58 protein-coding genes and 7 pseudogenes (1 of these 65 running past the window's edge) are annotated in these 54,563 nt (G+C 69.0%); 22 read left to right on the top strand and 43 right to left on the bottom strand.

What is annotated here, in order from left to right; all coding sequences use genetic code 11:
• Nucleotides 1-283: the 3' end of an APC family permease gene (locus tag ABT057_RS44520; protein ID WP_352350237.1), read on the top strand. 1,172 nt of this gene lie to the left of the window's left edge; only the last 283 of its 1,455 coding nucleotides appear in the window; its start codon lies off the left edge, out of view; its stop codon occupies nt 281-283.
• Here ABT057_RS44520 and ABT057_RS44515 read toward each other — a convergent pair.
• The 4 genes from ABT057_RS44515 to ABT057_RS44500 all read right to left on the bottom strand — a co-directional run bounded on the left by ABT057_RS44515 (nt 228) and on the right by ABT057_RS44500 (nt 2,803).
• Entirely contained in the window at nt 228-671 is a 444-nt protein-coding gene (locus ABT057_RS44515) for a hypothetical protein (protein WP_352350249.1), read from the bottom strand. The two genes, ABT057_RS44520 and ABT057_RS44515, sit on opposite strands and share 56 nt — an antisense overlap.
• 110 nt (nt 672-781) lie before the next feature.
• Nucleotides 782-1,657, bottom strand: a complete 876-nt coding sequence (locus ABT057_RS44510) for an alpha/beta fold hydrolase (RefSeq protein WP_352350235.1) — start codon at nt 1,655-1,657, stop codon at nt 782-784.
• Nucleotides 1,658-1,683: 26 nt separating this feature from the next.
• Complete coding sequence (locus ABT057_RS44505) at nt 1,684-2,385, bottom strand: SDR family oxidoreductase (protein ID WP_352350233.1); 702 nt, start codon at nt 2,383-2,385, stop codon at nt 1,684-1,686.
• An 88-nt stretch (nt 2,386-2,473) separates the two neighbouring features.
• On the bottom strand, nt 2,474-2,803 hold the full coding sequence (locus ABT057_RS44500) for a hypothetical protein (RefSeq protein ID WP_352350231.1): 330 nt from the start codon (nt 2,801-2,803) through the stop codon (nt 2,474-2,476).
• A 284-nt stretch (nt 2,804-3,087) separates the two neighbouring features.
• Here ABT057_RS44500 and ABT057_RS44495 point away from each other — a divergent pair, with 284 nt between their 5' ends.
• The 3 genes from ABT057_RS44495 to ABT057_RS44485 all read left to right on the top strand — a co-directional run bounded on the left by ABT057_RS44495 (nt 3,088) and on the right by ABT057_RS44485 (nt 5,457).
• Nucleotides 3,088-4,074 (top strand): DUF3533 domain-containing protein, encoded by a 987-nt coding sequence (locus tag ABT057_RS44495; protein WP_502974070.1) that lies wholly within the window; start codon nt 3,088-3,090, stop codon nt 4,072-4,074.
• A 192-nt stretch (nt 4,075-4,266) separates the two neighbouring features.
• Nucleotides 4,267-4,836, top strand: a complete 570-nt coding sequence (locus ABT057_RS44490; protein WP_352350230.1) for a TetR/AcrR family transcriptional regulator — start codon at nt 4,267-4,269, stop codon at nt 4,834-4,836.
• Between the two features lie 273 nt (nt 4,837-5,109).
• Nucleotides 5,110-5,457, top strand: a complete 348-nt coding sequence (locus ABT057_RS44485) for a site-specific integrase (RefSeq protein ID WP_352350228.1) — start codon at nt 5,110-5,112, stop codon at nt 5,455-5,457.
• Nucleotides 5,458-5,585: 128 nt separating this feature from the next.
• Here the strand turns inward: ABT057_RS44485 and ABT057_RS44480 are convergent, their stop codons facing one another.
• The gene (locus tag ABT057_RS44480; protein ID WP_352350226.1) at nt 5,586-6,566 is read right to left on the bottom strand and encodes a GlxA family transcriptional regulator; all 981 of its coding nucleotides are present in this window, start codon (nt 6,564-6,566) and stop codon (nt 5,586-5,588) included.
• Nucleotides 6,567-6,678: 112 nt separating this feature from the next.
• On the opposite strand from ABT057_RS44480, the gene ABT057_RS44475 reads away from it, so the two are divergent.
• The 3 genes from ABT057_RS44475 (at nt 6,679) to ABT057_RS44465 (ending at nt 8,523) form a co-directional block, all read left to right on the top strand.
• Entirely contained in the window at nt 6,679-7,659 is a 981-nt protein-coding gene (locus ABT057_RS44475) for an NADP-dependent oxidoreductase (protein ID WP_352350224.1), read from the top strand.
• A 30-nt stretch (nt 7,660-7,689) separates the two neighbouring features.
• Complete coding sequence (locus ABT057_RS44470; protein ID WP_352350222.1) at nt 7,690-8,010, top strand: NIPSNAP family protein; 321 nt, start codon at nt 7,690-7,692, stop codon at nt 8,008-8,010.
• A 66-nt stretch (nt 8,011-8,076) separates the two neighbouring features.
• Nucleotides 8,077-8,523 carry a GlcG/HbpS family heme-binding protein gene (locus ABT057_RS44465; RefSeq protein WP_352350220.1) on the top strand — a complete coding sequence of 149 codons (447 nt, stop codon included), beginning with the start codon at nt 8,077-8,079 and terminating at the stop codon, nt 8,521-8,523.
• Between the two features lie 430 nt (nt 8,524-8,953).
• Here the strand turns inward: ABT057_RS44465 and ABT057_RS44460 are convergent, their stop codons facing one another.
• The 8 genes and pseudogenes from ABT057_RS44460 to ABT057_RS44430 form a co-directional block, all read right to left on the bottom strand.
• Nucleotides 8,954-9,751 (bottom strand): recombinase family protein, encoded by a 798-nt coding sequence (locus ABT057_RS44460; protein ID WP_502974069.1) that lies wholly within the window; start codon nt 9,749-9,751, stop codon nt 8,954-8,956.
• A 3-nt stretch (nt 9,752-9,754) separates the two neighbouring features.
• Nucleotides 9,755-9,880 (bottom strand): annotated as a pseudogene (locus ABT057_RS49330) (zinc finger domain-containing protein); the annotation flags it as partial.
• A gap of 319 nt (nt 9,881-10,199) precedes the next feature.
• Nucleotides 10,200-10,604, bottom strand: a complete 405-nt coding sequence (locus ABT057_RS44455; protein ID WP_352350216.1) for a hypothetical protein — start codon at nt 10,602-10,604, stop codon at nt 10,200-10,202.
• 30 nt (nt 10,605-10,634) lie between these two features.
• Nucleotides 10,635-10,982, bottom strand: coding sequence for a hypothetical protein (locus ABT057_RS44450; RefSeq protein WP_352350214.1), 348 nt, complete (start codon nt 10,980-10,982; stop codon nt 10,635-10,637).
• A gap of 17 nt (nt 10,983-10,999) precedes the next feature.
• Nucleotides 11,000-11,137, bottom strand: a complete 138-nt coding sequence (locus tag ABT057_RS44445) for a hypothetical protein (protein ID WP_352350212.1) — start codon at nt 11,135-11,137, stop codon at nt 11,000-11,002.
• Nucleotides 11,137-11,553 (bottom strand): MFS transporter, encoded by a 417-nt coding sequence (locus tag ABT057_RS44440; protein ID WP_352350211.1) that lies wholly within the window; start codon nt 11,551-11,553, stop codon nt 11,137-11,139. The genes ABT057_RS44445 and ABT057_RS44440 overlap by 1 nt, the downstream gene beginning before the upstream one ends.
• A 367-nt stretch (nt 11,554-11,920) precedes the next feature.
• Nucleotides 11,921-12,943, bottom strand: a complete 1,023-nt coding sequence (locus tag ABT057_RS44435) for an alpha/beta hydrolase (RefSeq protein ID WP_352350209.1) — start codon at nt 12,941-12,943, stop codon at nt 11,921-11,923.
• Between the two features lie 84 nt (nt 12,944-13,027).
• Nucleotides 13,028-13,951 (bottom strand): SDR family oxidoreductase, encoded by a 924-nt coding sequence (locus tag ABT057_RS44430; protein WP_352350207.1) that lies wholly within the window; start codon nt 13,949-13,951, stop codon nt 13,028-13,030.
• 139 nt (nt 13,952-14,090) lie between these two features.
• Between ABT057_RS44430 and ABT057_RS44425 the strand changes: the two genes are divergently transcribed.
• Nucleotides 14,091-14,705 carry a TetR/AcrR family transcriptional regulator gene (locus ABT057_RS44425; protein ID WP_352350205.1) on the top strand — a complete coding sequence of 205 codons (615 nt, stop codon included), beginning with the start codon at nt 14,091-14,093 and terminating at the stop codon, nt 14,703-14,705.
• A gap of 179 nt (nt 14,706-14,884) precedes the next feature.
• Here ABT057_RS44425 and ABT057_RS44420 read toward each other — a convergent pair.
• From ABT057_RS44420 to ABT057_RS44390, 7 genes and pseudogenes are all read right to left on the bottom strand, one after another.
• A pseudogene (locus ABT057_RS44420) lies at nt 14,885-14,956 on the bottom strand (hypothetical protein); the annotation flags it as partial.
• Nucleotides 14,957-15,197: 241 nt separating this feature from the next.
• Nucleotides 15,198-16,433: a glycosyltransferase gene (locus ABT057_RS44415; protein WP_352350203.1), complete on the bottom strand. Its 1,236-nt coding sequence runs from the start codon at nt 16,431-16,433 to the stop codon at nt 15,198-15,200.
• 282 nt (nt 16,434-16,715) lie between these two features.
• Complete coding sequence (locus ABT057_RS44410) at nt 16,716-19,199, bottom strand: tyrosine-type recombinase/integrase (protein WP_352350201.1); 2,484 nt, start codon at nt 19,197-19,199, stop codon at nt 16,716-16,718.
• Nucleotides 19,196-19,855, bottom strand: a complete 660-nt coding sequence (locus ABT057_RS44405; RefSeq protein ID WP_352350199.1) for a tyrosine-type recombinase/integrase — start codon at nt 19,853-19,855, stop codon at nt 19,196-19,198. Before ABT057_RS44405 ends, ABT057_RS44410 begins: the two co-directional genes overlap by 4 nt.
• 296 nt (nt 19,856-20,151) lie before the next feature.
• Nucleotides 20,152-20,238 (bottom strand): annotated as a pseudogene (locus tag ABT057_RS44400) (site-specific integrase); the annotation flags it as partial.
• 91 nt (nt 20,239-20,329) lie between these two features.
• Complete coding sequence (locus ABT057_RS44395) at nt 20,330-20,836, bottom strand: Tn3 family transposase (RefSeq protein WP_352350197.1); 507 nt, start codon at nt 20,834-20,836, stop codon at nt 20,330-20,332.
• The gene (locus ABT057_RS44390; protein ID WP_352350195.1) at nt 20,833-20,994 is read right to left on the bottom strand and encodes a hypothetical protein; all 162 of its coding nucleotides are present in this window, start codon (nt 20,992-20,994) and stop codon (nt 20,833-20,835) included. The genes ABT057_RS44395 and ABT057_RS44390 overlap by 4 nt, the downstream gene beginning before the upstream one ends.
• A gap of 108 nt (nt 20,995-21,102) precedes the next feature.
• Between ABT057_RS44390 and ABT057_RS44385 the strand changes: the two genes are divergently transcribed.
• Together ABT057_RS44385 and ABT057_RS44380 are read left to right on the top strand one after the other, a co-directional pair.
• The gene (locus tag ABT057_RS44385; protein WP_352350193.1) at nt 21,103-22,260 is read left to right on the top strand and encodes a tyrosine-type recombinase/integrase; all 1,158 of its coding nucleotides are present in this window, start codon (nt 21,103-21,105) and stop codon (nt 22,258-22,260) included.
• Nucleotides 22,257-24,362 carry a site-specific integrase gene (locus ABT057_RS44380; RefSeq protein WP_352350191.1) on the top strand — a complete coding sequence of 702 codons (2,106 nt, stop codon included), beginning with the start codon at nt 22,257-22,259 and terminating at the stop codon, nt 24,360-24,362. The genes ABT057_RS44385 and ABT057_RS44380 overlap by 4 nt, the downstream gene beginning before the upstream one ends.
• Here the strand turns inward: ABT057_RS44380 and ABT057_RS44375 are convergent, their stop codons facing one another.
• The 3 genes from ABT057_RS44375 to ABT057_RS44365 all read right to left on the bottom strand — a co-directional run bounded on the left by ABT057_RS44375 (nt 24,363) and on the right by ABT057_RS44365 (nt 26,377).
• The gene (locus ABT057_RS44375) at nt 24,363-24,845 is read right to left on the bottom strand and encodes a WapI family immunity protein (protein ID WP_502974068.1); all 483 of its coding nucleotides are present in this window, start codon (nt 24,843-24,845) and stop codon (nt 24,363-24,365) included.
• A gap of 143 nt (nt 24,846-24,988) precedes the next feature.
• Entirely contained in the window at nt 24,989-25,705 is a 717-nt protein-coding gene (locus ABT057_RS44370; RefSeq protein WP_352350187.1) for a Tn3 family transposase, read from the bottom strand.
• Nucleotides 25,706-25,825: 120 nt separating this feature from the next.
• Nucleotides 25,826-26,377, bottom strand: a complete 552-nt coding sequence (locus tag ABT057_RS44365; RefSeq protein ID WP_352350185.1) for a TetR/AcrR family transcriptional regulator — start codon at nt 26,375-26,377, stop codon at nt 25,826-25,828.
• Between the two features lie 55 nt (nt 26,378-26,432).
• Between ABT057_RS44365 and ABT057_RS44360 the strand changes: the two genes are divergently transcribed.
• Nucleotides 26,433-27,281 (top strand): patatin-like phospholipase family protein, encoded by an 849-nt coding sequence (locus ABT057_RS44360; RefSeq protein ID WP_352350183.1) that lies wholly within the window; start codon nt 26,433-26,435, stop codon nt 27,279-27,281.
• A 317-nt stretch (nt 27,282-27,598) separates the two neighbouring features.
• Here ABT057_RS44360 and ABT057_RS44355 read toward each other — a convergent pair whose 3' ends face one another.
• Entirely contained in the window at nt 27,599-28,297 is a 699-nt protein-coding gene (locus ABT057_RS44355) for a TetR/AcrR family transcriptional regulator (protein ID WP_352350181.1), read from the bottom strand.
• A 114-nt stretch (nt 28,298-28,411) separates the two neighbouring features.
• Between ABT057_RS44355 and ABT057_RS44350 the strand changes: the two genes are divergently transcribed.
• Nucleotides 28,412-29,371 (top strand): NAD(P)-dependent alcohol dehydrogenase, encoded by a 960-nt coding sequence (locus ABT057_RS44350; RefSeq protein ID WP_352350179.1) that lies wholly within the window; start codon nt 28,412-28,414, stop codon nt 29,369-29,371.
• Nucleotides 29,372-29,576: 205 nt separating this feature from the next.
• On the opposite strand, the pseudogene ABT057_RS44345 reads toward ABT057_RS44350, so the two are convergent.
• Nucleotides 29,577-29,997: pseudogene (locus ABT057_RS44345) on the bottom strand (SARP family transcriptional regulator); the annotation flags it as partial.
• Between the two features lie 209 nt (nt 29,998-30,206).
• Here ABT057_RS44345 and ABT057_RS44340 point away from each other — a divergent pair.
• Complete coding sequence (locus ABT057_RS44340) at nt 30,207-30,749, top strand: hypothetical protein (RefSeq protein ID WP_352350177.1); 543 nt, start codon at nt 30,207-30,209, stop codon at nt 30,747-30,749.
• A gap of 143 nt (nt 30,750-30,892) precedes the next feature.
• Here ABT057_RS44340 and ABT057_RS44335 read toward each other — a convergent pair whose 3' ends face one another.
• The 4 genes from ABT057_RS44335 to ABT057_RS44315 all read right to left on the bottom strand — a co-directional run bounded on the left by ABT057_RS44335 (nt 30,893) and on the right by ABT057_RS44315 (nt 34,704).
• Complete coding sequence (locus ABT057_RS44335) at nt 30,893-32,851, bottom strand: Ig-like domain repeat protein (RefSeq protein ID WP_352350175.1); 1,959 nt, start codon at nt 32,849-32,851, stop codon at nt 30,893-30,895.
• Nucleotides 32,852-33,321: 470 nt separating this feature from the next.
• The gene (locus ABT057_RS44325) at nt 33,322-33,471 is read right to left on the bottom strand and encodes a DUF5959 family protein (protein ID WP_352350247.1); all 150 of its coding nucleotides are present in this window, start codon (nt 33,469-33,471) and stop codon (nt 33,322-33,324) included.
• A gap of 25 nt (nt 33,472-33,496) precedes the next feature.
• Complete coding sequence (locus ABT057_RS44320; RefSeq protein ID WP_352350173.1) at nt 33,497-33,775, bottom strand: DUF5959 family protein; 279 nt, start codon at nt 33,773-33,775, stop codon at nt 33,497-33,499.
• 101 nt (nt 33,776-33,876) lie between these two features.
• A complete protein-coding gene (locus tag ABT057_RS44315; protein ID WP_352350171.1) occupies nt 33,877-34,704 on the bottom strand; it encodes a M55 family metallopeptidase in 828 nt (275 codons plus the stop codon).
• Between the two features lie 163 nt (nt 34,705-34,867).
• Here ABT057_RS44315 and ABT057_RS44310 point away from each other — a divergent pair, with 163 nt between their 5' ends.
• On the top strand, nt 34,868-35,455 hold the full coding sequence (locus ABT057_RS44310; RefSeq protein ID WP_352350169.1) for a hypothetical protein: 588 nt from the start codon (nt 34,868-34,870) through the stop codon (nt 35,453-35,455).
• A 13-nt stretch (nt 35,456-35,468) separates the two neighbouring features.
• On the opposite strand, the gene ABT057_RS44305 is transcribed toward ABT057_RS44310, so the two are convergent.
• From ABT057_RS44305 to ABT057_RS44295, 3 genes are all read right to left on the bottom strand, one after another.
• Entirely contained in the window at nt 35,469-36,881 is a 1,413-nt protein-coding gene (locus tag ABT057_RS44305) for a M1 family metallopeptidase (protein ID WP_352350167.1), read from the bottom strand.
• 36 nt (nt 36,882-36,917) lie between these two features.
• On the bottom strand, nt 36,918-37,820 hold the full coding sequence (locus ABT057_RS44300; RefSeq protein ID WP_352350165.1) for a M20/M25/M40 family metallo-hydrolase: 903 nt from the start codon (nt 37,818-37,820) through the stop codon (nt 36,918-36,920).
• 468 nt (nt 37,821-38,288) lie between these two features.
• The gene (locus ABT057_RS44295; RefSeq protein WP_352350163.1) at nt 38,289-38,942 is read right to left on the bottom strand and encodes a tetratricopeptide repeat protein; all 654 of its coding nucleotides are present in this window, start codon (nt 38,940-38,942) and stop codon (nt 38,289-38,291) included.
• 20 nt (nt 38,943-38,962) lie between these two features.
• Here ABT057_RS44295 and ABT057_RS44290 point away from each other — a divergent pair, with 20 nt between their 5' ends.
• Nucleotides 38,963-39,787 carry a hypothetical protein gene (locus ABT057_RS44290; RefSeq protein ID WP_352350161.1) on the top strand — a complete coding sequence of 275 codons (825 nt, stop codon included), beginning with the start codon at nt 38,963-38,965 and terminating at the stop codon, nt 39,785-39,787.
• A gap of 56 nt (nt 39,788-39,843) precedes the next feature.
• Nucleotides 39,844-40,314 carry an HIT family protein gene (locus tag ABT057_RS44285; RefSeq protein WP_352350159.1) on the top strand — a complete coding sequence of 157 codons (471 nt, stop codon included), beginning with the start codon at nt 39,844-39,846 and terminating at the stop codon, nt 40,312-40,314.
• A gap of 75 nt (nt 40,315-40,389) precedes the next feature.
• Here ABT057_RS44285 and ABT057_RS44280 read toward each other — a convergent pair whose 3' ends face one another.
• Both ABT057_RS44280 and ABT057_RS44275 read right to left on the bottom strand, forming a co-directional pair.
• Complete coding sequence (locus tag ABT057_RS44280) at nt 40,390-40,809, bottom strand: GNAT family N-acetyltransferase (RefSeq protein WP_352350157.1); 420 nt, start codon at nt 40,807-40,809, stop codon at nt 40,390-40,392.
• Nucleotides 40,810-40,969: 160 nt separating this feature from the next.
• A pseudogene (locus ABT057_RS44275) lies at nt 40,970-41,119 on the bottom strand (ATP-binding protein); the annotation flags it as partial.
• A 145-nt stretch (nt 41,120-41,264) separates the two neighbouring features.
• Between ABT057_RS44275 and ABT057_RS44270 the strand changes: the two are divergent.
• From ABT057_RS44270 to ABT057_RS44260, 3 genes are all read left to right on the top strand, one after another.
• A complete protein-coding gene (locus ABT057_RS44270) occupies nt 41,265-42,308 on the top strand; it encodes a tyrosine-type recombinase/integrase (RefSeq protein ID WP_352350155.1) in 1,044 nt (347 codons plus the stop codon).
• Nucleotides 42,309-42,327: 19 nt separating this feature from the next.
• Entirely contained in the window at nt 42,328-42,645 is a 318-nt protein-coding gene (locus tag ABT057_RS44265; RefSeq protein ID WP_352350153.1) for a helix-turn-helix domain-containing protein, read from the top strand.
• Nucleotides 42,646-43,303: 658 nt separating this feature from the next.
• A complete protein-coding gene (locus ABT057_RS44260; RefSeq protein ID WP_352350151.1) occupies nt 43,304-44,275 on the top strand; it encodes a tyrosine-type recombinase/integrase in 972 nt (323 codons plus the stop codon).
• A 24-nt stretch (nt 44,276-44,299) separates the two neighbouring features.
• Here ABT057_RS44260 and ABT057_RS44255 read toward each other — a convergent pair.
• The 9 genes and pseudogenes from ABT057_RS44255 to ABT057_RS44210 all read right to left on the bottom strand — a co-directional run bounded on the left by ABT057_RS44255 (nt 44,300) and on the right by ABT057_RS44210 (nt 52,124).
• Nucleotides 44,300-45,538, bottom strand: a pseudogene (locus ABT057_RS44255) (IS701 family transposase).
• Nucleotides 45,539-45,660: 122 nt separating this feature from the next.
• A complete protein-coding gene (locus ABT057_RS44250; RefSeq protein WP_352350149.1) occupies nt 45,661-46,038 on the bottom strand; it encodes a VOC family protein in 378 nt (125 codons plus the stop codon).
• Nucleotides 46,039-46,634: 596 nt separating this feature from the next.
• A pseudogene (locus ABT057_RS49325) lies at nt 46,635-46,775 on the bottom strand (IS21-like element helper ATPase IstB); the annotation flags it as partial.
• Between the two features lie 258 nt (nt 46,776-47,033).
• Nucleotides 47,034-47,435: a GlcG/HbpS family heme-binding protein gene (locus tag ABT057_RS44235; RefSeq protein WP_352350147.1), complete on the bottom strand. Its 402-nt coding sequence runs from the start codon at nt 47,433-47,435 to the stop codon at nt 47,034-47,036.
• 104 nt (nt 47,436-47,539) lie between these two features.
• Nucleotides 47,540-48,826 carry a YbfB/YjiJ family MFS transporter gene (locus tag ABT057_RS44230; RefSeq protein ID WP_352350145.1) on the bottom strand — a complete coding sequence of 429 codons (1,287 nt, stop codon included), beginning with the start codon at nt 48,824-48,826 and terminating at the stop codon, nt 47,540-47,542.
• 441 nt (nt 48,827-49,267) lie between these two features.
• A complete protein-coding gene (locus ABT057_RS44225; protein ID WP_352350143.1) occupies nt 49,268-49,573 on the bottom strand; it encodes a DUF1330 domain-containing protein in 306 nt (101 codons plus the stop codon).
• Nucleotides 49,570-50,259 (bottom strand): type 1 glutamine amidotransferase domain-containing protein, encoded by a 690-nt coding sequence (locus tag ABT057_RS44220; protein WP_352350141.1) that lies wholly within the window; start codon nt 50,257-50,259, stop codon nt 49,570-49,572. The genes ABT057_RS44225 and ABT057_RS44220 overlap by 4 nt, the downstream gene beginning before the upstream one ends.
• 88 nt (nt 50,260-50,347) lie before the next feature.
• Nucleotides 50,348-50,941 carry a TetR/AcrR family transcriptional regulator gene (locus ABT057_RS44215; RefSeq protein ID WP_352350139.1) on the bottom strand — a complete coding sequence of 198 codons (594 nt, stop codon included), beginning with the start codon at nt 50,939-50,941 and terminating at the stop codon, nt 50,348-50,350.
• A 307-nt stretch (nt 50,942-51,248) separates the two neighbouring features.
• Complete coding sequence (locus ABT057_RS44210) at nt 51,249-52,124, bottom strand: LysR family transcriptional regulator (RefSeq protein WP_352350137.1); 876 nt, start codon at nt 52,122-52,124, stop codon at nt 51,249-51,251.
• A gap of 122 nt (nt 52,125-52,246) precedes the next feature.
• On the opposite strand from ABT057_RS44210, the gene ABT057_RS44205 reads away from it, so the two are divergent.
• The 3 genes from ABT057_RS44205 to ABT057_RS44190 all read left to right on the top strand — a co-directional run bounded on the left by ABT057_RS44205 (nt 52,247) and on the right by ABT057_RS44190 (nt 54,456).
• A complete protein-coding gene (locus tag ABT057_RS44205; protein WP_352350135.1) occupies nt 52,247-53,245 on the top strand; it encodes an NADP-dependent oxidoreductase in 999 nt (332 codons plus the stop codon).
• On the top strand, nt 53,242-53,643 hold the full coding sequence (locus tag ABT057_RS44200; protein ID WP_352350133.1) for a nuclear transport factor 2 family protein: 402 nt from the start codon (nt 53,242-53,244) through the stop codon (nt 53,641-53,643). Before ABT057_RS44205 ends, ABT057_RS44200 begins: the two co-directional genes overlap by 4 nt.
• A gap of 651 nt (nt 53,644-54,294) precedes the next feature.
• Nucleotides 54,295-54,456, top strand: coding sequence for a MarR family transcriptional regulator (locus tag ABT057_RS44190; RefSeq protein ID WP_352350245.1), 162 nt, complete (start codon nt 54,295-54,297; stop codon nt 54,454-54,456).
• Nucleotides 54,457-54,563 lie beyond the last annotated feature (107 nt).

The following is a 54,563-nucleotide window of genomic DNA, read 5'->3' as shown; positions in this document are numbered from 1 at the left end:
CCTGCGCAAGCGCCAGGCCGGACTGCGCCGCCCGTACAGGATGTGGCTCTACCCCGTCCCGAGCATCGTCGCCCTGGTGGGCTGGCTGGTCATCTACGGCTACGCCGACAAGAACTCCCCGGGTCGCCACCCCATCGAGTGGTCGCTGACGTGGCTTGGGCTGGGCATCGTGGCGTTCGTGGTGTGGGCCCGGCTGGAGAAGGTGTGGCCGTTCGGGCCGAAGGAGATCAGCGAGGAGTACCTCGCGGGGGCGTCGGCGGACGGGGAGCCGGTGGCCATTTAGGGCGGTCGGCCGCCCAGCGGGCCGCCCGCCTCCCCGGCGGGTCCGTTCGGCCGACCACGGTCCGGGCCACCACAGTCCGGGCCGCGCAGCGCAGCAGCACGTCACGACGGCGCGGCTGCTGGCGCCGCTGCACCAGGCAGTGCCGGCACAGCCAGCCCATCGGGATGTAGGGGAGTTCCTCCGGCGACGGCGTCCGGCCGATCAGATCGCCGACGTTGTATCCGTCGCCGCACAGTCCGCAGGCACCCGCAGCGCTGGCCGGCTTGACCGACCGGGGCCGGGGAAGGCGGGCAGCGAGACCCGCCGCGAGGAGCGCCTGGTGATCGCCGCCGACCTGCACGACTTCGTCGCCCGCCACGTCACCGGCATCTTGGTCCCGCCAGGTCATGATCGGAGAAGGAACAGGCGTGCGATGACACTGTCACGCGACATGGTCGAACCCGGTCCCCGTGAGGCACTTACACCCGAACGGGGGTGGCCATGGCCCTCTCGGGGCGCTCACGCCAGGGCGGCCAGCAGGCCGGCCAGGACGTCGGGCCGTTCCAGGGCGATGAAGTGGCCCGCCTTCGGGACCTGCGTGAAGTCGGCGGCGGGCAGCAGCTTCTTGTTGGCTTCCCGGTCGGAGGGCCGGGACCAGTCCTTCTCGCCGTAGACGAGATGGATGGGGGCCGTGACCTCGGGGTAGCGGGAGCGGGCCGCGATGAGGCTGGGCAGGGCCTGGTACACGGCTCGGGCCACGGTCGGGTAGCCGGGGCGGCCGCCCACCTGGAGGAGCTCGTCGATGTAGTCCTCCCGCAGCGCGGTCCTGTCGCCGAGGCCGCCCTGCAGGATCTTGCTGAAGGCAGGCTTGGGCTCCACCCCGGCGATCACCGGGCCCACACCGGGCGTGAGGACGCCGCTGACCACCACGCGGGCGAGGAGCGAGGACCGGGCGATCCCGCCGCGGAAGTCGTACGCGTTCACCGCGACGACGCGCCGGACCCGCTCCGGCAGATCGGCCGCGGTGGTCAGGGCGAGCACCGCCCCCATGGACTCCCCGACCAGCGTCACGTCGTGGAGGTCGAGTTCGGTGAGGAGCCTCTCGACGCCCGTGCGCATGCCCGGCTCGTCGTACGACGCGCCGGGCACGATCTCGGAGTAGCCCATCCCCGGCAGATCCAGGGCGTAGACGGTGTAATGGTCCGCGATCAGCGGGATGAGGTGGCGGAAGTGCTCGGCCTGGGTGCGCACGGTGTGCAGCAGGACCAGGGGGGCGCCGGTGCCCGCTTTGAGGTAGCGGAGGGTGCCCTCGCGGCTGCGGCCTGCACGGGGAGCGATGGTGTGGCTGGTGGTCCCCGGAATGTGAATCGTGGGACGTGAGTCTTGGGTGGACATATCGCCGTCTTCCGGTGTGTGGGGGCTTACTCGGCCAGTTGGGGATACAGCGTCGTGAGGTCGCCGGCGAGGCCCGTTTTGACCTGGCGTGAGATGGCGTCGGCGAGGATTTCGTGGGCGCCGGCCTCGATGCCGTCGAGAGCGAGTGCGGCGACGTCTCGGGGGTTGGACTTGGGTGCGTCGACGCCGGCCGCGAGGTCCGTGTCGACGTAGCCGACGTGCAGTCCGGTGACCGTGATGCCGCGCGGCTGCAGTTCCAGGCGCAGGGAGTTGGTCTGTGACCACAGGGCGGCCTTGGAGGCGCTGTAGGAGCCGCCGAGCGCGATCCAGGAGAGCACGGAGTGCACGTTGAGGAGGTGGCCGCCGCCGTTGCGCTCGATGACCGGCACGAAGGCGCGGGTGAGGAGCAGCGGGCCGTAGAAGTTGGTCTCGAACTCCTGGCGTACGTCGTCGACCGGGGAGTCGAGGAAGGACGCGCCGACCGAGGCACCGGCGTTGTTGATCAGCACGGTGACGTCTTGCGCCTGGGCGGCGGCCGCGGCCACGGAGGCCGGGTCGGTGACCTCCAGCGCCACCGGGACGGCGTCGGGGTGCGTCACGGTGCGCGGGTCGCGGGCCGTGGCGTAGACCTTGCCGGCGCCGCGCGTGTACAGCTCCTCCACCAGCGCCTTGCCTATGCCGCGGCTGCCGCCGGTGACGAACACGTTGGCGCCCTTCAAAGCGGTCATGACTCTCTCCACAGAATGAGAAACCGATCGGTTTCCCCAAAGAGTAAACCGATCGGTTTTCAGGCGCAAGCCCGGCGGGACCCCGGCTTCACCGGGGCGTTCCGTACCCGTGGACCCCTGGGGTGACGAGCTCTCCATCTGTCTGTCCGGCCTGGTCGATGTCGGCGTCGTCCAAGCCGGGTTGGGGCTTGAGGCCGAGTTTCCCGACCATGCCGTAGAGCCACTCCGGGGCGATGTCGGGCGTGAGGTGGAGGCGGAGGGCTGGGGGTGGTGGGATGCCTTCGACGCCGGAGAGGGGGTCCGTAAGGCTCTCGACGTACATGGTGATGCGGTCGCCTCGCAGTGTGGACGTCGAGCCGGGCGCTCCGTCGATGTGCTGGATCTGCGGGCCGACATCGGCCCTTGGTGGCAGGTGCACGGCCTGACGGGCATTCAGCCGGTCCGGACGGACTCGCGGGGCGGGGCTCTGATCGCCTGGCGAACGACGCCCACATCCGCGAGGAGCTTGATCGGCAGGTCGAAGGGGGGCTTCGCCGCCCGGGCTTGCGTCCGGAAACCGATCAGTTTACGGTGATGAAACTGTTCGGTTTCTCGCTGTGAAGGCGACTCTCGAGCCCGAATCCCCAGGAGTACGGATGACTTCCGCGCGCGACACCGAGGGGCAACCGACGACCCCGGCCCCCAGGCTTCCGGCGAAGCAAGCTGTTCGGCGCGCTCCTCGTGCCCGCCGACTTCACCTCCTCCGCCACCGCACTGACCGCCACCGCGCCCACCAGGAACCCGGCCCGCCCGACACTGACGGTGCTGACCAACCAGTCCGCCGGCGGCATCGGCTCCGGCCTGGCCCGGACGGCGACGACCCGGGCGGCCGGGAATGCCTCGCTCCAGATGGGCAAGGAGCTGGCAGCCGAGATCGGGACCGCACAGGCGAAGCTGCCCACCGCGGCACGCGTCCTGCTCGCCGACCCGGCCGCCGTCACAGTCGAGGACGGCCATCCGCTCGACTCGCACAGCGGCCTGGGCCTGACGGCGTTCTACTACGCGCTCACCCTGGTGGTCGTCGGCATGCTCTCCGCCAACGTCATCAGCGGCCAGGTCGACCACGCCCTCGGCTACACCCACAACGACATGGGCCCACTGCGCCTGCACCGCCCGCTGATCCGGGCGGCCCGGGTCCAGACCCTCGCCATCAGCGGCACCCTCATGACCGGCCTGTCCCTGCTGATGGGCACCGTGGTCATGGCCGGCGCGGTCGGCATCATGGGCATGGACGCCGCCCACCTGTCCCTCCTCTGGCCGTACTCGGTGTGCGCCATCGCCGTCACCGGGATCGGCGCGCTCACGCTCCTCGCCGTCTTCGGCACGCCGGGCATGCTGGTGGTCACGCTGGTGTTCATCGGGATGGCGGTGCCGACGGCCGGGGCCACCACCCCCATCGAGGCACTGCCCGGCTTCTACCGGTTCCTTGCGGAGTTCGAGCCGCTGCGGCAGATCACCGGCGGGATCCGCTCGATCCTCTACTGCGACGCCCAGGGCGACGCGGGTCTGACGCGGGGCTGGGTGATGATGGGGGCCGGACTCGTGGCGGCCGCGCTGTTCGGCTTCGGCGTACTGGGGTGGTACGACCGCAAGGGACTGCACCGCATCCCAGCGGAGACGACGCCCGGCAAGACCGCCGCCCCGGCATAGCGGCAGGTCACCCAGGACGGGGTCATTGCTCGGAGTGGCCCCGGTGTGTGTGTCGCCCTGCCGGGGACGACAGGCGCGCACACCATCATGGCTCGGCGACGGTCTTCCCCCAGGCCGTCGCCGAGCCTCTGCCCGAAGCCTCCTGGAAACCGATCGGTTTTCTTTTTCTCTGTTTCGGGTTAACCTCGCGGTATGACCACCGAAGTGAAACTGAGCTCCAGGGAGCGGCTGCTGGAGGCGGCGGCCACGCTCACTTACCGAGACGGCGTCAGCATCGGCGTCGAGGCGCTGTGCAAGGCGGCGGGGGTGTCGAAGCGCTCCATGTACCAGTTGTTCGAGAGCAAGGACGAACTGCTGGCAGTGAGCCTGAAGGAGCGTGCCTCCGCCTACGCGGCGACTCTCCTGCCTGCGGCGGACGACGGCCGCTCCCCCCGCGAGCGGATCCAGCACGTCTTCGAGCAGGTGGAATCACAGGCCGGCGCCCCCGAGTTCCGCGGCTGCCGGTACCTGGCCGTGCAGATCGAACTCAAGGACCAGAGTCACCCCGCGAGCCGGGTCGCCCATCAGGTCAAGGCGAACCTGACCGCCTTCTTCCGCGCCGAGGCCGAACAGGGCGGGGCGGGCGATCCCGATCTTCTGGCCCGGCAGCTCAGCCTGGTCTTCGACGGCGCCAGCGCCCGCGCGGGAATCCAGGCCGACAACCTGACCGGGCTCATCGCACCCACGGTGACCACCCTGCTCGACACGGCAGGCGTGCGCTGACGCATCGCCCGTACAGAACACTCCCTCACCGCCCGGCGCTCGCGGGAAGCCCGATGGCCGTGAGCGTGTTGCCGAGCATGTCGCACGCGAAGAAGCCCGCAGTCTTGTCGGTGTCGGCGCCCAGCGACACGCGGGTTAGAGTCTGCCGTCATGACCGCAGTCCCGTTCCCTTTTGCTGCCGCCCCGGAGGGGTGGCGAGTGGCGATCAAATGCCCCGACGACGGACTGATTCCGGTGATGCCAATCGTCGGCTGGGCCACCCCGGTTGACGGCATGCGGCGAACCGATCACCAACTGGCCGCACTCGACGTGTGCCCGGAGACCGGCCGGTCCCGGCTCTCCTACCGCCGGGCCGAGGAGATCTTCGAGGAGAACACTCGGCTGCTGGCCAACCCCCTCGCCTCACCCGAGGACATCGAGGACCTGGACGGCTGGACCCTGCACCGGCTGCTGCACTCCGCGCCTACGCACGACGCGGAGGGTGGCACCTCCACCCCGATGCTGCTGGCCCGGTCCCGCCATGCCTCCGTCCGCTCCCTGGAGCGGTACGCCCGCCCCGGCGTCGACGCCGTCGCCCGACACGTCGCCGTACGCGACCCAGCCGCCCGCCGGAAGCGCTGACCCTTCCAAGATCAACTATTGGCGTCTTCTGGGCTCACGTCGGCGATACCCCGTAGAGGGCGGCAGGAGCCACTCGACGCGCCGGGTGATGGGTGGGGCGTTGTCGCAGCCCTGACCCGGCTGGGTGGTCACCGTGCCGTCATCGGTTCCGGTGCGTTGTGGGCGCGACGGTAGGCCAGTGGTGACAGGCCCAGGTACGTGTGGAACTGCTTGCGCAGGGCGACGGGGTCGCCGAAGCCGCAGACGGTGGCGATCAGTGCGACGGTCAGGTCGGTGGACTCCAGCAGCAGGCGCGCGTGCGCCAGCCGCCGCTGCGCCAGCCACTTCAGCGGGCTGCTGCCCACCTCACTGCGGAACCGCCGGGTGAAGGTGCGCACGCTCATGTGCGCGTGCCGGGCCATGTCCTCCAGTGTGACCGGCTCGGCCAGCCGGTCCAGCGCCCACTGCCGGGTCGCCGAAGTGGAACGGTCGGTGTCCTGCGGAACCGGGTGCTCGATGAACTGCGCCTGCCCGCCCTCGCGCCACGGCGCCACGACGCAGCGCCGCGCGGCGGCCGAGGCCACCGCCGCCCCGTGGTCCAGACGGACCAGGTGCAGGCACAGGTCGATGCCGGCCGCTCCGCCGGCGGACGTCAGGATGCGTCCGTTGTCGACGAACAATACGTCCGGATCGACCTCGACGTCGGGGAACAGCCGTGCCAGCGCGTCACACAGCCCCCAGTGCGTGGTGGCCCGCTGACCGTCCAGCAGACCGGCCGCCGCGAGCAGGAAGGCCGAGGTGCACAGGCTGACGATGCGGGTTTGCGGCCCTATCCGGTCCAGCGCCGCGGCGAGTTCCTCGGGGAGCGCGCCGGTCGCGAGCAGCTGCTCGCTGGGCTCCTGCGTGGCGAGAACGACGGTGTCCGCGGTCTCCAGCACCGACTCGTCGTGGTCGACGACGATCCGGTAGTCCTCGTGCGTGCGCACCGGCCGGCCGCCGAGGGAACAGGTGCTGACGGAGTACAGACGGGTCCCATCCGGTTCGCAGGCCTCGTTGAACACCCGGGCCGGGATGCCCAGGTCCAGCGGCAGGACTCCGTCGAGGGCGAGAACGACAACCCGATGCGTCATGGCCGGAATGGTACGACAGATGTCCCCCCGGCCACTCACCCGCCTCCGCGAGCACACGCCACTCTTCCTTCAGCGGGGACGCGGTCCCCGCTGAAGGAAGAGCAAGACAGACATGAGCGAGGACATCGTGAGCGAGAACACCATGCGGGCAGTCACCATCAGCGAGTTCGGCGGAGCGGAGGTGCTGACCGTCGAGGAGGTCGCGCGCCCGGTGCCGCTGCCGACCGAGGTGCTGGTGCGTGTGCACGCCGCCGGGGTCAACCCGGTGGACTGGAAGACCCGCGAAGGTCAGGGCATGGCGGGGCTGCAGACGTTCCCGCTGATCCTGGGCTGGGACGTGTCCGGTGTCGTCGAGGAGGTCGGCTTCGGCGTCACCACCCTGAGGGTCGGCGACGAGGTGCACGGCATGCCGTGGTTCCCGCGCGCCGCCGGCGGCTACGCCGAGTACGTGACCGCGCCGGCCCGCCAGTGGGCCCGCAAGCCGGCCACCCTGGACCACGTGCACGCGGCCGCCGTGCCGCTGGCGGCGCTGACCGCCTGGCAGACCGTGGTCGACACCGCCCACGTGCAGGCCGGCCAGCGCGTCCTGATCACGGCCGCCGCCGGCGGGGTGGGCCACTTCGCGGTGCAGTTCGCCCGGCACCTGGGCGCCCACGTGATCGCCACCGCCGGCGCCGCACGCCACCCCTGGCTCAAGGAACTCGGCGCCGACGAGACGATCGACTACACCACCACCCGCTTCGAGGACGTCACCAAGGACATCGACGTCGTCATCGACCTGGTGGGCGACGCCCACGACAACACCAGCACCCGCTCGCTGAAGGTCCTGCGCCCGGGTGGCCTGCTGGTCGCCGTCCCGGCCGGGGTCTCCCCGGAACTGGCCACGGCCGCCGAGGCGGCCGGGGTGCGGGTCACCCCGTACCTGGTCGAGCCGGACGGCGCGGCGCTGACCACGATCGCAGACCTGATCGACGAGGGCGAAGTCGCCGTCGAGGTGGAGGAGACCCTCCCGCTGGAGCAGGCCGGCGCGGCCCACGCCCGCGTCGAGGCCGGCCGCACCCGCGGCAAGGTCGTCCTCACCGTGACCGACTGACCATCCCTGCAAGCAGTCAGGAGCAGCACCGTGTACTACGAGATCCGCCGCTACCAGGCGCAGCCCGGACGCCGTGAGGAGTGGGTGCGCTACATGGAGGACGTGGTCATCCCGTTCCAGGCCTCGCTGGGCATGGACGTGACCGCCTCCTTCGTCGACGCCCAGGACGAGGACGGCTACGTGTGGATCCGCCGGTTCGAGGACGAGGCCCAGAGCGAGGCCCTCTACGCGGCCGTCTACCAGCACGACCGCTGGAAGAACGAGATCGGGCCGGTCGTCTACGGTCTGCTGATCCCCGAGGAGACCGCCGTCACCCGCGTGGTCCCCACCCCCGCCTCACCACTGCGGTGACCCGGCCCCACCACTTGCGCCCTTAAACGGCGCCACCCGCACAGCACAGCCACAAAGGGACCACTCATGAACACTGACACACTCGCAATGTCCTCCCCCGCCTACTCGATCACCCAGGCCGCAGCAGCCGCACTGATCGCAGCGGTGCACACGGCCGCCGCCCGGATCGGCTTCGCGGCGGCTGTCGCCGTCACCGACCCGGGCGGGCACCTCAAGGCGTTCGACCGCGCCGATGACGCGCCCTTCCTCACCACCGAGGTCGCCGTCGACAAAGCCTGGACCGCAGCCTCTTTCCACACCCCCACCCACGCATGGAACGACTACCTCGCAGATCCGAGCATCGCGCCGCTGGGCGGCCACCCGCGTCTGATGGCGGTCGGCGGCGGCTACCCGATCATCGACAACGGCCAGTGCGTCGGAGGTCTCGGAATCTCTGGCGGCAGCTACGAGCAGGACCAGCAGGCAGCCGAAGAAGCCCTGGCCACCCTCGGGTTCGAGGTGCGCGCCCGCTGACCGCCCGGCCCGTACAGCCCGCCATCGCAGCCATCGAAGGCGGACCGCACGGCTTCAGCACTCTGAGATCATCCCACTGCCCCCTTGCTTACCTTGGCCGAATCTCTTGTGGCCCCGTCCGCAGATCAGCGTGGTCTACCTGGAGAATCAAGCCGAGCAGCTCTGAGGTCGCCTCGAGCGCCTGGTGGGGAGATTCACTCACATATCGCCATCAGCGGCCGGGCACATCACCGAACGCACGGTGCAGGGCATCGTCACCGACCTTCGTCGCCGGCGCGGACAGCGGCGACGATGTCGCTGATGACCTCGCGCGTTGCCGCCGGAACCGGATGGCTGTCCATGAGCGGGCCGATGTCCATGCCCCTTCCCCTCCCCGGCCCCGCACCAGTGGGCCCTGTCCTCCCCAAGCTCCGGCGAAGTGACAAGTAGCTCAGAGTGACCGGTCGGAGCCTTCGGCCTGGAGGGCGGCGAAGTCGGCGCAGGCCACTTCGACGGCTTCGGGGTACGCCTGGGCCTTCTCGTGTTCGGCGAGCGCGCGGTAGATGCTGGCCAGGCCCGGGTTCCGCCCCTTGCGCTTGCCGGTGGGGATGATCAGGTCGGGCCGGATCTTCTCGACGGACTCGCCTGCCGCCCGGCGGCGGAGCACGGTGTGGAGCATGTCGTCGGTGATGACCGGTGGGCGGCCTCCGTGCTTGCCCTTGCGGGCTGCGGCATCGAGCCCTTCGAGGGTGGCCTCGCGGATGCTTTCGCGCTCGGTCTCCGCCATCGCGACGAAGAACCCGAACAGCATCCGGCCGGGGCCGGACGGGTCGTAGATGCCGGGCAGCGGGCCGGCCAGCATCTCCAGGACCAGGCCGTGGGCGGTCAGGTGGTCGGCCAGCGCGGTGAGATCGGCGGCGTCCCGGCCGAGCCGCTTCATCTCGTACACGGTGAACAGCACCCGGCAGTGCGGGGCGTGCGCCTTGATCTCGCGGGCGAGGGCGAGCGCGGCCTCGAACTGGGGGCGGACCCGGACCCGGCTGCTGATCTTCTCGGAGAAGACCTTGCCCCGGGGGATGCCGTGCGCGGCCAGGGCGTCCAGCTGCGACTGCAGCTCCTGGGTGAGGTGGCTGCAGCGGGCGTACCCGATGCGGATGTCCGCCCCGGGGGTACCGGTCTCGGGCGCGGCCGGCGGCGGGGTGCCGGCCCGCCAGGGCTGGCCGGGGCCGCGGTCGGCCGGGGTCGGCACTCGCAGCAGCTTGGCGAGCCGGGCCACCTTCTTGAAGCGGCCGGTGTGGTAGATGCCGGCGACGGCGCCCGAGCGGGATCGGCAGGGCGAGCCGGGCTGGACGCCGCAGCGCGGGCAGTCGTGGCGCTCGCGGTGGTGTGCTGAGGGTCCGTCACGCCCGGAAACCTCTCACAAACCACTCCCAGAACAGGGGTCCGACGCCATTTGAGTGAGAACGAGTTCTGAGAACCGATCGGGCGCCCGGGCCGCCCCCGGCGACCCTTTCCGATCTTGCTCCCGTAATGGGTCGTTTGCGAGAGGCCCCGCCCAGGGCGGGGCCTCTCGTCGGAAAGAAGTGCGGATGCGGGTTGTTCGGCGGGTGTGGTGTTCAGCCGGTCTCCTGCAGGTCTGGCGTAACGCCCTGGGCCGAACTTTCCAGGCGCTGCAGGGGCCGGACGCTGCACCGCCGTCAGGCGTCCATCGTCTCGGACGCCGGGGACGCCTGGTCCGGAGCGGCCGCGGCGGTGCCTCGGCGCAGCCCGGTCAGGCAGGCCGCAGTGGCCAGCACGGCGGCGGCGAGGGCGACGGCAAGCCCGGCGCGGTAGTCCGCCACGTCGGCATGGACAGCGTGGCCGAAGACGGTGGCCACGACGCCGAGGACGACTCCGCTGCCGACCTGCGCGGAGGCGATGAACAGGCCGGAGGCGAGGCCGTGTTCCTGGGGGCGGGCTCCGGCGATCGCGCTGATGGTCGCGCCGACGTAGCTCATGGGGCAGCCCAGCCCCATGACGACGGTGGCGATGCCGAAGACCAGGATGCTGTCGAGCGATCCGAGCGTCTCGGTCCACAGGATGCCGAAGAGCATGAGGGCCATGCCCGCGGTCGCGATCGGCCAGGCGCCGCGTCACATGACCTGCCCGGCCCAGCGCTGCGCGGTCAGCAGGGTGAGGAATCCGCCGGGGGCGAAGATGAGCCCGACTTCGAGGGGGGACCAGCCGTGGGCGTTCTGGAGGCAGAGCGTGGCGACGAACTGCCAGGCGATGTAACTGCCCTGGAGCAGGAGGATGGTGATGTTGCCGCGGGCGAGACCAGGCCTGCGGAGGATCGCCAGCAGGACGAGCGGAGAGCGACACACCCGCTGCATCTGGACGAAGGCGGCACCGAGAACGGCGGCCGTCGCGAGGGAGCCGATCGTGAGGCCGCTGCCCCAGCCGTGGCTGGAGCTCAGCGAGACGCCGTAGACGAGGGCCATCAGGGCCGTGGTGACTGTCAGCGCCCCGAGTACGTCGACGCGCTGGCGCTCGGCATGCGCCTCGGGGCGGGGATGACCATGGGGGCCAAGATCAGCAGGACCAGCGCGAGAACGGCGGGCACGAGCAGGACCAGCCGCCAGGTGCCGGCCGCCATCAGACCGCCGAGAACCAGGCCGCCGGTGAAACCGATCGCCGAGATCGACACGAAATCCCGAGGGCCTTGTGCCGCTTGGCTTCGTCGTCGTAGGTGTGCAGCAGGATCGACAGGGCCGCGGGTTCGGTGAAGGCAGCGGTGACGCCCTTGACGAGGCGGGCCGCGATCAGCACCGCGGCGCTGGTGGCGAAGCCGCCCACGAGGCTGGCAGGACGAACACGGCCAGCGCGACCAGCAGCAGCTTTGCGGTCGAACAGGTCGGCCAGTCGGCCGCCCAGGAGCAGGAACCCGCCGTACCCCAGGACGTAGGCGGTCACCACCCACTGGAGCGTCTGTGGTGTCATGCCGAGCGCCTGCTGGATCTTGGGCAGTGCGGGGCCCATTGCCGCCACGTCGAAGGCGTCGATGAACTGCACGCCGCAGAGCACAGGGAGCAGCAGGGCGGTCTGCCAGGCCTTTCTTGTGGCTGGGGGGTGTGGCCGTGTGGCCGTTGGCGTTGGCATGGGGGTTTTCCTCAGGGGGATTCGCAGTAGCGGAAGCAGAGTTGGGGCGCGGGCGCGGTTCGCATGTGGGCGAGAGCGGGCGAGGGCATTGGTGCTGCCAGTGCCGGGCCGCGCGAGGCCGGGTTGAGGAGGTGGGGCGGTCCCGAACTGGCCCTCGGGTTACGGAGCCAGAGCGTGGGGCCGAGGAAGCCGAAGTGGTTGCCGGCTTCCTCGGCGGGTTATCGGCTGTCAGCAGGTCCGTGTGGGGGGCCTGGCGGTCAATCACCGCGCGGACGGACGCTCAGGACTGACGGGCAGTGAACTGGCGGCGCAGGTATCCGTGCCAGGCGTGGACGTACTCGACGCTGACCGTGGCTTCGGGGGCGAAGAGCTCCCAGGCGTGGTAGGCGCCGGGGTACAGATGCAGTTCGACAGGCACACCGCCGGCCTGGAGCCGCGTCGCGTAGTTCAGGTCCTCGTCGCGGAAGACGTCGAGTTCGGCGGCCGCGATGAAGGTGGGCGGCAGGCCGGTGAGGTCCCTCGCGCGCGCGGGTGCGCTGTACGGGTGCACCTCGTCGGCGCCGGCGCGGTCCCCGAGGATCAGGTTCCAGGCCAGGATGTTGGTCGCGCGGTCCCAGATGCCGATGTCGGTGACCTCGTGACTGGACGCGGTGGTGTTGCGGTCGTCGAGCATCGGGTAGCTCAGCGCCTGGAACAGCGGCGCCGGTTCGCCCTGGTCGCGGATCATGAGCGCGGTGGCTGCGGCTATACCGCCGCCGCCGCTCTGCCCGGCCAGGGCGACGCGGTTCTCGTCGATGCCGAGCGCGGCCGCCTCGCGGCGAAGCCAGCGGTAGGCGAGCAGTCCGTCCTCCGCGGCGGCCGGGGCGGGAGCCTCCGGCGCGAGCCGGTAGTCGACGGAGGCGACGGCGCAGCCGACCGCCAGGACCAGGTGCTTGAGGGTGGGATCGTCCTGGGCCGCGTACCCGAGGACCTGCCCGCCGCCGTGGAACCAGAGCAGCACCGGAAGCGGCCCGGCTGCCTCGGTGGGCCGCAGCAGCCGGATGGGGAGGGCGGATCCGTCCGGGCGGACCACGGCGACCTCTTCGACCGACACGGACGGCTCATCCGGGATCTGGGCCGCGATCGCCTCGGCGAAGGCGCGGACGCCGGCTCGCGTGCCCTCCAGGTCGGTGAGGTCGAACACCCCCGCCTCGGTCATCGGCACCGCCTTGAGGGCCTCGGCGAGTTCGGGGTCGATCCGCTCGTGTGCGTTCTTGGTGTTCATGTCGTTCGTTTCCTCTCGGCTGCGCGGCAGCTGGGTCATGCAGGGGATGGTGGGTCGTTCGGGCCGGGTCCGCCGGGCCGTCTGGATGGGCGCGGCGGCCGGACCGGGATGGATAAGGGGGGCTCAGCGCGGGGTGGTTGCGGGGGCGTCGAAGTAGTGGCCCTGGCCGAGGTCGTCGATGAGGCCGGGCCGGACGGGCTTCCAGCCCAGGAGGTCGCGGGTCAGCGTGCTCGAGGACGGGTTGTCGGCCTGGGCGTGGGCGCTCAGGAAGCCGAAGTGCGCCTCGGCCTCGGTCGGCGCGATGCTGACGACGGGCAGGTTCAGCCCGCGGCCGATGCCCTCGGCGATCTGACGGAAGGTGATCCCCTCGTCGTCGACGGCGTGCAGCCGTGACCCCGCCGGTGCGGATTCCAGCGCCAGCCGGTACAGGCGCGCCGCGTCGAGCGTGTGCACGGCGGGCCAGCGGTTGGCCCCGTCGCCGACGTAGGCGGCGACGCCCTTGGACCGGGCGATGGAGATCAGGGTCGGGATGAAGCCGTTGTGGTCGAGCGTGCTGTGCACGGTCGGAGCAAGCCGGACGACGGACGAGCGGATGCCGCGTTGCGCGAGTGCGACCACCGCGTTCTCGGCGTCGATCCGCGGCCCCGCGTCGATCACGTCGGCTTCGGTGGCGGCGTCTTCCAGCCCCGAGAAGGCGAGCAGCATCGTTCCCGACGCGGTCACCAGAGGCTTGCCGGTGCCGGCGAGCGCGTCCCCGAGCGTGTCGATGGCGCGCAGATCCGCTGTGACCGCGCTGTCGAAGTCGCCGGCGAACATGGCGTCGTGTTTGAAGGCCAGGTGGATGACGCCGTCGGCTGCGGCGGCGGCCGCGGCGAGGCCGTCGGGATCGTCGAGGTCGCCTCGGTGCACCTGGGCACCGGCGGCCGTCAACGCGGCGGCGGACCTGTCCGAGCGGGCCAGGCCGACGACCCGGTGTCCCGCTTCGAGGAGTTCGGGGATGACGGCGGAGCCGACGTGTCCGGAGGCTCCGGTGACGAATACGCGCATGGCGTGCGCCTTCCTGCTGCGGGCTCCCCATCGGGGGCGGAGAGCCGTGATGTCAGTTCGTGACATCACCGTAGTACCCATGTCAGATCCTGTCATCACTCCGATGTCAGATTCTGTCATCGGTGTGTAGGATCGGGGCATGAGCCGATGGAAACCCGATGCACGAGGCCGCCTGGAGAAGGCGGCGATGGAGCTCTACAACGACAAGGGCTTCGAGGCCACCACCGTGGCGGAGATCGCCGCGCGGGCCGAGGTCACCGAGCGCACCTTCTACCGGCACTTCGTCGACAAACGGGAAGTCCTCTTCCAGCCCAACGCGCTCGCTGACGTCCTCGCGCACGCCACGGCCACCTCCGCCCCTCTGGCGCCGCTGGAGGTGATCGCCTACGCCCTGACCGAAGCCGCTCCGGTCTTCGAAGAACGCGCAGAACTGGTACGGCAGCGCCAGACCGTCATCGCCGCCAATCCCGAACTGCAGGAACGTGAACTGGCGAAACTGGCCTCACTTGTCTCCGCCCTCGCCCACGCGCTTCGGGAACGCGGTCTGGAGGCCACCACCGCAGCACTCGCGGCCGAAATGGGGATCGCCGCGTTCAAGGTCGCCTTCGAACGCTGGATCAACGACCCCGACCAGCACACCCTCGCCCAGCACATTCGGGAAACCCTGGACGCCACCAGGCACCTCACCGCGCCCGCCGACCACGCCGCCGCAACCGACGACGGGAGCTTCCCAGGCCAGGAGAACGTGGCATGAATGCGGTGGGCACCCCGAGCAAGGGGCCCGCGGCTATCCATCCTCTCCGTCGCCCGTCTCGTCGTCTCTGTACGGTCACGCAGCCGCCGCAGGCCCGGCGCCGGCGACCGGGTGAAGGCATAGCGGCCGAGGAAGTTGATGTGGTCGTACTGGAGCGCGGACAGCCGGGCGAGCAACTCGTCGGTGACGGGAAAGCGGTCGGCCGCGAGCTGCTTGACGGCGGCGTCGATGTAGAGGCTGTTGAACAGCACCACGGCGTTCAGCGCTACCAATGCCTCGCCGAGGCGCTCCACCCACTTCGGCTCGGCCAGCACCTCCCGCAGCAGCAGGGTGTTCACGTGTTCTCTGAACTACGAGCTCGTAACGCGATCACGGCTGGGCTCGTTTGAGGTGTCGCCAGCAGATGAGGCGGCAGGCGAAGGAGATGAAGGCGCCGTGGAGTTCGGTGCGGCGGCACCGGACGCTTTCCCTGGCTCGACGATCCGGCGTGGTTCACACGGACATTGCCAGCCTTTTTCCGCTGACCGTGTCGAGCAGCAGCTTCGCGGCCACCGTCGCCCCGTTGGTACGGATCGTGCTGGCCACGGCAGCCGCTCGTGCGCGGGTCTCGGGGATCAGGGCCGTCCTCAGCGCGGCCGACAGGGACTCGAAGGTCGGAGTTGGACCATCGTGTGCCGCGCCGATGCCCAACTCGGCCACCCGGCTGCCCCAGTACGGCTGATCCGCCAACTGGGGGACCACCACCTGGGGGGCGCCGACCTGCGCCGCCGTCGTCGTCGTACCCGCGCCGCCATGGTGCACGACAGCGGCCACCCGACCGAACAGCGCCTGATGGTTGACCTCGCCGATGGCGAAGCAGTCCTCCCGGCCGTCGATCAGCGCCAGGTCCGCCCAGCCGCGCCCGATGACGACGCGGCGGCCCTGCGCGCGGACCGCCTCGATGGCCACCTGGGCGACGTCCGTCGAGGCGTGCATCGGCATGCTGCCGAAGCCCACGTACACCGGTGGCGCGTCGGCGTCCAGGAACGCCACCAACTCGGCCGGGAGCGGGCGTTCGTCCGGCAGGATCCACGCGCCGGTCTGAACGACGTCGAGGTCGGGTGTCTCCTGCCACGGGTCCAGGATCGGGTCCGTCGCCAGCCATGGCTGGTCGCCGATGACGTAATCGCGGACGTGCTTCACCGGGGGCAGACCGGCCGCCGCCCGGTTCGTGTTGAGCGCCTCGCCGAACAGCGCGTCGATGTTCTGGGCGTCCAGATCCCACAGCGCCCGTTTGTCGGTCACCTCCGGCGGGAACGGCCGCCCCTGATACGCCAGTGGCCGGCGGTGCGGCGCCGGCAGGGTGAGCTGCTGGAAGGTCACGGACACGGACCGGATGCCCAGCATCTCGGCCACCGACAGCGCTCCGGCCGCGGCCGGCATCATCCCTGTCGCCACCAGCACGTCGCATCCCTCGGCCGCCGCGGTGACCGCGTCGAACTGCCCGGCGATCACCTCGGCCGCGCGCTGCGGCAGGCCCGATGCCGGCGGGGCCTCCTTCGTCCAAGCCCGCGCCGACCGGCTGACGGGCACCAGCGGCACGCCCACACCGCCCAACCGCTGCGCGAAGTCCTCGTCCGGCGGCGCGCACACCCGCACCTCCGCGCCGAGTCCCCGTAACCGCACCGCAAGTCCCACCAGCGGTTCGACGTCCCCGCGTGACCCATACGTCGACAACAACACACGCATTTCGCGACACCCGTTTCCGTAGGTTCTGGCTTCGACCGGCGATTCTGCGGCACGTCGGGGGTCTTGCCGCAAGCCCCCCGGTGCGCTATATGTTGAGCATGGCAAGGAGTGGGTAACCTCCTTGCCTGTGCCTTTTGCCGTCCGCTGTGGACGGACGACCTCCTTTCGAAGCGGCGGCTCGCCGCGTACGGCGGTGCCGTCGGCCCAGGAGGATCTCCGACGAGCTGTGCACTCCGCGGGCGTGAGCCCGAAGGCGTCGGTGCGGCTGGTCGTCGGAGGGCGTCATGAGGGGTCCTTGCTCGCGGTGACTGTGCGGCTGGCGATGTCGCGGAACGCGGGTATGCCGAGGTTGACGGTGGTGGTCTGGCGGGCCCGCTCGTCGAGCTGGGCGAGTTTCTGCATGGCGCCGGCGAGGCTGACCTTGAGCCCTTCGACCTCACCGAGCCATCCCTCCCGTTCGGCTTCGGCGATGCGGTCGCGCGGGTTGTCGAGGATCTCTTCGATGCGGGGGCGCTGGTCGGGATCGGGCCGCAGGAGGCTGCATCGCAGGCAGCTGTGCTCGTGGATGCAGCTGGTGCCGTAGGCTCGTCCGCAGTCGCCCAAGGCGACCCGGCGGCGTTCGAAGTGGGCGATGAACTCCTCCCACTCCTCGTTGGTGGGGGTTCGGTACTCCTCGCTGGGGCGGGTGGCACGGCGGCGGGCGATGAACGCGCGGTGGCCGTTGATGACCTCCTCGGGATAGACCGCCTTGTAGCCCATGGTGGTGTTGATGTCGCGGTGGCCGACCACGAGCTGGGCGATGTGGGGCGGCATGCCGTTCATGATCGCGTCCGTGATGAACAGCCGTCGGAAGTCGTGGGGGCTGAACGTCAGCGGCCGGTTGTTGGTGTCGGTCAGTCCGGTGCGGGAGAGCGCGTCGTTGAGCATCTGCCGGATCCCGCTGACCGGGATCGGTCGGTTCTCCACGCCGAAGTGGCGCTGGAACAGCAGCGGCATCGCAGGATTCCAGACGCGCTCGTGGCCGTCGTAGGAGACCACGAGGGGAACGGCGCCCTTCGTGTCACGGACGCGGCTGATGATCGTGCTGAGCACGTCGGCGAGCTCCGGGGAGATGACGAGCAGACGCTCGGCGTCGGTCTTGGACGGGGCGATGTGCAACAGCGGGATGAGTTCACCGGTGGCGGGCAGCCGGTATTGGACGAGGCTGTGGTGGGAGAGCTCGGTCAGCTCCTCGACGCGGAGGCCTGTGTGCCGCAGGACTTCCACGATCGCCCAGGACCAGAACGCGCGATGCTCCTCCTGCGTGAGGTCGAGGCGGCGCCCGGTCTCGGGATCCTCGGCCCAGACCCTGGCCGTCGGGTTCTTGCTGAGGGGCCTGTGCCAGCGCTGTCCGGCCACCGCGAAGTCCGCCCCTGGAGCGGCGGCCTGGGCTGCGGCCAGCCGCTCAGCTGCCAGTCGGCGTTCCGTGTCGACCGTCTTCACCAGGACCGGCAGGACGGGCAGTCGCTCCCGGGTTCGCTGATCGATGCGCGATTTGCGGCCGGAGCGTTCCTTCTTGCGCGACATCTCCTCCTCTCGGACGGGGCAGGGTGCCGCCCAGACACCCCAGCGTGCGGGATCGTCGATGGCCCATTGGGCGAGGTCGAGGTAGAAGGCACGGACCAGGGCCAGGTAGTTCATGCCGTGGTCGCCGCGCGGGACCTGCTCCTCCACGACGTCGCCGTCGGCGGTCTTGCGGCGGATCGTCTTCGTCGCGACCCTGCGCTTCCACGCTGCCGCGACGTCGGGTGCCAGGCGGAGGGAGTCGATCCCCGAGTGGTGGTCCTCCAGGTCTTTCCAGAACAACTTGCCCAGGGCGAAGGCGACTGTTCGCAGCGAGGTGTAGTCGAGCGCGGGGGCGCGTTCCCGCAGGTAGTCGACCAGCAGGTCCCGGACCGGGCGGCAGGCGAGGTGGTAGCGGTCGATCATCTGCTCGATGCTGATCTGGCCCAGGTTCTTGGGGTTGAAGATTCGGACCGTGGCCGGGGCCCCTTCCGGGAGAGCCCCGATCGTGTGGAGCAGCTGGTAGTAGTACGGGCTCGTATCGGTCGAGCGGCTGCCGCGGGCGCTCAGGAATTCCGCCAGCTCCAAGCAGTCGCCGACCGTGATGTCGTGGACTGTGCCGCCCTTGGCGGCCGTCATCGTGGCGATCCGGCGCATTGCGCCGTTCTTGGTGTGGGCGTTGGCGGGGTCGGTCCGGCAGACGGCCGCCAGGGCGGCGAACCCGCGCGGGTCGCGGGCGCGCGCCATCTCGGCCGTCAGTATCTGCACGGTTCCCGGAGTGAGCAACCACGGCAGGCTGGGCCGGATGACATCACCGCTGATCAGCACCAGGATGCCGCTGCCCAGGACGTCGAAGTCCTTCTTCGGGTCCTGGTAGGACCAGCCGGTGGACTGGAGCCAGGAGATGGCCATTTGCCGCCAGGCGATGTTGCCGGCCGCATCCGCGCCGCTGGCGTTCCAGCGCTCCTGCCAGGTCTGCCCGGGAAACTGCTCCAGCCACGCCAGGGTCTTGGTCAGGCCGGTCCTTCGGCGGGACTGGGGGGCCGAGGACGCCAGCCGGAACGGCGGCGTGAGCAGTCGTTCTCTCACCTGCTCACGTGACTGCTCGGTGGCCTCCCACCGCTGCCCGGCACGGCGCGGCGGGAAGTTCTTCAGCAGCGCCGTCACCTCCGGGCTGTGCAGCCGGTGGGTGGAGCGTTCCGCGGTCAGCGCCTGCGTGGTCATGCGGTCCCCTCCCCGAAGAGGACGTTCAGTGATTCCGGCCGATACGACAGCGCCGAGGGTTCGTCCGTCGATACAATGGGCGTCGTAGACGTGCCCGCGGACCGGCGAGCGTGGTGCGCGAGCACACCCGCGACCACGTCCTCCGTGAGCGGCGTCAGGTAGAGCTGAGTGGTACTCAGATGGGCGTGTCCGAGGACCCACTGCACGTCGGTGAGCAGCATGTCGGGGTCGCGGGCCATCCGGTAGGCGGCGGTGTGCCGCAGATCGTGCAACGACCAGTTGGCGCCGAGCGCGGCGTTCGCCCGGTTGAACATCCGGTAGGCAGCGTGATAGCCGAGCTCCCGGAACGGGCGCCGCAGCGTCCACCACAGCGGATCGTCGACACCTGCGGGCACCAGGTCGTGCATCTGCGCCTGGTAGAGCCGGAGCCATACGAAGGCGTCTGGCGAAGCCGGCAACTGCTGGATCGCCCGCGTGCCCTTGCGCACCACCGTGATCAGCTGCTGGCCGGGGTCAGCGTCACCGTAGCGCGCGCCCAGCAGCTCCGACGCCCGAGCGCCCGTGGACACCCAGAAAGCCACCAGCGCCCGGTCCCGGTGAGAGCCCAGCTGGGCGAACAGCTCGTTGAACTTCTCGTCCGGGATGCAGCGTGGCACTCGCTGAACATGCCGGGGCGGTACAGTCCCGACCGTTCATTACGGTAGAGGTCCATCGGGTTGTGGTGGGCATTGGCCCGTCTACCCCGTCGGGCCAGCGGGAACGGGTTGACCATCGGCCCCGACCCGGCGTCGGCGTGGAAGTCGTAGAAGCCGCGCAGCACGGTCTCGCTATGCCCGCGGGTGGTCGACGCGTACTTGCGGCCCGGCCCCACCTTGCCCGTCACCGGATTCGCGACCGCCGACGTGGCGGGAGCACCGGCCCGTCGCGGCTTGTCGCTGAGCTGGATCCAGCGGGAGAAATCCCGGGCCTCATCCCGGGTCGCGTGATCCCACAGCACCCCGATCGCCCACAGGAACCGGAACCAGCGCAGCAGGTCCATCGCGTACGACCGCTGCGTCGTCGGGGGCCGTCCACTGGCCTGCAAGTCCTTCAGGTACACCGAGACCGGCTCAACGACCGTCCCAGCCGGATCAAGCAATCGGTACGGCTCCCATATGTCGCCGCTCTCCACCAGCGACCCGACCCGCGGTACGACCAACGTCCGCAGATCCCACCCTTGCGCATCTCTCTCGATCACGGGGCGGGACCATAGTCACCCGCTTCCCAAGATGTCCGCTGAACTGGGCAAACTCCTCCGGTAGTTCAGTCAACAGGTAGACCAGGGCCGCCTGTAACAGGTGCAGGGCGAGCATCGAGATCTCCTGGCTCTCCCGGTCGGCGCCGGTCAGGTCCCCGTCCTTGCCGTGGAACAGGTCGTGGTTGGCGGAGTTCCAGTTCTCCACCACCTGCCGACCCTCGTGGATCTCCCGCCGCAGCTCCGGGTCGGCCAGGTAGTCGCAGACGAACGCCGTCCGCACCGCCCGGCCCAGCTCCTCGATCGCCCGGTAGGTCGGGTGCTTCGGGCCACCCCGGGTGAACCGCCGCAGCACCTGCTCGGCCTCCGCCGTGCCCACGCGGAGCGCGGTGGTGTACTTCACGATCTGGTCGTACTACTGGCGAATCGGCTCCCAGTCGATCGTCTTGCTGGACAGCACCGCGCCAGGTGCGGCCACGTCTCGTCCTCGCCGGCGGCCGGCCGGCACAGCCGGGCCGAGCCCACGTTCTTCAACCGGGGCAGCAGGTTGAAGCCGAGCATGTGCGCGAACGCGAACCCGACGAATGTTGTTACCTGGACACCTCCTGTCCCGTTAGCCCGGAGGAGCGGTCGGATGGGCCGTCAGTCGGGGCTGTTCCGGAGGTGGCTGTGCGGGTCCTGGACCAGCGTCGCGAGGATGGCTCGCACGTCGTCGAGCTGCTCGACGACGCTGATGAGCCGATCGAAGTCGTCTCGGGGTTCCTACGCTTCCTCGGTGCGAGGAACTGTTCGCCGAACACTCTCGTGTCGTATGCGTACGACCTCCGGCACCTGTGGCGGTTCTTCGGTGAGCGCGGCCTGACCTGGGACGTGTTCGCTCCAGCGCACGCGATCCCGCTGCTGGAGTACCTGCGCACGGTCCCCTCTCGCCGTCCGCGCCAGCGCATGGTGCTCACCGTCGCGACGGTCGATACGGACGGCCCGGCCACCAAGCTCGCGGCGACCACGGTGAACCGGATCCTGGCGGCGGTGTCTTCCTTCTACGAGTACGCCATCCTCGCTGGCCTGCTGGACCGCGCGAACCCGATCGAGAAGCGCCCCGACCCGGCCCTGCAGAGGGTCTCCGAACGTCACCGGCCGTGCATGGGCCGGGCCAGCCGCCAGCGGCCCGTCCGGCGCGCGGTTCGGGTCAAGACGGTCCAGGCCCTGCCCCGCCCGCTGGACGACGTCCAGGTCGAGGCCCTGCTCGCCGAGCTGCGTTCGGTGCGCGACCGGGCCTTGGTGCTGCTGATGCTCCAAGGCGGCCTGCGTCCCGGAGAAGCCCTCGGGCTGCACCTGGAGGACATCGCCTACGGCCGTCGGCGTGTAGTGGTCCGCCACCGCGACGACCACCCGAAGGGCGCACGGTCGAAGTCCAGATACGAGCGGGTGGTCGACCTGCACGAGCCCGAGGCCCTGGCCACGGTCAGCGCCTATGTCATGGGCGACCGCCCCGCCGGCGCGGAGAGCCCGCTGGTGTTCCTCATCGGCGGCCGTGGCGCCCGCAGGCTGGAGCCGCTTGGCTACGACGGGCTGGTGCGGATGTTCGCCCGTGCCTGCGCCCGGGCCGGGATCCGCGAGCCGTGGGTGACCCCGCACGCTCTGCGTCACACCCACGCCACACGCATGTGGGAGGGCGGGATGCGGGAGCTCACGTTGCAGAAGCGACTCGGTCATGCCTCTCCAGAGTCGACTCGCATTTACACCCGGGTCTCCGATCCGGCTGTGGTCGCCGAGTACAACCGCGCCCTGGTCAGGAACGACGCACCCACGCAGGGGGCGAAGTGAGGTCGCAGGGTGTGTCCACGGCCGCGATGCTGGCCAGTTTCGGGGCCATTCCGCAGCAGCAGCGGCGGCGCCGTCGGCACTGCCCTGACGAGGAATGGCGTTCCTACGTCCGGGGCCGGGGCGGCAATCGGCAGTACCAGCTTCAGAAGCTGAGGTTCCGGCGCCAGTTCATCGACCGCTGGCCCAAGCTCACCAGCTGGTTCGGTGCCCCGCTGGTCGAACGGGCCGGCCGGCTGCACGGTGAGTCCTTCCATCGCCCGTCCTACCCGGTGTCCTTCCGGGCCCGCACCTACCTGGTCTATCTCGGACTGCGCGGCTACACGACGTTCGACTATCCGTGGCTGTTCGCGCCCGGGCAGCTCTCCATCGTCGAGCCGGCCGCCGCTCTGGGCATCGATCTGGGGGCCAAGGAACTCGTCGACGACGCGATCGGCTTGGGATTCAACCCGAACTCCGCACGCCAGGCCATGCATTGGGCGGTCAGTCGCATCGCCCTGCACACCGGTGTCTTCGACGTCACCACGATCACCGAGAACCACATCGCCGAGGCTCTCCAGGCCATCCGGTTCTTCGCCGACCACCCGGACCTGGAGCGCTTCTACCCGTCCCGGCAGCAGTATCTGGAGGGCGCCGCCAAGAACTGGGTCACCCACCTCCACCAGCTCCAGGTCGTACTCTTCCACCGCGGACAGGTGGCTACCCAGCCCCGCAAGCTGATGCCCTCGTGGAAACCGCCACTGGTGCTGCCGCCGCGGATGCAGACCGTCGCCGAGAAGTGGCTCGCCGCTCGGAGACTGACCGACCGCCCGGTCACGGTGGACAAGCTGGAACTCGCGGTCCGCCGCTTCGGCGACTGGCTCGGCGAACACCACCCCGACATCGTCACATTCGCCGATGTCACCCGCGAGCACTGCCTCGCCTGGCTCCAGCACATCGCCGAGGAACCGACAGAACGGACCGGCAAACCCCTCGGCGTCATCTCCCGGATCCAGCGGACCTCCGGCCTGGGCCAGTTCTTCCGCGACACCGCAGCATGGCAGTGGGACGACGTCCCCGGACACAGCCTCATCGGCCCCGGCGACTCGCCGAAGTCACCGATCAAGGTCCCCCGGTTCATCCCGGACGACGAGCTGGACCGGTTGATGCCCGTCATCGACACCATCGCCTGCCCTTTCCAGCGTGCCGCCCTGCTGGTCGCCCGCTGGTCCGGAGCCCGCCGGGACGAGATCCGCCGCCTGCCCCTGGACTGCCTGGACCGCTACCCGGACGGCACCGCCCGGCTGCGGCTGCCTGCCCGCAAGACCTACAAGGAGCGCGTCGTGCCCCTGCACGATGACGCGGCGGACGCCCTCCAGAAGGTCATCGCCCTGCGCAGACAGGGCCGCGAACGGCCCTTCACCGACGAGCTGACCGGGCAGCCGGTGCGCTATCTGTTCATGCAGCATGGCAAGCTGCTGTCGACGTACTACCTGTTCGAGACCCCGATTCAGGCCGCTTGCAAGGCCGTTGGACTGGTCCGCCCCGGAGGTCGAGGCGGCACCGGCCGTGGCACCGTCACCGCCCACCGCTTCCGTCACACCGTCGGCACACAGCTCGCCGAGCGCGGCGCGAAACTCCACACGATCATGAAGGTACTCGGGCACTCCAGCGTGTCCATGGCCCTCGTCTATGCGCAGATCAGCGACCAGGAAGTCCTCCGCGACTACAAGGCCGTCCTCGCGTCGGGCGCCAACATCGCCGGACCCGCCTCCGAGGAGCTGAAGTCGGGCGCTTTGCCGGAAGAGGCCGTCGACTGGCTGAAGACGAACTTCTTCAAGACCGAACTCGAACTCGGACACTGCCTGCGGCTCCCGGCCGAGGGGCCCTGCGAGTGCGATCTCTACCTGACCTGCGCGAAGTTTGTCACGACCCCGGCCTACGCACCGCGGCTACGGGCAAGACGCAAGGTCGAGAACGCCCTCGCCACCGACGCCGCCCACCACGGCTGGACCCGCGAAGTCGAGCGTCACCACTGCACCGCCGGCCGCATCGAGAAGCTCCTGAACGACCTCGGCCAGCCCCTCGAAGACCCCACCGACACCCCGGAGAAGGATCACCGCTGATCAGCGAGTCGGGAAGGAAAGCAGTGCAAGGTCCCATTGGTCAGCTGCGTGAAGCAGCGCAGCCGCATTCACTCGTACCTCCACCACGTATTGGTAGATGTCCGCTCGGTCATCGCCGTGCTGCCACGGGGGTGCCGCCTCCAAGGACAGGTGAACGCGAATCACCGCCCCACTGTCGGTTCGATCGGCGAGGCTGACGGCCAGGACCGGCTCGACGAACCACGTGTCCGGAGACAGCCAGCCTTCGGCGTCAGGTCCTGTCACAGCCACCGTCCCCGCGGCCACCTCGCGCAACCAAGCGGACATCTGATGCGCTTCATGAGTCAGCAGACAAGGATCGGCAAAGGACCAACTGCCCTCGGAAGTCGTCACCATTCCGCCGACGACCAGCCAGTTGTCGTCGTATGAGTCACCCCGGACCTCGGAGAACTGATACCGCAGCAGGCGGAGCTCGACACTGCTCACATGATCACTCAAAAGCACAGCCACAGGATGTCACGGGCCCTCCGGACTCTGCATGGCGCGAGTGATCACCCTCAAATTCGTATCCCAGGGACCAGCCCCGCGCGAGCGGTCGCCAGCCGGCTGAAGAGGGCTGGCCGAATTCGGCCAACTCATCGACGCTCTCAAGGACACACCGAAGGATGATCAACTTGAACTGTCCACATAATGGACGCGCCGTGGGTGTCGGTGTACTGCCGGTCCACCACCATCTCGGTGCAGTGCCGCAGCACGCCCTCGATCATCGCGGCGACCTCGGAGGCCGAGCAGTTCTTGAGCTGGGAGTAGATGCACACCGACTTCCGCTCGACGTGCCAGTAGATCATCACCCCCGGGCCCCGGTACCGCTGGTGCCATTCGGTCATGAAGTTCGAGGACCAGGAGCCGAACTTCTTGCTGTCCGAGGCGCATGCGGTGCCCTCGCCCCAACATTGGGCGTCGCGGGCGGCGAAGGTGGTGTTCACCAGCTTCACCAGCGCGCCGCGCATGTTGGTCCGGTTCACGAACAGGTGCCGCACCCGCCGCAGGACCGCCTCGGACTCGCCGTGCTTGCCGGTCACCGCGACCCGCTTGATGCCCATGTTGGTGCCCAGCGCGAACAGCACCAGCAGCAACCGGCGCCGCAGCACCTCGCGCGGCACTGCCTCCCGACTGGCCACCGAGGTGAACTCGGAGTTGAAACCGACCGCGAACTCGGCCTCCTTGAGGATGTCGATCAGGTCGATCGTCCCCCAGCGGCGCTCGATCTCGGCCTTGAGTGCGGCCAGGTTCTCCGGCTCCTCCTGCTTGCCGAGCGGGGAGACCTTGATCCACGGCTCGCCGTGCTTGCGGACGATCTCCACCCCGCCGGTCGAGCCCTCCTCCAGCGCGGTATCGAACCGGGTCAGGGCCGCCCGGAGCCTCTTCTGCAGGGCGTCGATGAACTCGCCCGCGAACCGGCCCGGTGCAGCCGGATGACGCCGCTATACGGTCACACCCATGATCGCCAGGACCTCGTTGCGCAGAGAGTCCGTGTGGGCGGGCTGCTCGTCGAGGGCGCTCTTCCACAGAAGGTAGGAAAGGCCGCTCTCGGCGCGCCGCCGCACGTCCGGCCCGGACCCGCACACGTTCTCCAGCCGGGTGGCCAGCCCGTCGGCCATGGGCGTGAGCTTGGCCTGCCGCGCCACGCGCGCCAGCTCGGAGTCCGGCTGACTCAGGCAGGCGGCGACCAGCCGGCCCAGCCCTCGCGGCACGGCCGCGATGATGCGCTCCACCGAGGCGGTCAGTTCCACCAGCGGGTCTCCTGTGCCCCCTGCTGCGTGCTGGGACATGTCCGCGCGCAGGGCCGCCATGACCAGCTCTTCCTTGCCCGCCCAGCGCCGGTAGAGCCCGCCGAGGCCGATCCCGGCGGATTCGGCGACATCCTTCATCCGCAGCCCGTCGTATCCGCGTTCCTCCAGGAGGGCCAAGGCGTGTTCAAGGGCCAGACGGTCGATGTCCGAGCTGCGGGGGCGACCGCGGTGCGCGTTCTCCATGCCATTACGGTAACGTGCATTATCGGAAATAATAATTCTCGGAAAGGTTGCCGCCATGGCTTTCACCACCACGACCCGTGCACTCGTCCTCGGCGGCGGTGGCATCACCGGCATCGGATGGGAGATCGGCGTACTGGCCGGACTGCTCGACAAGGGTGTCGACCTGCGTGGCGCAGACACGGTGATTGGCACGTCGGCCGGCTCGATCGTGGGCATGAACTACGCCTCGGGAACCGACTGGGAGGCCCTCTTCACCGACCAGGCCCACGTCGGCGAGCACGAACCGGTCATACGCACCGACCCCGGCGTCTACGAGGGCTGGATCGAGGCGTTCCGCGCCGGCGCGGGCGATCCCGAAGCGGTGGGCGCCGGATTCGGCCGGGTGGCCCGCAAGTACGGCGCGAGCGTCGACGCCGAGACCCGCCGCGCCGTCGTCCGGGCCCGGCTGCGCACCACGCAGTGGCCGGCCAATATGCGGGTCTCGGTCACCGACGCCGACACCGGCCGCCTGGAACTGCTCGGCCCGCACGCGGGGGTCTCCATCGAGACCGCCACCGCCGCGAGCGGCGCCGTCCCTGGCATCTGGCCCAGCGTCCAGTTCAACGGCCGTGAATGGATCGACGCCGGGATGGTCTCCGCCGCCAACGCCACCCTGGCAGCCGGACACGACCGCATCATCGTCCTCGCCCCCATGTACGAGGGCCACGCGGGCATCCCCAGCGCCCAGGACGACGTCGCCCGCCTCAACGACAGCGCCCGCGCCTTCCTCGTCATCCCCGACGACGCCAGCCGCGACGCCATCGGCCCCAATCCCTACGACCCCAACCGCGCCCAGGCCGCGGCCGAGGCCGGTCGCCATCAAGGCCGTGCCAACGCCGCCGATGTCAAGACGCTCTGGGGCTGACCGGGCCCGACCCACTGCCACACCCACGGCCGCCCCTGCGTCCCTCGCCGCAGCTGCGAGCCCGGCCAGCCCACGCGATCCGCGACAGCGCACGGACTACCCGGACTTCGGGCTTGCGGGACCACAGTGCCGGCTTCGCGATCACAGCGAGCGACGACCCCTTACTGGGATAGGCTCAATGAAGGCGACCGAATCGTTGCGGGCGATGCGCTGGGCTATCACCTGTCCGGTGGCCACGTTCATGGCCGCGACGATGGAGACGGTGCCGTGGCGGCGGTACTCGAACTCGCCGGCGAAGGACCTGCGACGCGCTGCCACTAGTGGCGGGGTGGGGACTGGTGGATGTGGTGCAGTCCCAGCGGTGCAGGCGGGGGCAAGGGTTCGGTCTGGTCGGCCCGGAAAGAGTGGAGGAGGTACGTGACCAGACGTCGGGACGCGGCCAGCGAGACCTGCTGTGACTCTCCGACAACGGCGCTGTTGGCCAGTAGCACGAGCGTGATGTCGGTGTGGTCGAAGTCGTCCCGCAGTTGCCCCACGTCTTTGGCGCGCTGCACCAGCTGGGCGAGGTCGTTCTCCACGCGGGTACGTTCGCGCTCGTAGTCGATGGCGTCGGGGAACCGGGAGAGGAACGCGGCCGTGAAGCCCCGGTCGGTGGCCTGCATGGTGCACACCTTCTCGATGAACGAGCAGAACCCGTGCCAGGGGTCGGGGTCTCCCAGTGCCTCGTCGAGGACGGCGGCGCAGCGGGCGAACTGTTCGGTGAAGGCTTCGGTGACGAGAGAGACGCGGGTGGGGAAGTGCCGGTAGAGGGTGGCGGCGCCGACTCCGGCGCGGCGGGCGATCGTGGTGAGGGGTACGTCGATTCCCTGGGTCGTAAATGCCTTGCGGGCGGCTTCGAGGATGCGGTTGCGATTGTGCCGGGCGTCGGCGCGCAGCCCTGAACCGGCGGTGGGTGGCGGGGGCTCATCGGTGGAAGCGGGTGGTCGGCCCGGTTTCCGAGAGTGCTGAACAGGCATGTCTCTCACATTAACTCAAGTGGAAGGTGTCGCCCGTTTACGGCGTTAGCTTGGGTGAGTCAGCGGAGAGGTCCCTTCCGCCCATGGTTCCCGAGACAGAGACAGGACGACGCCGTGAACGAGATGCGCGCAGCCCTCTATGACAGGTACGGCCCTCCGGAGGTGCTGTACGAGGGCAAGGTGCCCGTGCCCGATCTCGAGCCAGGTGAGGTGCTGGTCCGCGTCCACGCGGCCAGCGTCAACGGCGGCGAACTGGCGGGCCGGGCTGGGAAGATGCGCCTGGTGACGGGGCGCCGCTTCCCACAGCGCGCCGGGATCGACTTCGTCGGCGAGATCGCTGAGGTCGGCCCCTCGGTGCCCGGTATCCGGGAGGGGGAGCGGGTGTGGGGCTTCCTGGGGCGGACGAAGTCCGGCAGCGCGGCGCAGTACGTGGCCGTCCGCCCCCAGCAGATAGCTCTGGCCCCGGGCAATCTCACTCCGGTGGAGGCTGTCTCCCTGCTCGGAGGAGGAACGACCTCGATCACCGCCCTGCGTGACAAGGCGCGTCTCAGGCCCGGCGAACGCCTCCTGGTGCGCGGGGCCAGTGGCGGTGTCGGCAGCGTCGCAGTCCAGATCGGCAAGGTCTTCGGCGCTCACGTCACCGCCCTCGCGAGCCCGAAGAACCTCGACTTCGTTCGCGGCTTGGGCGCGGACGAGGTACTCGACTACACGACGACCCGCCCACAAGAACTTGGCGCATTCGACGTCATCATGGACACCGTCGGCACACAGCACCCCGCCTACCGCCGGCTACTGGCCCCGGGCGGACGCATGGTAGCCATCGCCTTCGATCTCGAGAACCTCCCCACAAGCGTCTCCTATCTGCTCGGCTCCAGCGTCCACGGCTCCCGACGGGTGCGTTTCTTCAGTGGCAACCCAGGGCACGAGCTGTTCGCCGAACTGACCCGGTACGCACAGAACGGCGATATCCGTCCGGTCGTGGACACTGTTCACCCCCTCGCTTCCATTGCCGCCGCGCACCGCGCCCTGGAGGCCGGCGGCGTCCGCGGAAAGCACATCATCCAAATCGTGTGACTCGCTGACATCGTCCAACGGCCGGCTATGCCCTTGAAATGGAAGGGCTCAGCAAACGGGCGGCGGTCTCGGCGGTGCGCGGACGCGGCGCGCTGATCAGCAACGGCAAGTCGTCGCTCACCCGCCCCACACTGGCAGCCCCGCTCACGCCTTGTCAGAAGTTTTGACAGCCACGCCGGTTCTCCCTTCCGTTCCCACTGGGACCCCGGTGGGGGCCGAGGCGGCCGGTCAGCAGGTCCCGGGCCTGGCCGGGGGTGAGCAGGTCGACGGACAGCAGGTGGGCGTCCTCGGCCGCGGCCAGGCCGGTGAGGTGGTTGCGGCTGGTTATCAGGGCCAGACAGCAGGGGGCGGACCTGTTCGGCGTCGCGGGCGTTGTCCAGTACCACCAGCACCCGCCGGCCGGCCAGCAGACTCCGGTGCAGGCCCGCCTGTGCTTCCAGGCCGTTCGGGATGCGGGCCGGGGGCACCCCCAAGGCGTCCAGGAACCACCGGACCGCCTCGGCCGGGGCCGTGATCGAACCGCCGGGGACGAATCCGCGCAGGTTCACATACAGCTGCCCATCGGGGAAGGCTTCCCGTACCCGGTGAGCCCAGTGCACGGCCAAGGCGGTCTTGCCCACCCCGGCGGTGCAGCTTCCGCGCTGACGCGATCATCGATGACCCCACCGGCGATCTGCGCAAACTGCATGCACACATCTCGCGCCACTTCGCCGCCCGACCCTGGGTCCGTCGCAGATGCCAGGATGCCCGCCAGCGGATCGAGACCCGCCTCGCTGCGATCGACACCTCGGCGCCGTTCCACGAGCAGGTGATCTCTTGGCTATTCCCTACCGGCGTGACCTGCCACGTCCTTCTCGTCGCCGCCCTGCGCAACCCCACCGTCCGCTTGCGCTATCTGGCCGCTCGCGAGGTCCTCACCGACTACGGCCACCTCAGCCGCTACCCGGAACTTCTGAACCTTCTCGGCTGCTCACACCTGCCCGCGCAGCGTGTCCAGCACCATCTGCGTGAACTCGCCACGACGTTCGACGTCACCGTCCAAGTGGCGAAGACCCCGTTCTTTTTCAGCAGCGACATCACGCCCACCGCACGGCCGATCGCGATTGACGGAAGCCAGAGGCTCATCGACTCAGGCGACCACCACGAGGCCGTCTTCTGGATCATCGCGACCTTCGCCCGCTGTCACACCATCCTGGCCGCCGATGCCCCCCAACTGCACGAAGCCCTCGCGCCGGCATTCCAGGCGGCCGTCACCGATCTCGGCATCAGCGCCACCCGTGACCTCATCCACCGGGCCGAAGAGGTGACCCGGTTCCTGCCCGGGCTCTGGCAGACCACCGAGGACATCCTGCGCAGCAACCCCAACATCACCGAATAGCAGGGATGCCCGACAGAGTCACGCTTGGCTGCCGGTCCCGTCGGGTGCTCGTGGCCGGTCTGATGTGCCGACGTTGAGGCATGGGCGGTCAGGGCGGCGGCGCGTCCTGCGCGCCGCCGCCCTCGTCCCTTGTCCGGCCTGGGTCAGCTGCTGAAGTAGAAGTAGTTCCAGGCGCCGTATGTGGTGGTGTTCACGTTGTCGCCCGAGGTGGGGTCGATGTACGAGGTGCGCACCCGGGCACGTATGCCCGAGCTCCCGGGGTGGCCGAGGTTGACGATGGACTTGCCGTTGGTGCCCAGGGAGAAGTACTCCGAGTCCGTGGTGTACCACTTGCCGCCTGAGTAGACCTGGAGGTCCAGGCGCTCCTTGCGGCCCTTGTAGTAGGTCATCGTGGTGGTCAGGACGGCGTCGGTGTTCTTGTGGAAGTAGCGGTAGCGGGTCGAGCCGATTGTGCCGGTGCGGTAGTACTTGGACAGTGAGCTGGCGATCTTCACGCGCGCGTAGGCGGTGGACTTGACGGTTCGGCCGGCGTAGCGGGCGTCGCCCTTGAAGACGGCGGTCACGGCGGTGTCGCGGGACATGGTGACGGTGGCGGACAAGTTGCCGTGCGTGTCGGTCTTGCCGGTCTTCAGGAGCTTGTTCGGCTTGTCGCCGCCGTAGGGGTCGGCCCAGATCTCCACCGTGCGGTTGCTGTAGGTGGTGCCGAGGTGGGCGGTGAAGACGACGTTCTTGCCGTAGTCGTACGCCTTCTTGTTGTTGGTGAGCGTCAGGGCGGGCGTGGCGCGGGAGACGGTGACGGTGTCCGAGGCGGATGCCGGGGTGTGCGAGGAGTCCCCGGCGTAGGTCACCGTGTAGCGCACCTTGCTGCCGGCCGGCGGCGCGTCGGTGAAGGAGAACGTGCCGTTCGCGCCCAAGGTCTTGGTGCCGAGCGACTTGCCCGAGGGCGACAGCAGGTCGGTGCGCACGACGTTCAGCAGGGTGCCGGCGGGCAGCTTCAGGCCGGTGGTTACCGTGCCCTTGACGGTGAGTGTCTTGCCACGCGTACCGGTGGCCGGAGCGTCGACGGTCAGCTTCGTGACGTACTTGCGCGGTTCGGTGACGGTCTGCAGCTGCCTAGAGTCCGAGGACCCGGTCAGCACGAACAATTTCGTACCGTCCGCCGACCAGGCTGTCGAGTGCCCGCCCCACGGCATCCATGAGCCCGACAGGTTGCGGATGCTGGCGGGGGCGTCGGCGCCGCCGGGGAAGACGTAGGTGTCGCCGGTGTTCTCGGTGTCGAGCGCGGTCGCCGCGACCGTGCCGTCCGGGGCGACGCTGACGGTCTCCGGCTCGTCCTTGACCGGGTACTCGTGCACCTTCTGCAGGTCGGAGAGCCGGTATTCGGTGACCGCCCGGTTGCCCGGCCCGGCGACGACGATCGACTGTGCGTCCGGGGTGAGCGCGCCGTCCCGGTAGAAGCCGCCCTCGTCCGCGGCGACGCGGATGACCGGGGTGCCGGAGGAGATGTCGTAGACGATGATCGGACCGCTGCTGATGCCGGGGTCCAGGGCGACAAGGGTGGTGGGGTTCGCCGGGTCGGCGAACAGTCTCGGTGTGCTGGCGAAGTCGTGGTCGCCGGCGAGGTCGAGGGTCACCGTGGCCGGGTCGGCGGTCAGGTCGACCTCGCCGAGTCCGGAGTCCCACTGGTCGCCGTAGCCGAACCAGATCCGGCCCTCGGTCAGAGCGATCCAGCGCGGCGCCGTCCCGGCGCCGGTCGGGTACTCGGCGGTCTGCGTGAGCGTCGTGGTGTCGAATGCGACGATCTTGTCCGCTCCGGTGACCGCGGCGTACAGGGTGCTGCCGTCCGGACTCAGCTGGAGATCGGCCACCTGTGGCAGGCCGGCGAGCTTGTTGAGCACCTGGCCGTTGTAGCCGACGACGGAGATCGTGCTGTCGCCGCTGATGTAGAGGTGCTGGTGGGCGCCGTCGACGACGGTGTCGTTCACGGTACCGACGCTGATCGGCACGCTGGTGTCGGCGGCCGCCGGGCCGGCAGTGGTCAGCACCGCGGAGCTGAAGAGAGCTGCCGTCGCGACGGCGGCCGGAAGTGTGCGAATACGCACGGTAATTCGAACCCCCCAAGGGCTTGGGACCGCTGTGTGCGGCCTGTACCGGCCCTGTAGCCGGTGAGCGAAGGCTAGGCCAGAGCTCTGACACCCCACGCGTCACCCCCGGTTCAGCGCAGGCAAGCCCGCCAAGATGCGGACACGGACACCAACGCCCGCGAGGGCAACTACGGCAGGAGTGAGACGGCGCGCATGTCGCCGCATCCCCTTGCGCTGCCGCCGAGTCTGCCCTCACGAGCGTCGAAGGTCTTCTGCGGCGCCACCTCAAAGCCGTCGGCATTCCTGTCATCCAGCAAACGACTCGACGGAACCACGGATCGAGAGCATCAACGGGTGGTCGAGCAGAGCTTCGCGCTGCTGCACTGGTTCCGCCGGTTACGCATCCGCTGGGAGATCCGGGACGACATCCACGAAGCCTTCCTCATCCTCGGATACGCGCTCATCTGCTGGAGACGCCTGGCGGCAGTTCAGCGGCACCACTCATGGACACCCGGTGCCAGCTGCAGGACCTCGCTCGGCCACTCCTTCCGTACCAACCCAAGCAACCTGCGTTGCTCGTCGATCCAACCCTCATCGAGCTTCATGGGCAGGAAGACGGAGACGCACGAGCTGCCCAGGTCCTCTACGCGTACAGCAGCGGTCTCATGCTTCTTCGTTGTGCGGCTGAATCCTGATCTCGGGGCTGTGGTCGTCGTCTCTCCAGCAAATGTCCTGACCAGCAGCGAGCAGGTCCAAGGCGCGCGACCAGTCCTCCAAGTCGGAAGGGAACAGGGACATGGCCGGTCGGCCGCTGACGAAGCTGCTCGCGATTGGGACCTCGGCATCGAGCTGGTCGTGAAGATGCAGCACACCCGGCGACCGACGCCCCAGAACACGCACACGGAAGCTGTTGTCGCCGTCCGAGAGACCGATCAGCTCCATCGCGCCCCCTCTGCTCTGCCTGAACGCATCTGCCAGAGCTCACAGTGCTGAACCTGATCTTCGGGCACAACCAGGTTGCCCCAGCCTCTGTCAGGGAGTTCTTAGCCGGGCTTAATGCTCGCGAGCTGCACGAGCAGCAGGACCAGCCGGTAGGCTTCGGCGAAGTCGGCGGCGGTGAAGGTGACCGTCCGGCCACCCTCAGCGCGTGAGACACCCGGCACGAGTGTCGCCAGGTCAACCATGTATGGGCCGTAAAGATCGATCTCAACCACAAGCGGTCCGGCAAGGGCGAGTGGCGTGACGAGCGCTCGCTGCTTGACAGCCTCGACGGCTGCCTGGTGCAGACGTTCTCGGGCTTCCTCGGGGTGCAGTGCCACGGCGGCGGCCTGACCGAGGGCTTGTTTGACCTCGACAGTGACAGCCGAGGGCACCAGATCACACAGTTCGGCACAGGCGGTGTCATCGCCACTGAGCAGCACGACCGGCACACCCAAATGCCCGGCCATGGCAGCGTTGAGGCCAATCTCGCCCAAGGAACGTCCGTCTACGCGTACGTCCAGGATGGCGTCGCTCATGGTGTGTGCCAGCACGGCTGGGCCGCCACCAGCTCGGGCGTGGTAGCCGACGAGCATCACCGCGTCGGTGTGCTCGTCGAGCCCACCGAGCATGCCCATGGGGCGGGGTTTGCCACGAACCAGACGAGCCCGCCGGTCGAGTTCCTCCGGCAGCAGGTTACGGAAAGGCCCGTGAGCGTCGGCGACCCAGACCTCAGCCGCGGGCTCGGCGTCGAGGACGCCCGCGATCACGGCGTTCGCCTCGGCCGTCATCAACGCACGGCCTCGCTCGTAGTCGTAGCGATCCGGATTTGTCTCGGCGGGATGCACGATCCCCGAGATTCCCTCCATGTCAACAGAGATCAGCACCTTCATAAGGCAGGGAGCCTATGCGCAGTGCGTGCCGGCCGACAGTGCACATCAGGACTCCTGACCTGGCCGGCCAGACCGTCACACGTGATCCCGAACCGTCAAGAGGATGGAACCGCATCCACCCTCCTCTGACCACACGCTCCGCGGCCACAGCCACCCACTCCTCGTGCCCCACCGTCCCAAAGGCGACCCGGTCGGCCTCGACGAGGACTCCCACTGGGAGCTGCTCCACCAGTGCCTGAACGACACCGTCCTTCCCCTCGACGTCCGAGCTGCCGGCGCGATACTCCTGTTGCTCGGCCAGCACCTTGCACGCATCGCGGCCCTCCCCACCACCGCTCTGGCCGAGGTCGAATCCCACCCGGTGCTCGTCCTCGCCCGAACCCCCATCCGCCTGCCCGAACCCGCGGCTCTCCTCCTGACCGAACTCGCCGCCCAGCCGCCGCCCTCCGGCTGGGCGGCGAACTCACCGCGCCGCTGGCTCTTCCCCGGCAACCGCCCCGGCCAGCACCTCTCCGGGCCCGCCCTGGCCCGGCGCCTGGCCGCCCACCACATCCCCGTCCGGCCAGCCCGCACCACCGCACTGGTTCAGCTCGCCGAGGACCTGCCGCCGGCTGTCCTCGCACCACTGCTCGGACTCCACACCGTCACCGCCGAGCAGTGGCGGCGCCGAGCGGCAACCGACTGGACCGCCTACCTCGAAGCCCGTCAAACCGCCCAACAACAGCCCACCCACAGGCTGGGCCCCTTGTGACGCGGTCCACTGCCTAGTGGGGAGCCAGCGCCCCGAGCGACCCCGGGTAGAGGTACTTGTCCGCAGGTACGGTCGTCCCGTGCGCCCACGCGCCGAAGAACCCGGTGAGGTCCTTCCCGGACACCTCCTGGGCCAGCGCCTCGAACTGCGGCCAGGACGCATTGCCGTACCGGTGGTCGCGCTGCCAGCGCTTGAGCGTGCCGAAGAACGCCGTGTCGCCGACGTACCGCCGCAGGGCGTGCAGCATCATCGACCCCTTGAAGTACAGGCCGCTCGCCAGCTCATCGCCCGCGCCGGGATCGTACAGCCGTGTGGTCCAGAAGTCGGGGTCTGCCGCGCTCTCCTCCAGCATCGAGCGGTAGAACCCGGTGTCCAGGTCCGCGCCGTGCTTCTCCTCGTCCCACAGCTGACTGGCGTACTGCGCGAAGCACTCGGCCAGGCAGCCGTCGCGCCAGTCGGAGATGGAGACGCTGTTGCCGAACCACTGGTGGGTGTTCTCGTGGACCATGGCGATGTCGAAGAAGCTGCCGACGTACGTCGGCCGGCTCTGGGTCTCCAGGGCGAGCGGCCCGGTGTCGTCGTCGTTGCCCGTGATGACGATCCCGCCCGCCGAGGAGAACGGATAGGGGCCGAACTTGGAGGCGAGGAAGTCGATCACCTCGGGCAGAAGCGCCTCGTCCTCCGCATTCACGGTCGCCTCGGGGCTGTAGGCATGGATGACCGGGGTTCCGTCGGAGAGTTTCGAGGTCCGCACGGTGAACTTGTCGATGGCGATGGTGCTCAGGAAGGTGGCCATCGGCCGGTCCTCGTACCAGCGGAACGTGGTCTTGCCCCCGGCCTCCGTGGTGGCGCCCGGCCGCCCGTTGCCCATCACCGTCCAGCCGGTGGGCACGGTGGCCGTGAGCCGGAAGGTGGCCTTGTCGGAGGGGTGGTCGTTGGCCGGGTACCAGGCGGTGGCGGAGTGCGGCTCGCCCGTCGCGTTGGCGCCGCCGTCGGCGAGCGTGTGCCAGCCCTCGCCGACCGGTTTGCCCGAGTAACGGACCCGTACGGCGAAGCGCGCGTTCTTCGCGAGCGGCCGGGCGGGGGTGATCACCAGCTCGTGCGCGTCCTCGCGGGACACGGAGCGGGCGGGCGTGCCGTCCACGGTGACGGAGGTGACCGAGAAGCCCTCCAGGTCGAGGTGTAACCGGTCCAGTTTCTCGGTGGCGACGGCCGTGACCGTGGTGTCGCCCTCCAACTGGCGGGGGTGCGCGGGGTCGTAGTTCACGCGGACGTCGTACTCGGTGACGTCGTAGCCGGAGTTGCCGTCCTGCGGGTAGTACGGGTCACCGGCGCCGCCGGGTGCGGCGGAGGCGGGCAGGGCGGTCAGCACGATTCCGGCGACGACTGCGGAGGCCAGGGCTGCGGTGCTGCGGCGGACGGGCATGCGTCTGCTCCTTCGGGTGGTGGGGGACGGCGCGGATCAGTGGCGCGCGGCGAGCTGCCAGACCGTGCTGATGAACGCGTTGGTGCTGGTCGTCTCGGTCGCCGGGTCGACGTTCTCGATGCGGTCGCACGTGTAGTGCGTGCAGTCGTCGATGCCCGTGGCGAAGCCGCCCACCGGGATGCCCGCGTCGCCGAACGACACGTGGTCGCTGCCGCCGATGCCGATGTCGATGGTGGAGATGTTCCGGGCCTTGAAATAGTCGTCGAAGGCCGCGAACGCCGCGGGGTCGTCATCGACGACGAGCCAGTTCCGAATGTCCTTCGTCCCGGCCATGTCGACGTTCAGATAGACGTCGATCCGCTTGCGTTCGGCGGGGGACAGATCCTTCAGATAGGCGGCGGAGCCGATCATGCCAGGCTCCTCGGCCCCCCACCAGCCGAACCGCAGATGCCGCTGCGGCTTCAGCTTCGACTTGGCCACCTCCAGGGCGGTGGCCAGCAGTGCGGCCGAGCCGGAGCCGTTGTCGTTGATGCCGGGGCCCTCCGGCACGCTGTCCAGGTGCGCGCCGGCGAACACGATGTGGTCGGCGTCGCCACCGGGCCAGTCAGCGATCAGGTTGTAGCCAGTCCTGCCGTCGTGCGTGAAGCGGTGCAGGGTGGTGCGGAAACCGGCCTTGTCGAGGGCGGCTTGCACATAGGCGACCGAATCGCGGTAGCCCCGGGTCCCGTGGGCGCGGTTGCCCCCGTCCCGGTCCGCGATCCGCTGCAGGGCCTCCAGATGCGGCATGACCTGGGCGGCGGTGACGACGGGCGGGACCACCGGCGCGCGCGACGCGGCCGCGGCGGCGGGCGCGCCCACGAGGGCCGCGCACAGGCCGACGACCGCGGTGGCGCGGCGGAGACGGGAGGAACGGCGGCTCGGCGAGCTGCTGGGATGCATGGTTCGGGTCTCTCCTGATGGGACGATGTTCATCAGCCGCACCCAGAGACGGACCCGCACCACCCCGCGTTGCAAAGAGAAGGTAAAGCGGCGGCCGCTCGTCCGGGTGCTCCCGCCCGCGAGCCCGCCCCCCGGCCGCCGCCCGCGCGGTACGGCCTCTTTGCAGCGAACCGGCCCCGGACGTTCCGACTGGATCGCCTTGCTCGAAGCCCGTCACGTCGGCCAACAACGGTGGTCGAGGGCTGTGGCGGACGAGGCTTGTCCTGGTGAAGGACGGCCACGGCCTCTTCGATGCGGCCGAGGCCAATCAGGTACCCGGCCAGGTCGTGGCTGTTTGCGGGGGCGTGGGGGCGCAGCACGGCGACAGCCTCCTCGGTGCGTCCGGCACCGGCGAGCAGCTCGGCAATGTGTCGTGCCGCGTACCAAGTGGCGCCCTCGGGGTGAGCCCGGGCCCGCTCAATCGCTTCGTCAGCCCGGTCGCAGGCGGCTATCAGCGAAAGTCGTATCCAAAGGAGGTCCCAGCCCTCCTCGCCCCCCGCGGGCGGCGGCGAGGGCGTCGAGGTGCGCCAGGCCGTCCTCGGGGCGGCCCTGGTCCAGGTACAGGTCGGACAGAGCATGGAGGATCCAGTCGTCCCCGTTGCGGGCGTCGGCCTGGTGGCGCATCACCTCGATTGCTTCGTTCCCCCGGCCGTGCCGGGCCAGCAGCTGCGCGAGGTGGACAGCCGAGTCGGGGTCGTAGGCGGCAGGTGCGTCAGCCTGCCGATATGCCGCGATCGCCCCCTCCACGTCACCGCGTTCCTCCAGCAGTTCCGCGAGGCGCTGCGCGGCGTACCCCAGCCTCTCGGCTGCTGCGTAGGCGCGCAATTCCCCGGTCCGGCCGTGCCGGGCGAGCAGATCGGCCAGCAGGTCCCGGCCGTTGACCAAGGTGGCGTCCCGGGTTCGGAGCAGAGCGATTGCTTCATCGACGCGGCCCTGGCGTTCGTGGATCGTGGCGAGCAAACCGATCGCCGTGTCGGAATCGAGGCCGCGGCAGCACCACGGAGTGTCACAACGGTGTTCGTCCGGGATCCGGGCGGCGAGCAACTCGGCTGCCTCCGCGTCCCGGCCGGCGCCCTCCGCCACGGCCGGCGGAGTGCTGCTCCTTGGAGTTGCCGGAAGACGACCAGGCCCGAGCGGCCGAGCTTCCCGGCGTCGCGCTCAGCGACAGCGAGGTGCTGCGATTCCGCAGCATCGTCGCCGACATGGTCCACCCGCTGCCCACCTTCGACGTCCGCCAGATCGAGGACCCGGACAAGCCCGGTCAGGGCTTGCTGATTACCTTCCAGCAGGAAACCCGCGACAAGGACCTGCTCGTCTTCCCGCGGGGGGCGCATGTCCGCCACGTGATGGTGGGCAGCCGCCGCCTGATCGCGCACGGCGGCCGCGAGCCGGCCAAGGCCAGCTGGATCGCGTGCGAGTTGCACCAGAGCGGTGCCGGCGCCTTCGCCGCCCATCGCGCCTCTCTTGCCCCGCCGGGCCAAGAGGACGAGACCGCGACTGTGAGCCGGATCCTCGACGAGGACTTGGTCGTGGACATCTGGTGCGGTCTGCGCCCGCTGGCCCGCCATGCGCGGGATCGGGCTGCCGCCGGCGGTCCTGCCACGGTCTCCGCGACCATCTGCCCCGTCGCACCCGAACTGCCGGCCGAACTGTGGCACCCACGCGGGCACGGCGACTTCGGTGGTCAGCTCGGCACCCATCAGACGACGGAGACACCCCGAGTAACGTCCGTCTTGGACATCGACGACCTTGCCGAGAATGGGTCAGCGCTGATCGCGGCTACCTCCGCCATCCGTCATCGCCGGCCTCACCCTGCCCTGGAACTCCGGCGTCGTCGAAGGACACGTCAACCGAATCAGATGTTCAAGCGCCAAATGTTCGGACGCGCCGGCTTCCAACTCCTCCGAAAAAGAGTTCTCCTGGCGTGACTGGTGACTGAGGCCGACAGGGGTTTTGCAGCGAGACAGTTCTACGATCTCATTTCATGACGACTACTCCTGACTGCTACGCCTGCAGCAAGGAAGCAGAGTTCGACGACCTTCCACCACGCGAGTGCGTGGTATCTGACCAGCACTGGCGGGTGGCCCACGACTTCAACACCGCAGTGCCCGGCTGGCTGGTGCTGCTGCCTCGGCGTCACGTTGCCGCAGTTCATGACCTCACCAACGCTGAGGCATCTGCCCTAGGGGTGTGGCAGGTCAAGCTCTCCCGGGCTCTTCGGAGCGTGACTGGTTGCGCCAAGACCTATGTCGTCCAATTTGCCGAAGCCGAAGGCTTCGCGCACGTGCACTTCCACATCGTTCCGCGCATGGCAGATCTGCAACCAGAGCATCGTGGGCCGGGCATTTTCGAGCTGCTTCGGCGACCAGAGCAGGAGCGAGTAACGGCTGACCAGGCAGACCAAATAGCCCACTCTCTCCGAGCTCAACTTCATGGGCACCCGAACGCTCAGTAACCAGATCACGGAATCTGAGCCAGAACCCGAGAAATGACGGCGGCGCGGTGATCGGGCACGGCCCGATGTCTGTGCTCAGCTGCAGTCGTGGGCCTCGCGGGTCATAGGCAGGGTTGGCATTCTTCCTCGCCAGAGGTAACGCTCGCCTGCAATCTCAAGGCCGTGGCGTTGGTAGAACCGGATCGCCCGTTCGTTGTAGTCGGCGACCCCCAGACGGATGCGTGAAGGTCCTGCCCAGGTGAAGAACTCGGTCATCATGTAGCCACCGAGTCCGTGCCCCTGGGCGTGGTCCAGCAGATACATCGGTCCGAGGGTGACCGATCCCGATTCGTCCTGGTGGCCACAGAGATAGCCGACGATCTCCGTCTCGGACCGGACGACACGGCAGAAGTGTGGGGCAGGGTGCTGGTTCGCCACCTCGATGAACTCTCGCCACTGCGTGATGCCTTCCGCAGTGGCGGACGAACCGCGGTGCTCACGGATCCCAGGCCTCATCGACCCCCGCGTCTGCGTTGAGGTAGTTCTCCAGCCAGTTCCGCAGATGTAAGGGCCCCAATACCGCGGCGTCGTCAGGGTGAGCGGCAGTGATCACATAGGCCATGTCAGATGATACTCGTGTACTGGTCAAGTCATTGTGCAACAAGCCCCGGGAGGCTCAGCCGGCTTTGGTGGGGTCCTCGGCTCGTGCACGGGTGCTGGCGAGGCGGTAGGAGTCGGTGCCGGTCTCGATGATGGTGCCGTTGAAGGTGAGCCGGTCGACGATGGCCGCGCAGAGGCGTGGGTCGGTAAAGGTCTTGGTCCAGCCATCTGGGGCTGGCACTTGTTCCCTCACAAGAGTTGTGGCTGCCACCTGGCCGTATCCAGTTCCTGAGGTCCTCGTTGGTTCTCTCGGTAGCAACCTGGTTTTCAAGGTGCTGCCTTGACCGTTCAGGTGCGAGGAAGGTGTGCCGGTGGCCGAGGCCAGACTCCAGGTCATCGCGGGCGGGGCCGTCCCGCAGGAACCGCTGGCGACAGACCCTTGGCAGTTCCAGACCGCATGCGTCGACGCGTTCGTCGCCTCTTGGCGGGCCCGCGGGTTCAGCCCGGTCACCATCGACAACGACATCGGCCTGCTGGAGCGAACCCTCGCGGCCCTGGGGCGACCCGCGTGGGAGGTGACACCGGAGGACATCGACCGGGTGGTCGGTGACCTCGCGGTGAAGGGCCGGGCGACGTCGACCCGGCGTGAGTACGTCCAGATCTTCAAGGGCTTCCACCGGTTCCTGCAGGCCCGCAAGGCCACCGAGATCGAGGCAGCGTTCGGCGTTCGGCGGGTCTGCCCGGTCGACGAGTTCAACGCCTCCCGGCATGTCGGCGACGACTCCCCGGCCCTGGTGCCGCCGCCGACACCGGAACGGGTAGCGGAGTTCTTCGACTTCATGAAGCAACGGATCGCGACCGCCAGGAAGTACGGACCCGCCGCGAGGGACTATGCGATGTTCCGGACCCTCTATCACGCCGGGCTCCGCTCGGAGGAGGCATCGCTGCTGGACAAGCCGGATGTGCACTTCAGCCGCGGCCCGTTCGGCAAGCTTCACGTCCGCTTCGGCAAAGGGGCTCACACCTCCTGGCCCCGGCCCCGCTGGGTGCCCATGCTCGACGGCCTGGACCTGGTGCTGCGATGGTTCCTGGACGACGTACGCCCCAAGTTCCCCGACTCGCCAGTGCTGTTCGCCGACGAGTCAGGCGGAGCCCTGCATCGCGGAACGATCCGCAACCGGCTGCGCTATCTCATGGAGCTCGAAGGGCGGCCGGCCTCGGAGCGGTTCAGCCCGCATGCCCTGCGGAGGGCCTGCGCGACCCATAACTACGAACGCGGCGTCGACCTCTGGTGGCGATCCAACAGATGCTCGGGCACTGGACGGTCAGTTCAACCATGCGTTATGTCCGGCCCTCCGCGACGTTCGTCGAGGACGCCTATCAGCGGGCGGTCGCCGGCACCCTGGCCGAGCTGACCGGGAAGGACACCACGGCATGAAGATCCGATGGCGGCTGCGGATGGCCGCCGCCCAGCGCGAGGTGTGGACCGGGACCGAGCTGCGGCGACTGCTGGCCGAGAAGGCCGGCCTGGAGCTCTCCTCGGCGTCGGTGTCCGCGCTGTTCACCAAGGAACCCTCGCAGGTGAAGATGACCACCCTGGCCGCGTTGTGCACCGCGCTGGAGTGCACCCCCAACGACCTGATCGAGATCGACACCACCCCCGTCGAGCGGCCTGTGGCTCCGCCCCGGCCCGTCGCCGACCTCCCGAAGGCCGCAGGCTCCGCCCGGGGCCGGTCGATGCCGCCTCTGTGACCTGCGGACATCTCCATGAGCAAGAAACAACGGGACTGCGTCACCTGCGGCCGGCCGGTCGGCTATCCCGACCGCCAACACTGCTGCCGGTGCTGGCGCCGGATGAAAGAACAGGCAGCAAAGGCGGTGTGTCCGTCCTGCGGCAAGGAGCGGGTCCTCCAGGAGGACACCGGCCGGTGCATCACCTGCTCGCGCGTCTGCGACCAGTGCGGCCAATCCGTCCGTGCAGCCCACAACCAGCTCTGCGGAGCCTGCCGGCGAAAGACCGAGAGACTCGCCGACCAGCAGCCCTGCCCTCGCTGCGGCAAACGGGGATATCTCCGCGAGGAGACCGGCTGGTGCGGACATTGCTCCCGGCCCCGACAGGACAGGCAGCCCCCGCGGACCTGCCATGAGTGCGGGCAACTACGTCGGCATGCCGGCCTGGGCCTGTGCTCAGCCTGCTGGCAGAAACATCCCGGCCGCCCCTTCATCCGCGGCGAACACCTCCGCAACCAACTCGCCAACCTGGCTGGACGACTTCGTCGCGCATGTCGCGTCCCGTTTCTGCGTCTCCCGGGCCTGCGGCCTGATCACCAGCCTCGGCCGACTCCTGCAGGACGAACACCCCAACTCACCCCAGGCCCTTCTGGAACGGTCCCGACGACCAGGACGCTCGATGGGCACATTCGCCCGCGCGCTTGAGGACTTCTTCACCCATCGCGGCCTGGCCCTGCCCACCGATCAGGCCGAACGACTCGCCGCCGGACGGCGCAAGCGCCGCATCGATGCCGTCCCCAGGCCCCTCAGGCCAGCCGTTGCCGCCTTCGACACCTCCCGCATGCGGGCCCAGGACCGGGCCCGCCGGGCCAGCACTCGCCCCCGCAGCAACCACACCCTGGAAGCCGCCCTGTCCATCCTGCGGGACCTGGCCCGCTTCCTCACGAAGCACCGCGGCAAGGACGACTGGGCCCTGGTCGACGTGCACGACGTCGAAGCCTTCCTGGCCACCTCGCCCAGGGCCCGCAAGGGCCGACTCGTGGTGCTGCGGCAGTTTTTCCGCTTCGCTCGTTCCCAGCGCATCGTGCTGATCGACCCGACCCGCACTCTGATCGTGAAGGAACGCAACGGCTTCCGCGGCCGCACCCTCACCCTCGACCAGCAGCGCGAGCTCTTCCGTCGATGGACGACCAACGATCAGGTTCACGCGCACGAGGCCCTGCTCGGCATGCTCGCTCTGCTGCATGGAGCTTCCAGCACCGAGGTCCGGACATTGAAGATCACCGACATCGACACGGCGGCCCGGACCGTCCGGCTCGGCAAGCGACCCCATCCCGTCCCGCTGGATCCCGCGTCCTGGACCGTGCTGGAACGCTGCTTGAAGCACCGCGCGGAGTGGCCGACAGTCAACCCGCATGTGATGGTCACCAAAGGAACCAAGGCCGGGCAAAGCCCGGCCTCAACTGCCTATGTTTCCCATGTCCTGGACGACTGCAGACACCCACCCCGGATGATCCGCAGCACCCGCCTCGTCGACCTGGTGAACACCATGGACCCCAAGCTCGTCGCCGCCGCCTTCGGCATGGACCCGCAGGCCACCCTCATCTATCTCGCCGACCATGTCGACCTCGGGCGCCTGCCTGACACCTAATACTCCAGCTGTAGATCATGATCTTCATGTCTGGGATGCGGCTTGTCGCTGGTAATGGCTGGCTCGTGCTCGTGCCTGGTGGCGACGTCGCCAGTCGGACCAGCCGAGCCGGTGGGCGACAGCGTGATCAGGCCGGGTGACGAGTGTGGTGAACAGTCGCTGGATCTCGTTGCAGGTGAGCGGGATCAGCCCGTCCGGGGCAGGGTGCCGGGCGTGCTCGTCGGCCCGGATGACTGCGAGGAAGGCGTGGGCCAGCATGGCGAGGGTGACCCAGCGGGACCAGGAGGTGAAGCGGCGGACCTGATGTTCGTCCAGCCCGGTCAGGCCCTTTCCTGCTTGGAAGGTCTCCTAGACCCGCCATCTCGATCCGGCGACCCGCACCAGTGTGGCCGGAGCCACGGGTGCGGGTGACCAGCAGTGGTAGTGGGCGAGTTCGCCGGTGGTGCGGCTGCGGCGGATCAATAGCTGGCGGTGGCCGGTTCCGGGGGCGGCGAGGTCCATGACGGCCCAGTCGTAGAAGCGGTATCCCTTGGCGCCAGCCCCTGCCGACAGCCGCTGCCAGGCCCGTTCGGGGACCTTCGCAGCCAGCGCGTCCACCCGGAACTTCCCGCCGGTAGTGGTGACTTCGGTTGAGCAGGCGATGGCAAGCACGTAGCCGGCCCCGCGTTCTTCCGGCGCGGCCCGCAGCCGGGGGTTGCCGCCGTAGACCTCATCGCCCGCGACCCAGCCCGCACGGTGCCCGGCGTCCAGGAAACGGCCGATCATCCGGGCAGCCAGCTCTGGTTTGGTGGCGAAGGTGGTGTCCTCCTCCAGTCCGGCGGCTCGGCAGCGGTCCGGATCAGCGGTCCACGAGCGCGGCACGTAGAGTTCCCGGTCCACCGCCGCATGCCCTCGGTGGCTCGCGTAGACGAGGTAGACCGCGACCTGGGAATTCTCGATTCTGCCCGCAGTGCCGGTGTACTGGCGTTGAACGCCGACCGTGCAGGTTCCCTTCTTCAGGTCGCCGGTCTCGTCAACCACCAAGACCGCCTCCTCTTCGTGGAGGTGTTCGACGACGTAGTCGCGAACATCGTCCCTGACGGCATCCGCGTCCCAGGAAGCACGGCACAGCAGATGCTGCATACCGCACGGAGTGGCCTCTCCCGCCCACTCGGCGATCGTCCAGCAGTTCTTGCGTGGCAGGTCCGACAGGAGTCCGAGCACCAGCCGTGCCGCCCGCCGCCGCGGTTCGACCCGTGCGAAGCGGCCCGCCAAGCGCCCCATCAGGCTGTCGAAGGTTTCCTTCCAGCGGGCGGGTTCTATGCTGTGGCCCGCGGCCACCGTTTCATCGTCAGTCCACACAACTTGCGATGATCACCGGTGGTTGCGCCCATGTGCGTCCCCTGTCAGTCCCGAACGAGACAGAACGGGTGACCTGCCGGGTCGGCATAGATCCGCCAACTGCGCTTCGCATCACCGACGTCGAGCAGCGTGGCGCCCAGCTTGAGAACCTCTTCCTGGGCCTGATCGAGATCCGTGACCCCCAGGTCGAGGTGGAACTGCTGCGGCCGAGCAGGGTCTGGCCACCGGGGCGGCCGATGCTCTTCCACACGCTGGAAGGCAAGCACGAGCTTGGTGTCGGTGTGGAGGGTCGCCCAACCCTCACCGAGCGCCCACCGTGGGTCCGGCTGGTTCAGGACGCCGCCCAGGAGCGACTGGTAGAACCGGGCGAGCTCAAGGACATCGGCACAATCCAGCACGACACACTGCAGCTTGGCGATCACAAAGGGCAGCGTAGACCAGCGGCACACAGGCCACCGCTGCAGCCTTGATCACGATCTACAGCCGGAGTACTAACCAGCGCGACAAATTCGGTGTTCACAACTGTATTCGATCTGCAGAATAAGCAGAGTGCCGCGTTTCTTGTGTGACCACTGTCGATCCCCGCTCACCGGACCGGTCGCCAAGGTGAAAGTGCCCCTACCCGTCCCGATGTCAGAGATCCCGGGTGTCCGGACACGTCTGGCCCGCATGGTTCGCGGCACCTATGCCCCGAACCATCGACCGGGCGAGTTCAGCAACGACGTCCCCGGCTTCGTCGTGCACCCCGACGACATGATTGGTACGGAACAGCACCCTGAGCCCATGCGTTCAATCGGCTGCTGCCAGGGTCCCGCAGGCGGCAATGGCCTGAATCTGGTCTGCAGGGACTGTGGAGCCGGGGTCGCCACCCGGCAAGCGGACTGTTACACCCAGAACCAGGTGACCTTGGAGCCATCTGCAGTCTGCCTCTCCTTCTCAGATGACTGAGGCCGGGCAAAGCCGAACCCGTTGACTTTCGGTGCCGCCTGGCACGAGTTCGCCGGAACATGTGCGCTTTACCGAAGGATTCGTTGGAGGCGATGGCGACGCTGTTCTTCTCCTCTCGCTCGGTCAGCACCTGGAAGAGGAGTTCGGCGCCGCGGCGGGCCAGCAGCGCGACCTTGGCGCCGCGGGCGGCCAGGCGCTTGGCGGTGGCTTCGCCGATACCGCTGGAGGCGCCCGTGACCACGGCGATCCGGCCGGCGAGCGTGCCGTCGTTGATCAGTTCAGACATGGGGCGAAATTTCCTTCACGACTGTCGGGTATTCACCGCTGCAGAGATCATTCGGGCCGACCGCGGCATGCTGCCCAGTCCGGAGCGTCGCCAATTCGCAACGCGAGGCAGTTTTTCCGTTTTTCCGTTTACGGTGCGTCGATCGCCGGACTGCCTGGGGGCCGGCGGCAGACGGTGAAAGGGTCAGTACGCCTGGACGGCGGCTTCGGCAACGCGGACGTCCTGGTCGACGGTGCCGCCGGAGACGCCGACGGCACCGACCATGCGGTCGTCCGCGTCCACGATCGGCACCCCGCCACCGAAAGAGATCAGACCGCCGTTGCTGTGCTCGATACCGTAGACAGGACCGCCGGGCTGCGAGATCTCACCCAGGGCCCCGCTGGGCTTCGGGAAGAGTATTGAGGTTTTGGCCTTCTTCAGTGCCAGGTCGATCGAGCCGAGCCAGGCGCCGTCCATCCTCGTGAAGTGCAGCAGGTGGCCGCCGGCATCGACAATCGCGATGTTCATCGCGGTGCCCATCTCCTCAGCTGCGCTTTGGGCGGCGGCAGCGAGGCGAGTCGCGACATTCAGGCTGATGGTGGACATGGTGTGGCCTTTCGTTGGGGTGAGCCGTTGCACGCGGTGGCCGACCCCGACGTTCCTGGGGCTGTCACCCGCAGGAACGTCGGGGACAGAGCTGCTCTTTCTCCTCAGTTGCTCCGGTCCTGGAGGGTGTGGGGAGGCCAGGGAGCATGAAGGGTGTGGGGGCGCGACGCGGACGACTTCCGTGCCAGGTGGGACGGTTCGATCATGTGGCCCACACGGTGCGGATAGCGGATCCTGAGCACCGCGGCCGCCAGCGTCGCGGCGGCCAGGACGGTGCTGGCCAGCAGCAGGGGTGCCGAGTAGCCGGTTCCCAGCAGCGGCCGGGAGATCAGGGGGCCGATGATCTGCCCGGTTCCGTAGCCCGCCGTCAGCAGTGCGACGGCTCGCGGCACTTGGAGGTGCTCACCGAGGGCGAGGGCCAGGGAGGTGATGCCCACGAACGTGCCGCCGAAGGCAGCCGCTGCGACGAGCGCGCTGATGTTGCCGGGAACCAGCCCGGTGAGGGCGATACCGGCGGCCTGGAGCAGCAGGGCGACCGCCAGCAGGGTGGGGCGGCTCCACCGCCGGGCCAGGGCCGTCCACAATGCCGAACCGGGGATCGCGGCCAGTCCGACGACGACCCACGCGCCTGCGCCGACCCATCCGGGGGCGTCCTGGGTGATCGAGGCGACGAGGAAGGTGCCCGCGATGATGTAGCCGATGCCTTCCAGGGTGTAGCTCAGCGCCAGTGCGGCGAACCAACGGTGCGTACGGGGGCGGGCCTTCGCCGCGCCGGCCGCCGCCGGCGCCGGTGAGGCCGGCGGGGCGAGGTTCCATGAGGCTGCGGTCAACAGCAGCGTGAGGACGGCGGCGATCCACCACGCCGTACGCCATGTCGCCACCTCGCGAACGGCCAGGACCAGCAGGCCCGAGAATACGATCCCCGCGCCGATACCACCGAATCCCCAGCCGACCAGGTGCGGGGCCGACCGGCGCAAGCCGGACAGCAGCGCCCCGACCGCATGGACGAAGGCGAGCGCGCTGGTGAACCCGGCGATGAGGCGCAGCCCTGACCAGAGGGTGACGTCCTGCGTGAGCGGCATCAGAGCGAGAGAGGCAGCCATCACGATCATCGAGGCACGCATCACCAGGCGGGAGCGGACCAGCCGGGGTGCGAAGCTGCCGGCCAGCGCGCCGGCCAGGTAGCCGACGTAGTTGGCTGTCGCCAGGTTCGCCCCGCTCGTGGCCGAGAGGCCGGCCTGGTCGTGCATCAAGGGCAGGATCGGGGTGTAGACGAAGCGGCCGACCCCGTTGCTGGCGGCCAGCGCTGCGGCTCCCTGGACCGCGATGGCCCAGGGAGCGGGTCCGAGAACCCGATGTTCGACAGGAGGCTGTTCGAGGGTGAGAGTCACGGAAGGGGCCTTTCTGGAAGTGCCTGGCACGGTGCGGCCGGATCGGGCGGCGGCATCGTCGGCGCCAGGTCCGCGGCGGCATCGCCGCCGAGACCTTCCGTGGCCCGCGGGTGGGCTCCGCAGGGTTGAAGGCTGGGTGTCTGACATCTGGGGCACGGCGTTGACCGCGGGCTCCCCGCCTCGGGTCTTCTGACAGACCGAAGCCGTTGCGGGCGCCGAGTGGGCTGAGTCGGCGGCCTACTGCGGGCCACGGCCGTCGATGAGTGTCGTCCGGTCCGCTCCCGTGCCGTGGCTGCCGCCGGGGAAGACGACGACTGCGTCATGGCCGGCCAGGCGGCGAGTTCGCGTCGGCGATCAGGTCGCCGCTGACCGGTGTGGCGCCTGCGGCCCGGACGGTGTCCGTCTGCGTCGGAGTGCGATGCAGACGGACACCTTGTCGTCTCAGCGGGCCTGGGTGTCGTCGACTCCTTCGACGATGAACACGCGGTAGTCCGCACCGGCCCGGCGGTGGGGGAGCGCTGCCTGGTAGGCCGGGCTCTCGTACCAGGCCCGCGCGTCCTCAACGCTCGGGAAGCGATGGATCAGCACACCGTCGAACGGCGCACCCTCCAGGGTTTCGATCGCCCCGTACGCGACGAGGGGTGTCACCTCGTGGCCTGCCCGTGCCGCCCGGGCCGAGCTGGCGTAGAGGGCCAGCTCGGCCGGGTCGGTCACGCGCTCGCGAAGCATGACCACGTAGGCACTCACACGCCGCCCTTGTCGACCAGCTCGATCAGGGCGTCGGCTGCGGGAGCCGAGGAAGCCGGGTTCTGCCCGGTGATCAGCAGACCGTCCTGCAGAACGTAGGGCTGCCAGTCGCCGGTCTTGGAGTAAAGGCCACCGAGCTTGGTGAGTTCGTCCTCGACCAGGAAGGGGACGACGTCGGTGAGCTGGACGGCCTCCTCCTCGGAGTTGGCGAATCCGGTGACCCTCTTACCCGAGACCAGCGGGGTGCCGTCCTCGTTGACGGTGTGGCGCAGGACGCCGGGTGCGTGGCACACGAGTCCCACCGGCTTGCCGGAGCGGAGAGTGGTTTCGATCAGCCGGGCGGAGACGGTGTCCTCGGCCAGGTCCCACAGCGGTCCGTGTCCGCCGGGGTAGAAGACCGTGTCGAAATCGCCGGCCGAGACCGCGTCGAGGCGCACGGTGTTGGCCAGTGCGTTGGTCGCCTCGGGGTCGGCCTCGAAGCGCCGGGTGTCGTCGGTCTGGAAGCCGGGTTCGTTGCTCTTGGGGTCCAGCGGCGGCTGTCCGCCCTTCGGGGAGGCGAGGGTGATCTCCCAGCCGGCCTCCTTGAAGCGGTAGTACGGAGCCGCCAGCTCCTCCAGCCAGAACCCGGTCTTGTGGCCGGTGTTTCCCAGCTCGTCGTGCGAGGTGAGGACGATCAGAACCTTCATGACACACTCCTTGTGTGATTAGACCAGTCTACTAGTGACGCTGAAACTGGGTGCCCCATGACCGGACCGGGCATGAGGCGCGGGCCTTCTACAGGTGCAGAAGCCTGCGGGTTGTCGCTGTGGCGGTGTCGAGCGGGGCCAGACTACGGTGGATCTTGGCCATGACGCTGGCGCCGAGCCACATGTCGTACAGGGACTGTGCGACGTCGCGGGCTTCACCGTCGACCGAGAGAGAGCCGTCCTCCAGGCCGCCGGCGATCGTCCGCTCGATACGGTCGACGACGGCGCTCGTGCCTTCCTTCAGGGCCAGGCGCATCGACTCGGACAAGTCCGCGACCTCGGCGCCGAGTTTCACGGCCAGGCACTTGCCCTGGCACTCCTCGACGCTCTGGGTCTCGCGCCACTGCTGCCAGTAGGCCATCAGTCGCTCGGCCGACGACTGGCCGGAGCGGGCGAGAATACCGTCCATGTCCGTGAGGTAGTCCGCGAAGTAGCTCTTCAGGATCGCTTCACCGAAGGCGTCCTTCGAGGCGAAGTAGTGATAGAAGGACCCCTTCGGCACGCCGGCCTCCGCGAGCACCTCGTTGATACCGACAGCCGAGTAACCCTTGCGGGCCATGATCCGCTGGGCGGTGTCGAGGATGATCCGACGGGTGTCCGTGGTGCGCGTGGCGACTGGCATGCAAGAACCGTAGCAGCCGAGTAGACCAGTCGTCTAGAGTCCACGGCCGGGCGCGCGATCTGACGGGTGTCCGCGTACTCGTCCGAGTGCACCAACGAGCAGGCGGACACCAGGGGCGCTCTTCGGCATCGGCAGCGGTCGCGCCCCGCTTGGGGGCCCTGGCCGGGGCCGGGTCGGGCAGCCTGGTCGAACCTGCCGCGGTCGCGTCCTGCTCGCGCGTTGGGCGAAGTCGCCGCCGCGCTTTGGGTTGTACCCCTCAGGCTGGACGATGCCTGCCGGCTATGGTCATCGCCCGGCCTGGTCCCGGTCAGGATGGCGGGCCGCTCAGGACGGCCTTGGCCGTCAGCCGGAGATTCCTGATCATCGGATTCGGGTCGCCCTTGCGGCTGACCAGGACGACCCTGCTGGGGGGTGCGTCCTCGAGCGGGACGGTGACGAGGTCGGGACGTAGTGAGCTGCGCCGATCTCCGACCGGTAGTACGGCGATCGCCCTGCCACTCGAGACGAGTTCGAGCTTGTCCTCGTAGCTCTCGATCGGCGGCACGTCGGCCCCGAGGATCCGGTAGGAAGTCCAGTCCGCGGTCTCGAACGCGCACGGCGCCGCCTCTTGGCCGGCCAGTTCTTCCGCAGTCACCGACGCGCGGTCGGCCAAGGGATGACCGTGCGGGACCACGAGCATCCGGGGCTCCTCGTACAGCGGGGTGGTGAACACGTCCTCGGCGGCGAACGGCAGCGGGGCCCGCGCGATCAGGGCGTCGACGCGCTTGTCGGACAGCGCCCCGACGTCGCGGCAACTCAGATGCCGGGTGCTGATCTCCGCGTCAGGGTGACGACGGCGCAGTTCCCGTACCGCGGCAGTGATCACAAGGTCTTCGACGTAGCCGATGGCGATTCGTTCGGTCTCGGCTTGTTCACGCACGGCCAACTCGGCCCGGTGGGCGGCCTGCAGCAGGGCTTGGGCCCGGGGGAGGAACGTCTGGCCGGCCGGAGTGAGCCGGGTGCCCTGGGGGGTGCGGTCCAGCAGTCGTGCGCCGAGATATTTCTCGAGCCGTTGGATCTGGCGGCTCAGCGCCGGCTGGGCCACGTGCAGGTCGGCGGCGGCCCGGCCAAAGTGCTGGTGCGCCGCCACCACGGTGAAGTAGCGCACCAGCCGCAGTTCCATGTCCTGTCCGAGATCGTTCACCCTTGCAGCGTACGTGTCATGCCGTTTCGGAATGACGAGGTTGCCGAACCGGTCTTGGACGGCCATGCCGTCCTGGATCTTGACTGAAGGGGCAACGTCTCCCCGAGAAAGCGACAGGCGCGATGAAGGCGATCCAGTTCCACGAAGCAGGCGGGCCGGAAGTTCTGCAGTACGACGAGGTGCCGGTCCCCGAGATCGGCCCGGGCGAGGTGCTCGTCCGGGTGCACGCGGTGGGCATCAACCCGCCGGACTGGTACCTGCGTGAGGGGATGAAGGTCATGCCGGCCGAGATGAGGCCGGTGCTGGAGTTCCCCCTGATCCCCGGAACGGACATGTCGGGCGTGGTCCAGGCGGTCGCTCCGGACGTGCGGGGGTTCGCCGTCGGTGACGAGGTCTTCGGCATGCTGCGGTTCCCCGGATTCGACGGCCGGACCTACTCCGAGTACGTGGCCGCGCCGGCTTCGGAGCTGGCTCACAAGCCGGCCGGTATCGACCACGTGCAGGCGGCCGGGGCGCCGATGGCCGTGTTGACGGCCTGGCAGTACCTGGTTGATCTCGGCCACGACGTGCCGTCTCCCTTCACCGGCGAGGTGCACCGGCCGGTGCCGATCACGCCGGGGATGACCGTGCTGGTCAATGGGGCCGCCGGTGGAGTGGGCCACTTCGCGGTGCAGCTGGCGAAGTGGAAGGGGGCACACGTCATCGCGGTGGCCTCGGGCCGGCACGAGCAGTTCCTGCGCAAGCTCGGCGCCGATGAGTTCATCGACTACACCACGACGCGGGCCGCGGACGTGGTCAGCGGCGTCGACCTGGTGATCGACACCGTCGGTGGCCCGGACAGCTCACGCTTCCTGAGCGTGCTCACGCGCGGCGGCACCATGCTTCCGGTGTTCTTCGCCCAGTACGACCCGGAAGAGACGGCGCGTCTGGGCATCACCGTCTCGAACATTCAGGTGCGTTCCAACGGCCCCCAGCTCGCTGGGATCGGGCGCCTGTTCGACGAGGGCAAGCTCCAGGTCGGGGTGGACAGCACCTACCCGCTGTCCGAGGCGGGCCGCGCACACACGCGGGCCGCGCAGGGCCACATCCAGGGCAAGATCGTGCTGACGGTGGTCTCGTGATCGCCGAACTCCAGCAGGCGGTGGCGCGCTACGCCCACGCCCTTGACGAGCTGAATGTGCCCGAGCTGGAAGCCGTCCTGGCCGAAGACACCACCTGGACCTTCACGATGCCTGGGCAAAGGGTGCTCGGCCCGGTCTCCGGACGCACGGCGGTGCTCGACTTCATCCGTGCCGGACACACGGCCCAGGCCGGAAGGACACGGCACCACTTGAGCAATGTCGTGGCCACGACGATGGACGCCGCCACCGCCGAGGTGCGGGCCTACCTGCTGCAGACGAGGAATACCGGCGAGAGCATCCAGATCATCTCGACCGGGGTCTATACGTTCGGCCTGCGTCAGTCCGACGGTGAGTGGCGGATTGCCGAGCTCACCCTGACGCTGGACAACGTTTTGTAGGGCGCCGCCGGGCAGTGCGTCCGGCGATCACCGGATGGCTGGCAGTGGCGCTCGGGCATCGATTGTGCCGAATCCGAACAGTACGGCCCCGTGCGGGGAGATGATCAGCCGGTCGACGGGTTGTTGAACGCCGGTGGGCCCGGTTGCCCCCGTGGCAGATCGGGCAGACAGTCGGGGACAGCCAGAGTGGTGACGGCCCTTCCGACGGTCGCGGGGGCGGAGCCTTCGACGTGGAGCGCAGGTAGGCGGCGACAGCGCCTGGTGCGGCGAGAGCTGTACGCCTTGTCACCGCTGACGTGACTGGGCCGGTTGCGGGCTGCTTACCCTGCGGGCAAATACTGCGATTCTCGAATACCGACACTCCACCAGTGGCATGTCGACACGGTGGACACGGGGATCGTGGCGGTCGCGGGCTCCCCGGCCCGCCCCGCCTACCTCGTGGTCCGGCTCCCGGACGGCACCCTCGCCCAGACAGCGCAGCTGGACAGCAGCCTGCGCGCCGCCGGCGGCAGGCGCTCGGACTTCAGTGACCTCCTTGATGCGGAAGCCGGACTTCGCGAGGCTCTTGGGGTACGGCCCGGCACGGACGCGGCTGTCCCTCTTCGAACTCCGCTTCCTGCGACTGACCGCAGGCTTTGGTCGTACGACGAGATCGCGGCGTACATCGGTGCGCGGACCGACTCGGTGCGTTCCTACCGCAAGCACGGCTTGCTTCCGCCTCCCGATGTGGTGGAGGGCGGCAAACCGTATTGGCTCGCGGATACCGTCCAGACCTGGCTGGCCCGTAGCCGCCATCAACCGCCCCCGCTGTGACACCAACGACTAAGCTTGACTCTGACGCGTAAATATCACCAGGTCAGGGTGGGTGTGGACATGACTGTGTGCCCGGTGGCCGCGGAGGACCGCCGGGTGTTCGGGCT

The sequence above is a fragment of the Streptomyces sp. NPDC002588 genome, from assembly GCF_040295925.1.
Taxonomy (GTDB): Bacteria; Actinomycetota; Actinomycetes; order Streptomycetales; family Streptomycetaceae; genus Streptomyces.
This window is presented reverse-complemented; position numbering and strand designations above follow the sequence as displayed.

What these genes read in the sequence shown, in the direction of transcription:
- ABT057_RS44515 (WP_352350249.1), bottom strand. Translation starts at nt 671, where the DNA reads ATGACCTGGCGGGACCAAGATGCCGGTGACGTGGCGGGCGACGAAGTC.
- ABT057_RS44510 (WP_352350235.1), bottom strand. Translation starts at nt 1,657, where the DNA reads ATGTCCACCCAAGACTCACGTCCCACGATTCACATTCCGGGGACCACC.
- ABT057_RS44505 (WP_352350233.1), bottom strand. Translation starts at nt 2,385, where the DNA reads ATGACCGCTTTGAAGGGCGCCAACGTGTTCGTCACCGGCGGCAGCCGC.
- ABT057_RS44490 (WP_352350230.1), top strand. Translation starts at nt 4,267, where the DNA reads ATGACCACCGAAGTGAAACTGAGCTCCAGGGAGCGGCTGCTGGAGGCG.
- ABT057_RS44485 (WP_352350228.1), top strand. Translation starts at nt 5,110, where the DNA reads ATGCGGCGAACCGATCACCAACTGGCCGCACTCGACGTGTGCCCGGAG.
- ABT057_RS44480 (WP_352350226.1), bottom strand. Translation starts at nt 6,566, where the DNA reads ATGACGCATCGGGTTGTCGTTCTCGCCCTCGACGGAGTCCTGCCGCTG.
- ABT057_RS44475 (WP_352350224.1), top strand. Translation starts at nt 6,679, where the DNA reads ATGAGCGAGGACATCGTGAGCGAGAACACCATGCGGGCAGTCACCATC.
- ABT057_RS44465 (WP_352350220.1), top strand. Translation starts at nt 8,077, where the DNA reads ATGAACACTGACACACTCGCAATGTCCTCCCCCGCCTACTCGATCACC.
- ABT057_RS44455 (WP_352350216.1), bottom strand. Translation starts at nt 10,604, where the DNA reads ATGGCCCTCATGCTCTTCGGCATCCTGTGGACCGAGACGCTCGGATCG.
- ABT057_RS44450 (WP_352350214.1), bottom strand. Translation starts at nt 10,982, where the DNA reads ATGGCCCTCGTCTACGGCGTCTCGCTGAGCTCCAGCCACGGCTGGGGC.
- ABT057_RS44445 (WP_352350212.1), bottom strand. Translation starts at nt 11,137, where the DNA reads ATGGCGGCCGGCACCTGGCGGCTGGTCCTGCTCGTGCCCGCCGTTCTC.
- ABT057_RS44435 (WP_352350209.1), bottom strand. Translation starts at nt 12,943, where the DNA reads ATGACCCAGCTGCCGCGCAGCCGAGAGGAAACGAACGACATGAACACC.
- ABT057_RS44430 (WP_352350207.1), bottom strand. Translation starts at nt 13,951, where the DNA reads ATGCGCGTATTCGTCACCGGAGCCTCCGGACACGTCGGCTCCGCCGTC.
- ABT057_RS44425 (WP_352350205.1), top strand. Translation starts at nt 14,091, where the DNA reads ATGAGCCGATGGAAACCCGATGCACGAGGCCGCCTGGAGAAGGCGGCG.
- ABT057_RS44415 (WP_352350203.1), bottom strand. Translation starts at nt 16,433, where the DNA reads ATGCGTGTGTTGTTGTCGACGTATGGGTCACGCGGGGACGTCGAACCG.
- ABT057_RS44410 (WP_352350201.1), bottom strand. Translation starts at nt 19,199, where the DNA reads ATGACCACGCAGGCGCTGACCGCGGAACGCTCCACCCACCGGCTGCAC.
- ABT057_RS44390 (WP_352350195.1), bottom strand. Translation starts at nt 20,994, where the DNA reads ATGCTCGGCTTCAACCTGCTGCCCCGGTTGAAGAACGTGGGCTCGGCC.
- ABT057_RS44365 (WP_352350185.1), bottom strand. Translation starts at nt 26,377, where the DNA reads ATGGAGAACGCGCACCGCGGTCGCCCCCGCAGCTCGGACATCGACCGT.
- ABT057_RS44360 (WP_352350183.1), top strand. Translation starts at nt 26,433, where the DNA reads ATGGCTTTCACCACCACGACCCGTGCACTCGTCCTCGGCGGCGGTGGC.
- ABT057_RS44355 (WP_352350181.1), bottom strand. Translation starts at nt 28,297, where the DNA reads ATGCCTGTTCAGCACTCTCGGAAACCGGGCCGACCACCCGCTTCCACC.
- ABT057_RS44320 (WP_352350173.1), bottom strand. Translation starts at nt 33,775, where the DNA reads ATGGAGCTGATCGGTCTCTCGGACGGCGACAACAGCTTCCGTGTGCGT.
- ABT057_RS44315 (WP_352350171.1), bottom strand. Translation starts at nt 34,704, where the DNA reads ATGAAGGTGCTGATCTCTGTTGACATGGAGGGAATCTCGGGGATCGTG.
- ABT057_RS44305 (WP_352350167.1), bottom strand. Translation starts at nt 36,881, where the DNA reads ATGCCCGTCCGCCGCAGCACCGCAGCCCTGGCCTCCGCAGTCGTCGCC.
- ABT057_RS44300 (WP_352350165.1), bottom strand. Translation starts at nt 37,820, where the DNA reads ATGCATCCCAGCAGCTCGCCGAGCCGCCGTTCCTCCCGTCTCCGCCGC.
- ABT057_RS44285 (WP_352350159.1), top strand. Translation starts at nt 39,844, where the DNA reads ATGACGACTACTCCTGACTGCTACGCCTGCAGCAAGGAAGCAGAGTTC.
- ABT057_RS44280 (WP_352350157.1), bottom strand. Translation starts at nt 40,809, where the DNA reads ATGAGGCCTGGGATCCGTGAGCACCGCGGTTCGTCCGCCACTGCGGAA.
- ABT057_RS44265 (WP_352350153.1), top strand. Translation starts at nt 42,328, where the DNA reads ATGAAGATCCGATGGCGGCTGCGGATGGCCGCCGCCCAGCGCGAGGTG.
- ABT057_RS44260 (WP_352350151.1), top strand. Translation starts at nt 43,304, where the DNA reads ATGGGCACATTCGCCCGCGCGCTTGAGGACTTCTTCACCCATCGCGGC.
- ABT057_RS44235 (WP_352350147.1), bottom strand. Translation starts at nt 47,435, where the DNA reads ATGTCCACCATCAGCCTGAATGTCGCGACTCGCCTCGCTGCCGCCGCC.
- ABT057_RS44220 (WP_352350141.1), bottom strand. Translation starts at nt 50,259, where the DNA reads ATGAAGGTTCTGATCGTCCTCACCTCGCACGACGAGCTGGGAAACACC.
- ABT057_RS44215 (WP_352350139.1), bottom strand. Translation starts at nt 50,941, where the DNA reads ATGCCAGTCGCCACGCGCACCACGGACACCCGTCGGATCATCCTCGAC.
- ABT057_RS44205 (WP_352350135.1), top strand. Translation starts at nt 52,247, where the DNA reads ATGAAGGCGATCCAGTTCCACGAAGCAGGCGGGCCGGAAGTTCTGCAG.